The following is a 56,610-nucleotide window of genomic DNA, read 5'->3' as shown; positions in this document are numbered from 1 at the left end:
CCAGCCCGCCGGTGACCGCGATCGGCACGAGCTCCGCGCCGATCGTGACGCCCAGGCCGTAGGACATCGCTTCGTACGCCGCGTGCTGGAGTGCGTCGGCGGCGCGGTACAGCTCGACAACCGCCGCGAACGCGAAACTGTGCGCCTCGACGAGCGCCGCCCGGGAGACGAGCCCGTGCGGACCGTAGGTCGCTGCCAGGATCGCCGACTCCGCGGCCGCGAAGGTCTGTGGCGCGAGCACCGACGACAGCACCAGGTCACCGTCAGCGGCCTCGAGCTTGTCGTGCCACGCAGCTCCGGCCAGCTCGGCCCCCAGGGCGCGGTAGAGCAGGCCGAGGCTCAGGAGGTCGTCGTACGACGCGGCGACCCCGCCCGCTCCCCCGGTGACCGTGATGGGCACATGCCCGCTCATCGGGCGACTCCCGCCGCGCGGGCCACCGACGGGGCCAGCCAGAGCGCCAGGTCGCGAGGCGCGCGGCGCCGCAGCTGCGCGGTCGCCCCCGGACCCGGCCGCAGCTCTCGCCAGCCGTCGTCGAGCAGCAGCCAAGTGGTGATCGCCGGCTTATGATCGACGTCGCGGCGACGCATCAGCACGCGCAGCCGGCCGCGACACGTGGTCTCGAGAGCCGTGAGCACTTCGGCGACGCCTGCTGTGCCGTGGTCGGCCGCCAGCGAGTCAAGCACGTCGGTGCGGCCCTCGCGCACGGCCGCGCACCCCGCCACCAGCAGCTCGCTCGGCAGCGACACGGATGCCGGCGCCACGGACTGACCGGTCGCGACACCGGGCAGGCAGGCAGCGCGGACGAACTGCGAGACCCAGACCGCGGGAGCGAACCACGCCAGCTCGTAGTCACGGCCACCCGACGTCGAGAGCTGGGCGACCACACCGTGACCCGCGGCGAACCACGACCGGAGTGGCACGACACCTCCTCTCCGAACGGCCGACAGGTCGAGCTGGATGAGCAGCGCACCGCCGGCCAGCACCCGCAACGCCAACGCGGCCTCGGAGTCCAGCCTTCCGTCATCGAGCAGACCCAGGGCCGCGAGACCGGCGGGACCTTCGTCGTCGGCGCGCGTGACTGCTCGTCGTACGTCGTCATAGGCAGCCACCCCACCCAGCCTCTCGTCGAGCTGGGCCGGGGCGGCGTCCAGTCGAAGTGGCAGGGGTACGTCGCCGGCCAGCCGGGCAGCGGCGATCAGCTCGGCAAGCGGGAGCAGCACCCGCCGCGGCAGCCCGGGCGCCCGCAGCCCGGCGCTCACGTGCGGATCCCGGGCAGGAGGTCGGGCATGTCGAGCCAGTCGCGATGACCGGGTGGCGGTGTCGGGGTCTTCGCGATGGCCCGGTCTGCCTCGTCACCCGACGACAGCGCGGCCTTGATGCCGCCGACCACCGCGTCGACAGCGGCGTTGGCCCGCTCGAGAGCCCCCGCGATGATCGCGTGCACCTGCTTCTCTATGTCGGCGATGAGATCGAGCAGGTGTTGCACCCGGTCGGCGTGTGCCCGCACCCGCTGGGCGGCCTCGTCGTACGCATCGGCGACGGCGTGCAGCTCATCGCGCCGGTCGCAGGCTCGCTGCCGCATCCGGTCGGCCGCGACCGACACCCACGCGACGGTCTCGCTGCGCGCATGCAGCTCGCGCGCCTGCGCTCTCAGCTCCTCGGCCCGCGCCGCCAGGCGCTCGGCCACTTCCCTGATCTTCCTCGGCTCTCCGTACACGACGCCCCCGCAGTCGTTGTGGTTGATCTGACGTCAACCATGCTGCCCGGGATCGCCAGTTGGTGACGGGCGTTGTCCACAGGGCTCGGTCAGGAGTTGCGTTCGTACACAAGCCGCAGGCCCTGGAGGGTCAACCACGGGGAGTACTCCGTGAAGCAGCTGCACTCGGCTTGCACGAGCGGCGCTAGGTGACCGGTGGCGATGATGGACACGGCTTCGGCGGCGACGCCGAGCTCTGCGATCATCCGCGACACGATGCCCTCGACCTGCGACGCGACGCCGAAGAGCATCCCCGACTGCAGCGCCTCGACGGTGTTCTTGGCTATCACCGAGCGCGGTCGCACGAGCTCGACCTTGCGCAGCTGCGCGCCCCGTCTGCCCAGTGCCTCGAGCGAGATCTCGATGCCCGGGGCGATGGCGCCGCCGACGTACTGTCCGGCAGCACTCACCACGTCGAACGTCGTCGCGGTGCCGAAGTCGACGACGATCGCCGGGCCGCCGTAGAGGCGCAGCGCGGCGAGGGCGTTCATGATGCGGTCAGCCCCGACCTCGCGGGGGTTGTCCATCAGGACGGGCACTCCGGTGCGCACGCCCGGCTCGACCACGACGGCGGGCACGTCAGCGAAGTGGCGGCCGAGCATCTCGCGCCACTCGTGCAGCACCGACGGCACCGTCGCGCAGACGGCGATGCCGCTGACGGCATCCAGCTTGTCGGAGTCGGCCAGCAAGCTGCGCACGAGGACTGCCCACTCGTCGGAGGTACGACGCTCGTCGGTCGCCACCCGCCAGTGGCACGCGACCTCGTCACCGTCGAGGAGGCCCAAGACGGTGTAGCTGTTGCCGATGTCGGCCGCCAGCAGGCTCATGTGTCCGACAGGTCCATGCCGAGGTCGAACACGATGACCGAGTGCGTCAGTGCGCCGACGGAGATGAAGTCGACCCCGGTCTCGGCGACCTCGCGGGCCCGCTCGAGCGTCAGGCCGCCAGATGCCTCGAGGCTGGCGCGATCGGCGGTGATGCGCACCGCCTCGACCATGGTGGCGCTGTCCATGTTGTCGAGCAGGATCCGGTCGCAGCCGGCATCGAGCAGCTCGCGGAGCTGGTCGAGGTCGGTGACCTCGACCTCGACGGGGAGCCCGGGGAACGCGGCTCGCACGGCCTCGAGCGCGGGCACGACTCCCCCGGCGGCGATGACGTGGTTGTCCTTCACCATCGCCATGTCGGCCAGGCCGAAGCGGTGGTTGACGCCGCCGCCGCAGCGGACGGCGTACTTCTGGAGGGCGCGCCAGTTGGGCAGCGTCTTGCGGGTGTCGAGCACCTTGGCGCGCGTGCCGTCGAGGGCTGCGACCCAGTGGGAGGTGGCGGTGGCGACGCCGGAGAGGTGGCTGGCGTAGTTGAGCGCGGTGCGCTCGGCCGTCAGCAGGCCGCGGGTCGGCCCGGACACCCTCATCACACGCGCGCCGGGCGTGACATGCGTGCCGTCGGCAACCCGGTCGGTGATCGTCACGGTGTCGCCCATGACGACGTGGAAGACGAGCGCCGCGACGCCGAGGCCGGCGACCACGCCCTCCTCGCGGGCGTTGAAGTCGGCTTGCCCCGTCGCGTCGGCAGAGATCGTGGCGACGCTGGTGGTGTCGACGGCCTCGGCGGGCAGGTCTTCGTGGAGAGCCGTGACGATGTCGAAGTAGATGCGATCGGGGTCGAGTGCTGCGGCGCGCAGCTCGTCGAGCAGCGACGCCGGCAGGGCGGCGTACGGCGTGAGGTTCATGCGATCACTTCCGCTGGTGTCTCGGATGGGTCGGTCGACGGCGACGGGATCCACCGGGAGCGGATCAGCCCACCCTCGAGCCAGCTGTCGATGTGGCCGGCGCGCTCGTCGCGGTCGGGGAAGTCCTCGCGCCAGTGCGAGCCCCTCGTCTCCGTGCGGATGAACGCGGCCTGGGCAAGCGCGGTGCTGATGGCCAGCAGGTTCGTGGTCTCCCAGGCGTCGGTGCCGGGTACGGCGTCACCGGCCTCCAGCTCGTGAAGGTAGGTCATCGCCCGCTGCAGCCCGGCGTCGTTGCGGAGTACGCCGACCTGGCGCGTCATGACGTCCTGCAGGTCGCGGCGGTGCGAGCCGGCGACCAGCCAGGCCAAGCGATCGTCGCTGGCGGCGGACACCCGCTCGCGCAGCTCACCCGGAAGCACCTCGGCGATCCGCCGCGAGAAGACGAGCCCCTCGAGCAATGAGTTGGAGGCCAGCCGGTTGGCGCCGTGGACTCCGGAGCAGGCGACCTCACCGGTGGCGTAGAGCCCCGCAATGCTGGAACGCCCGTAGAGATCGGTCGCCACCCCGCCGGACGCGTAGTGCTGGGCGGGTGCCACCGGGATCAGCTCGGTGACGGGGTCGACTCCGTGCTCGCGGCACACCGCCAGGATGGTCGGGAAGCGCTTCTCCCAGAACTCGGGGCCGAGATGCGTCGCGTCGAGCCACATGTGCTGATGGCCGGTCTCGATCATCCGCCGGGTGATGGCCTTGGCCACCACGTCGCGGGGAGCGAGGTCGGCGAGCTCGTGCTGCCCCTGCATGAAACGAGCGCCTTCGAAGTCCACCAGGAACGCGCCCTCGCCTCGCACCGCCTCCGAGATGAGCGGCTGCTGGCCCTGGGAGTCGGGGCCGAGGTACATCACGGTCGGGTGGAACTGCACGAACTCGAGATCGCGGAGTACGGCGCCGGCGCGAAGCGCGATCGCCATGCCGTCGCCCGTCGAGACAGTGGGGTTGGTCGACTGGGAGAACACCTGGCCGAGGCCGCCGCTCGCGAGGACGACCGCACGACAGTGCACCGCACCCACGCCGTCGCGCTGGCCCTCGCCGAGCACGTGCAGCGTCACCCCGGCAACGCCGCCGTCAGCAGCCAACAAGAGGTCGACGGCCAGGGCGTGCTGGATGACCTCGATCTCGGGGGCGCGCTCGACCGCGGCGATCAGTGCCCGCTGGATCTCGGCACCCGTGGCGTCACCACCGGCGTGCGCGATGCGGTCGCGGTGGTGGCCGCCCTCGCGGGTGAGCGACAGCTCGCCGTCGGGGTGGTGGTCGAAGTTGGTGCCCAGTGCGATCAGCTCGCGCACGGCGTCGGGACCCTCGGTCACCAGTGCCCGCACGGCTTCGATGTCGCAGGCGCCCGCTCCCGCGACCAGGGTGTCGCGCTCGTGTTGGTCGGGGGTGTCGCCCGGGCCGAGGGCTGCTGCGATGCCGCCCTGCGCCCACTGCGTCGACCCGGCGTTGAGCACGTCCTTGGTGACGACCAGAAGCTTGAGCCCGCCGTCCTCCGCGTGGATCCCCAGAGCCGCGGTCAACCCGGCAATGCCGGAGCCGATGACGACCACGTCGGCCTGCGTGGTCCAGCCCGGGTCGGGCGCGGTGAGGCGCTCGGGGACCAGCTCGGGCGCGGGTCGTCGTACGCCGGTGGTGTCGGTCACCTGCGTCAACGATCGAGCAGGTCGCCGCGGACCAGGCCCGCTCCACCGAACGTCTCGGCGGGATCGAAGCCGGTGCCCATGATCATGTTGTCGTTGTCGACGAAGACCACGTGCGGCTGGAACTCCTTGGCCTCCGCGTCCTCCAGCTGGCCGTAGGCGATGAGGATGACCACGTCGCCGGGGTGGACGAGCCGGGCCGCGGCGCCGTTGATGCCGATCACGCCCGAGCCGCGCTCGCCGGCGATCGTGTAGGTCTCGAGCCGGGCGCCGTTGGTCACGTCGACGATGTGGACCAGCTCACCGGAGAGCAGGTCGGCGGCGTCCAGCAGGTCCTCGTCGACGGTGACAGACCCGACGTAGTGCAGGTCCGCCTGGGTCACGGTGGCCCGGTGGATCTTGCTCTTCATCATGGTGCGCAGCATGCGCTGACTCCTTGTCGTGTGGAAGCGCTGGTGGCCCCCAGGGTGATGGGCATGTTGTCGATGAGGCGCGTGCTCCCCACGCGTGCGGCGACGAGGATCCGTGCCTCGGTGGCGTCGGGTACGGCGCAGGGCAGCTCGCCCAGATCGGCCGCCCGGATGACGAGGTAGTCGAGATCGACGCCGTGGGCCTGGCGCATCTCGGCGCGGGCCGACTCCAGCGCGACGTCGGCTCCCCACAGCGACGCGTCGCGGGCCTCGACGAGTGCCTGGCTGAGAGCCCCCGCCCGGCGCCGTTGCTCCGTGTCGAGGTAGCGGTTGCGGCTGCTCATCGCCAGGCCGTCGGGCTCTCGCAGCGTCTCGGCGCCGACGACGTCGACGCCCATGCAGAGGTCGGCAACCATCCGGCGGATCAGGGTGAGCTGCTGGTAGTCCTTCTGCCCGAACACCGCCACGTCGGGCCGCACCAGGCCGAACAGCTTCGCGACGACGGTGAGTACGCCGCGGAAGTGGGTGGGCCTGGTCGCCCCCTCGAGGATCGTGGCAAGCGGCCCGGGCTGGATCGTGACATCGGGCTCACCACCCGGGTAGACCTCGTCGACGGCCGGCGCGAACACGAGGTCGACACCCTGCGCCGCACAGAGCTCCAGGTCGGCCTCGAGAGTGCGCGGGTAGCGGTCGAGATCCTCGCCCGGCGCGAACTGCATCGGGTTGACGAAGATGCTGACCACCACCGGACCATCGCCCACCTGGGCACGCGCCTCGCGCATCAGGCTGGCATGGCCGTCGTGCAGGGCGCCCATGGTCGGCACCAGGCCGACCTTGCGCCCCGACGTACGTGCGTCGGACAGCAGGCGGGCGAGCTCCTCGCGGGTCTCCGCGAGGGTGGGCGCGGCACTCATCGCCGGAGCTCGTCCTCGGTGACCGCCAGCCCGGCGTCGGCGCTCGTGGCAACGAGCAACGCCCGGATCCGGTTCGCCCGGATCGGCAGCAGCCGCCCGTCGGTGACGACCCGGTCGAGGGTGTCGCGGGCCATCGCGACGTACGACGGCAGCGTGTGCGGCGCATTGGCGGCGATCTCGTCGAGGTGGGCGGCGATGGTGTTGAGGTCGCCGCGGACGATCGGCCCGGTGAGGGCGGAGTCGCCCTGCTCGAGTGCGTTGTCGAGGGCCGCGGTGAGCAACGGCCGCAGGGTGTCGGCGGGGTGGTCGCCACCTGCCACGGTCAGCATCTCCATCGCCTGCGTGACCAGCGTGACGAGGTGGTTCGCGCCGTGCGCGAGGGCCGCGTGGTAGAGCGTGCGCTTGTCCTCGGGCACCCACATCGCCCGGCCGCCGAGGTCGTCGACGAGCATCTCGGTGACGTCACGCTCGGCGTCGCCGGCGGTCACGCCGAAGACGCAACCGGCGAGGCGGGGCAGGTCGATGGCCGTGCCGGTGAAGGTCATCGCGGGGTGTAGCGCGACCGGCCGGGCGCCCACGGCCACGGCGTCATCGAGGACGGCGAGGCCGTGCGCACCGGAGGTGTGTACGACGTACTGGCCGGCGTGGATCGCCCCGCTCGCGCTCAGCATCGAGACGACGTTGGGCAGCATGTCGTCGGGCACGGTCAGCAGCAGGAGGTCGCAGGCACGGGCGACGGTGCTGGGCTTGTCGGTGGTGACGCCGGGCAGCAGGGCCTCGATACGGTCACGCGATGCGTCGGACTCACCCGCAGCCGCGACGATGTCGTGGCCGGCGGCGCGCAGGGCGGCGGCGAGGACGGCACCGACGCGACCTGCGCCGACGACGCCCACCCGAAGGCGGTCATCCATGGACGAACCTCTCGTTTCAGTCCCGCCGACCACCCCCGCCGTACGTCGTACGGATGGGGCCGGTGTGGGTACCAGACGATGTGCTCGAAACTTTTCAACCACGACACTACGCCGACGCATTCCCGCCTGGGAACCGTCTGTCCAAGTGACGCATCCCACTCCACACCGTTGGTTTAGGAAGGACGAAGTCCTGTCTCGAAACCAGCGGTTACGTCAGGCGCGCATGTGCAGCTTGGCGTGCTCGGGGTCGTCGACGGTGAAGGGGCGCGGGGCGCGGGGCAGCCAGTCGTGGGTCACGTAGTCGACGATGTGCACGCCCTCGGGGGCGGTCAGCTCGACGACGCCGTCGAGCACGATGCCTTCCTTGAGGCTGTTGAACACGTGCCACTCGCGCCGCTTGCGGCGGTTGCGGATGCTGGTGGCGAACGACTCCGGGTCGGTCCAGTGCGCGAACTCGTCGCCGTCGAGGTACTTCAGCTCCACGCACAGGCCCTGCGGCAGCGCGAACATCTCGATCCGGTCGGGCGTCGTACGGATCTCCCACTCCGGCGCCTTGGTGTAGATGAAGTCCGGGCTCATCGGGAAGCCCCACTCCTCGATGTTGCGCAGGCCGAGGTCGAGCCAGGCGTGCCGGTCGTTCTCGAGGTAGAGCCCGTGCCGCGGCACCCGGATCACGGCGTCCTGCATGCCGACCTGCCACGAGAGGTCGGCCATCGACACCTCGCCCTCGGTCGAGAGCACCATGTCACCGTCCCACTTCCACGTGTAGCGGGTGGTGACGTGCGAGAAGCACCAGTTGTAGAAGTAGGCCAGCGAGTGCACCGACCGCTCGTGCTGGGCCAGGTGCTCGGCGCCCGCACGGGCCACGTCGAACGGGTAGTCCTCGAGCGTGAACTTGTGCGCCAGCCCGGCCCTGGCCGCGGTCTCGACGGCCACCTCGCGGGTGCCGTCGGTCGAACCGTTGTCGACCACGAGCACGGCGTCACACGCCCGCAGCAGCGGCGGCAGCACGAACGGCAGCGACGGCGCCTCGTTCTTCACCCGGAGTACGGCGGTCGCTCCGCGCCGCAGCCCCCCGGGCTTGTGCCAGGGCCAGACGATGTCGAAGTCGGTGTGCCCCTCGATGTTCTCGAGGCCCCGGCCGGACCCGAGCGGGATCACTCCCGCTCCCGGCCCATCGCGCGACGTAGGCCGCGGCGTACGGACGGCGGGATCTTGGCCCGCAACTCGTGCGGCACCCTGTCGGCGAGCGACGGCTTGTCGGCCTCGGCCGACTCGCGGGCCTGCTCCACCCGGGCTGCCACGACCGAGGACTTCGAGATCGCCTCGGCCTCGTCGTACAGCTCGACGTAGGCGTCGCGCAGCTGGTCGAGCGTGGTGTGCACCTCGGGGGTGTCGCCACCGTCGTCGGCGAGCTGGTTGAGCGCCGACCAGGTCTCCTCGGTCAGCTCGTGCAGGCGCGGCGGCAGCTCGAGGTCGGAGAGGCTGAGGTTGACCCGGCGCAGGCTGGGGTCGATGAAGCGGTGCACCTCGCGGATCTGGTCGCTGCGGGTGTGGATCACCGACTGCACGTCGAGCTTCTGGCCCAGCGCCATCGTGGTCTTGACCCAGTCGTCGAGCAGGTCGGAGTAGCGCACGAACGCGCGACCGCCGCCCTCGACCGAGCCGAGGATGTTGTCGCGGGTGGCGCGCTCGGTGTGCAGCAGCATGTTGAGCCAGCTGGCGGTGAGGTGGGCCGAGCCGAGCTTGTTGGAGTAGTACTTCTGCTTGCTGCCCACGACCTCGGCCGGCGGACGCAGCATCGTCGCGAACACCGGCGTCGCGCCGGTGCGGATCGCCGCCACCCGCCACAGGCCGAGGAACCAGCTCAGCCGCGGGTCCTTGACGACCAGCTCGGGGTGCTCGGCGAAGTGGCCCTCGAGCCAGTCGGCGACCCGGATGCGGGCGGGCTCCCGGGTGGCGATGCGACCGGTCTCGAACCACGCGCTCGGGCGGCTGTCGCTGACCTGGACACCCGCCTCACGCAGCAGCCGGTCGTGCAGCTCGACGGCCCACTGGGGCTCGCCGAAGCCCTTGGGGTTGGAGGAGTCGGCCATCACCTCCGGCTTGGGCACGTGCATGCCCAGCAGGCTGAGGATCCCCGAGAGGGTGCTGGTGCCGCTGCGTCCGGCGCCGGCGACGAAGAGCACCTTGCGCGGTACGCCTTCGGGGTTCAGCTCGTCGATGGCTCTCACGGGTGGGGAGCCTACAAGAGCAGAGACACCCCTGCCGCTGGGTACGCTCCCCCGCATGAAGTGGGCTGCCAGGCGCAGGCATCGGCGGGAGCCGACGCTGGGTGTCGTGGTGCCCGCCTACGGCGTCGAGCACTGGCTGCCCGAGTCGCTCGACAGCCTGCTCTCCTCGAGCCATCACGAGCTCGACGTGGTGGTGGTCGACGATGGCTCGCCCGACGCGTCCGGTGAGATCGCGGAGGAGTACGCCGCCCGCGATGCCCGCGTGCGCGTCGTACACACCGACAACGGTGGTCTCGGCGCTGCCCGCAACGTCGGTACGGCGCACGTGCGTGGCGACTACCTGACGTTCCTCGACTCCGACGACGTGGTGCCGGCTTCGGCGTACGCAACACTCGTCGGTGAGCTGGAGAACACCGGCTCGGACTTCGCGACCGGCTCCATCTTCCGCTGGGAGGCACCGCCGCCCGCCGGCGCCGGCCTGCACGAGCCGCCGTGGATGCACCGGCTGCACAACCCCGCGCGGCGGGGCATCACCGCCCGCGAGCATCCCGAGATCCTGGGCGACGTGTTCGCGTGGAACAAGGTGTTCCGGCGGTCCTTCTGGGACGAGGCCGGGCTGGCGTGGCCCGAGGGCGTGCGCTACGAGGATCAGCCGACCACGACCCGCGCCTACCTCTCCGGCCGCTTCGACGTGCTGCCCAACGTCGTCTACCACTGGCGGATCCGCACCGACGGGACCTCGATCACCCAGCAGCGCAGCTCACTGCAGGACCTCACCGACCGGTGGGAGACCAAGCGGATGTCACTCGCCGCCGTCCGGGAGTACGACGACCCGTCGGTGTCGGCGGTGTTCTTGGACCGGGTCCTCGCGGGCGACCTGCACCGTTACTTCACCGCCATCCCCGGCTGTGATGACGCCTGGTGGGAGCTGCTCGTGTCGGGGGCGAGAGAGCTCTGGGGTGACCGCTCGCTCGTGCTCAGCGGCCTGCCGCCCGTGCACCGGCTCACCGGGTGGCTGGTCGAGCAGGACAGACGCGCAGACGCCGCCGCGGTGATGGACTGGATCGCCCGGGTTGGTGCCCCGGCGCCCCAGACCGACCGCGACGGCGTGCGGTGTCTCGACGTACCTGCAGAGGTGCTCGACCCGACCGGCGTGGACCCGGCCGCCTTGGCGATCCGGGCCCACGAACGGGCGTAGGTCAGAGCAGGCCGGCCTCCGTGAGGAAGTCAGAGGCAACGTCCTCGGGCTTCTCGCGGTCGACGGCGATGCGACCGTTGAGCTCCGTCAGCTTCTCCGTGGTCAGGGCCGCCATCAGCGGGTTGAGGATGTCGGCGATGTCGGCGTGCTCGGCCACGAAGTCGGCGCCGACGGCCGGGACGAGGTTCTGGGCGGGCTGGATCTGCTTGTCGTCCTCGAGGACCACCAGGCCCTGCGACTCGAGCGTGCCGTCGGTGGTGCTGGTCTCGCCGAGCTCGGACTCGCCGTCGAGCACCGACTGGTAGGTCTGGTCGCTGGCGTAGCCCAGGGGCAGCACCTCGGTGACGTCGATGCCGTACTCGTCGGAGAGCCCGCCCTCGCAGTCCAGGCGACCCTCGCAGTCGGGAGCGGCAGCCAGGGTGACGGACTTGCCCTCGAGGTCGGAGAGCGACGTGACGCCCTCGGACTCGCTGTACTCCTTCGTCACGAAGAAGGCGTTGGTGTCGGTCGCCGGAGAGATGTCGAGCAGCTCGATGCCCGCGGCATCGAGCAGCTCGGCGCCGTCGGAGGCGAGCTGCTCGCCGTCACCGGCCTCGAACGGCTTGGCGTCACCGCCGGCCTCCTGGGTGTTGAGGAAGTTGACGATGCCACCGACGTATTCGGGGACGATGTCGACGCTGTCGGGGAAGGTCGGCATGTAGGCGTCTCGCGAGTCGACCAGCTTGGTCTCGACGGTGTAACCGCCCTTCTCGAGGAGCTGCTGGTACATCGAGGCGACGAGCGTTGCCTCGGGGAAGTTCTGGCCGGCGATGGTCACCGAGCCCTTGTCGGCCGCGGCCGACGACTCGGCGGGGCCGGACGCGTCGTCGGAGGCGACGTCGTCACCGGCACAGCCTGCGGCGAGGAAGAGGGCGCCGGCGGACAAGACCGCGGCGAGAGTGCGTCGTACGAGCATGGGATTCCTTATGTGTCCCGCGGCGGTAGCCACGCGTGTCCGGATGCAGCAGTCAGCCGACGGCGTCGGCTGGTTGGTCAACCGTAGGGGTACCTACAGACATTCCCACCTCACGATTCGGTGACGAACCACCCCTGCGGGTGGGATCGACGAGGCGCTGGACCCCGGCGGCGAGCAGCTCGAGCACGAGGGCGACCAGCGCGACCACGATCGCGCCGGCGATGCCCTTGCCGTAGTTGGAGCGGAAGAAGCCGTCGGTGATGACGCGACCGAGGCCCGGACCGGCCACGAGGGCGGCGATGGTGGCCGTGGCCCAGACCTGGACGAGCGCCAGCCGCACGCCCGACATCACCAGCGGCATCGCCAACGGCAGCTCGACGCGGAAGAACTGCTGAGGCCCGGTCATGCCCATGCCGCGGGCCGACTCGCGCACGTCCGGCGGCACCTCGCGGACGGCGACGTACGCGTTGGTGATGATCGGCGGCAGGGCGAAGAGCGTGAGGGCGATCAGGGTGGCCAGCCCGGCACGGCCGTAGGGGCCGAACGACTGGGTGCCCGGCCACTCGGCGACGACGAGCAGCGCCAGCAGGGCGAACGTCGGCACGGCACGGCCGACGTTGGAGACGTTGATGGCGAGGAAGCCGCCCCGGCCCAGGTGCCCGAGCCACAGCGCGATCGGCAGGCCGATGGCGAGCGCCATCGCGAGTGCGGTGATGGTCAGCAGGAGCTGCTGGTTGAGCAGGTTGGCCATGCCACCCGCCCCGGTCCAGTTGTCGCCCTCACGCAGGTAGCGCCAGGCCTCGGACAGGACGTTCATGCACGCACTCTTCTCGTCCAGGGCGTCATGACGCGCTGCGCGCCCACGAGTGCGACGTCGAGAAGGACCGCGAGCAGCACGCAGATGACAGATGCGGTGAGCAGCTCGGCGCGGAAGTTGGTGCTGACGCCGTCCTTGATCAGGTTGCCGAGGCCGCCGTACGCCACCAGGGAGCCGACCGTTGTCAGCGCGACCGTCGAGACGGTGGCGACGCGCAGGCCGGCCATCACGACGGGCAGGGCGAGCGGCAGCTCGATGCGGAACAGCAGCTTCTTGCGGCTGTAGCCCAGCCCGGTGGCCGACTCCACCACCTCGTCCGGCACCGAACGGAAGCCCTCGAGCAGGCTGCGCACGAGGATCGTGAGGGCATAGAGCGCGAGGCCCAGCACCACCGTCGTCGAGGTCAGGCCGGTGAACGGCACCATCAGCGGGAACAGCGCCAGCGACGGGATCGTGTAGATGCCGGTGGTGATGCCGAGGATGAGCGACTCGAGCCGCGGCAGTCGTCGCGCGAGCAGCGCGAGCGGGAACGCGATCACCAGGCCGACCAGCACCGAGACGACGGTGATCCAGATGTGCTGGACCGTGGCGTCGATGATCTCCTGCTTGCGATCGGTGAGGTACTGCCCGCAGATCCACTCGTTGGTGAGCCGGCTGTAACACGAAGGTCCGGCAGCGCTCGTGAGCACTTGAGTGCCGGCCTCCGCGAGTAGGGTCACCGCATGGACGCTACGCCATCGGTAGGGGCATCAGAGACTGCAAGAGCCTCGTCCCAGCCCATGATCCGGCTCGAGGGCGTGGGCAAGACCTACGACGACGGCACGGTCGCGGTGCACGAGCTCGACCTCGAAGTCGCCCGTGGCGAGATCGCCTGCCTGGTCGGTCCGTCCGGCTGCGGCAAGTCGACGACGCTGAAGATGATCAACCGGCTGATCGAGCCCACCACGGGCCGCATCATGCTCGACGGCGCCGACGTCACCGGGTCCGACCCGGTGAAGCTGCGGCGCGGCATCGGCTACGTCATCCAGCAGGTCGGGCTGTTCCCGCACCAGACGATCCTCACCAACGTGATGACCGTGCCCCTGCTGTACGGCGAGAGCAGGAGCACCGCGAAGGCGCGAGCCCTCGAGCTCATGGAGACGGTCGGGCTGGAGACGTCGTACGCCGATCGCTACCCGCACCAGCTCTCCGGCGGCCAGCGTCAGCGCGTCGGTGTGGCCCGCGCGCTCGCGGCCAACCCGCCGGTGCTGTTGATGGACGAGCCCTTCGGCGCGGTCGACCCGGTGGTGCGCGCGCGGCTGCAGGACGAGTTCCTCCGGCTCCAGCGCGAGCTCGACAAGACCGTGGTGCTGGTGACCCACGACATCGACGAAGCGGTGCGGATGGGCGACCGGGTCGCGGTGTTCGAGACGGGCGGCCGGCTCGCGCAGTACGCCACCCCCGCCGAGCTCCTCGGCCGGCCGGCCGACGACTTCGTGGCCGACTTCGTGGGCTCCACCAAGGGCCTGCGCCGACTGACGGTGACCCAGCTCGACGAGGCGCACCTCGAGCCGATGGACGGCGTCACCGCCGGTCAGCTCGGCGCGGCGATCGACATCGACTCGACGCTCGAGGAGGCGCTCGCCGTGCTGCTGCGCGACGACAAGCCGATGGTCGGGGTCAAGCGCGGGGCGGCCTTCGTCGGCGTACTCACGCCCAACGGGATCCACCGCGCCCTGCGTGCCTCACTGGCCGAGACCGTCGCCACCGCCGGGGACCGGGACGTCGCGATGCCATGACTGAGTGACGTACGACGTCCGCCAGCCCATGGAGACGTAGATGCCGTCGGCGCCGGTCGGTGAGTCGGCGTCGACCTCGAGCCCCACGCGGTCGCGGCCACGGGACGCGGCGTCGGCGATGATCGTGTGCAGCAGCCCCTTGGCCACCCCACGACCACGAGCGGACTCCAGGACCCCGATGTAGTCGACGTACGAACCCGGCACTCCATCCGGTGCCGCCGACAGCTCGGTGCCAACCAGCGCACCACACGGCTCGGGAGCATCGGCATCGGTCAGCTCGGCCAGCCACCAGTGGTCCCAGCGGTGGCCCGGGTCCTCGCGCAGCCGGTGGCAGAACTCCTCGAAGGTCTCCTCGTTGGAGTTGAAGTGGTCGGTGAACGCACCTTCGAGCACGTCGTGGATGGCCCGCAGGTCGGCCTCGTCGGGCATGCCGTCAGCGCTCGGGCCCACCTGCCGGAGCGACACCGCACCGTTGCTCCACTGCTCCGGATCGGGCACCAGCTCGACCTCGTCGGGCTGCACCGGCCGAGTCATCTGCCACCACGTGCGCACCTGCTCGAACCCGGCGCTGCGCAGCCAGCCCTGCTGGCGCTTGTCGTCGGCGAACGCGCCACTGTCGATCTGTTGTACGGCGAGCCCGCGGGCCGCGCCGACGCGCCTGGCCTGGGCGTCGGCCCACGCGAACAGGGCCGCCGCGCACTGGTCGGCCTCGTCGTCGGCGATCGAGCGCTCGACGACGTGCACGAACAGCATCCGGCCCTCGGCACGGTCGTGCACACTGCCCCACGCCACGATCAGGCCGTCGGCATCGCGCACGACGACGTTCTCGCGCATCGCGGTGCCGGACTCCGCGATCTCGGTGCGCAGGTCGTCCTCGCTGGCCCCGGCCCAGCCACGGCCGGCGTCCTCATGGGTGCGCTTCAGCTGGGTGAGCCGGGACACGGCGGACTCGTCGACCCCCGCCAGCGACCAGCCGGTCGGCAGGGGAAGTGGCGAGGGGAACAAGCGGTCCGGATCACTCTCGAACCGGTTGTCGTCAGGGATCACCGGCCCATTGTGTCGCGTCGCGAGCGACGCGGTGAAACGCCGTCTCAGCCGTGCTTGCGGGCTTCGCCCTGGAGCTGCCAGGCGACGAGCTCGGCACGCAGTGCGTCGATCTCGCCCTCGAGCTCGGCCACGCGCACGATTGCCTCGGCCGCGCGGGACTCCGACGCCTCGAGCGACGAAGAAAGCTCGGTGCCGCGGTTCTCGGCCAGCTCGGCACGCCGGGCCTCGGCGTTGAACTTCCGCGTCACCTCGGCGGAGTGCTTCTGGGCCGTATCGAGCGCGCCCTCGAGGTCGGAGATGGTGCCCTCACGCTCGGTGATGCGGGCCGACATGTCGGCCGCGAACGCGGCGTTCTCGGCCACGCGCTGCTCGGTGATCGCACGGTAGGCCTGGGCCTGCTCGGCGCGGTCACGGGCGGCGTCACGACGGGTCTGCATGAGCTCGGAGTGGGTGATGCGAGTGGCGGCGGCGCCCAGCACGATCGCACCAATCGCGGAGAACAGCTGGACGCCGGCCACGGTGCTGAGGGGGCCGACAAAGGCGGCCACCACGAGGACGGCAGCGACGACGAGCAGGACAACGGCCACGGTCAGGCGGGTGCTGCGCTGACGGCGCCGGGCGTTGGGGGAAGCCATGCCAGCAGGTTAGGGCGACTTGTCCTCTGAACGGACGCGACACGCACGCTCCAGCAGTACCGCGGCCGAGGCGGTCGCCACACCCCCGAGCGCGGCCACGGCCGATCGCCACACCCGCTCCGCGGCCAGCTCGGCGTCGTTCCCGAGCCAGCTGAGCGCATATCCGGCGTACCCGCCGGCGACCAGCGCGCCCACCAGCGCGCAGGCCCGCGCCAGCACCAGCCGGTTGACGGCCTGCTGCGGCTCGAGCCGCTCGCGTCGTACGTGCACGGCACGCCAGGTGATCCAGGCGGTGCCACCGAGGATGGCCGCGACGAAGAACAGCACCAGCCCCTGCAGCAGCGAGACCGTCGGCGCGGTGCCGTTGAACCGCTCAGCGACCGGGTGCCAGAGCCGGCCGAGCACGAGCCCGGCCGCCGCCCAGCCCGCGAGGGTCGACCAGCGGTGGGCGCGAGCCGGTCGTCGCGGTCCGGCCGCTCGGGGTCCGCGCCGAGTGGTGGTGCGCCCGTCATCGGGTCACTGGACCTCGAGCGTCAGGTCTTCGCGCTTGGTGATGGTCGAGGTGTCGGCCTTGGCCAGCAGCTCCTCGATGGGTCCGGCGTCGGGGATCTCGGCGTCGGGCTCGAGGTCGTGCCACGGCTGGAGCACGAACGCACGCTCGTGGGCGCGCGGGTGCGGCAGGCGCAGGAAGTCGTCGTCGGCGCGGCGGTCGCCCACCACGATCAGGTCGACGTCGAGGGTGCGCGGCGCGTTGCGGATCTCGCTGCGCTCGCGGTCGAAGGCGTCCTCGACGGCCAGCGCACGCTCCATCAGCCGGGCGGCCGGCAGCGTGGTGTCCATCAGGAGTACGGCGTTCAGGTAGGGCTTGGAGCCGTCTGGCGCGTCGACCGGCTCGGTCTCGTAGACCGAGGAGACACCGGTGATCCACACGTCAGGAGTGTCGGCCAGCGCATCCACCGCGCCCTGGAGGGCGGCCAGCCGTTCACCGAGGTTGGAGCCCAGGGCGATGACGACCCGACGGATCGGGTGCATCTCTCCGGTGAGGGCTTCCGCCTCGGCGATGTACGGGTTGGGGGTCTCAGTCACTGCTCGGACCTCGCGTTTCTGGTGATCGTCAGCGCCACATCCCGAAACGTGGCGTCAATCGGGGCGTCCGGCTTGTGAACCGTGACCCGGGTCCATTGAACACGAGCATCCAAGAGGCAGATGTCCGCGATCCGCTGGGCCAGGGTCTCGATCAGGTCGACCGGGTCGTGCTCGACGGCGTCCTTGACCGCGCTGACGAGACTTCCGTAGTCCACGGTGTCGTGCAACTCGTCCGATCGGGCAGCAGGCGCGGTGTCGACGCCCAGTGTCAGATCAATCACGAAGGGCTGACCCTCGCGTTTCTCGAAGTCGAAGACCCCGTGGTGTCCCCGGCACTCGATTCCGTAAATGCTGAGCTCGTCGGTCATGTGGTCTCTCCTTCCATTGCCTGCCACACGGCCAGGGCGTCACGGGTGGCTCGCACATCGTGCACCCGCAGGCCCCAGACGCCACGCTGGGCCAGGAGTACGCCGAGGGCGGTGTTCGCTGCCTCGCGACCGTCGACCGGGCGGGCGGCGCCGTCGGGGCCGGCGAGCAGGGTGCCGAGGAACGACTTGCGGCTGGCTCCCACGAGCAGTGGGAAGCCGAGGTCGGTCAGTGCGTGGAGGCCCTTCAGGAGGCGCCAGTTCTGGGCGCCCTGCTTGGCGAAGCCGAGACCGGGGTCGAGCACGACCTGACCCGGTTCGATGCCCGCTGCGCTCATCGCGGCGACCCGCTGGGCCAGCTCGTCGCGGACCCCGGTGACCACACCGTCGTCGTACGTCGTGAAGTCCCGCATCTCGTCGGCGTGGGCACGCCAGTGCATCGCGACGTACGTCGTGCCGCGGGCGGCGACGAGATCGAGCATGGCCGGGTCGGCGAGCCCTCCGGAGACGTCGTTGACGATGGTGGCGCCGGCCTCGAGCGCGGCGGTGGCGACCGCGGCGCGCATCGTGTCGACGCTGACGACCGCACCGGCGCCGGCGAGTGCGGTGATGACCGGGATGACCCGCGCCAGCTCCTCCTCGACCAGCGGGCGGGTCGCGCCGGGGCGGGTGGACTCACCGCCGATGTCGAGGATGTCGGCACCGTCGGCGTGCAGCGCAAGACCGTGGGCGATCGCGGCGTCGGTCTCGTGGAACCGTCCGCCGTCGGAGAACGAGTCGGGCGTGACGTTGACGACGCCCATCACCCGGGGCCGCCCGAGCGGCGCGACCACCGGGTCGGTCACCTGGACCCGGACCGGATCAGCATCATCGCCTCCGACCGGGTGGCGGCGTTGTGCATGATGCCGCGGACCGCGGACGTGATGGTGCGGGCGCCGGCCTTCTTGACCCCGCGCATGGTCATGCAGAGGTGCTCGGCCTCGACCACCACGATGACGCCGCGCGCGTCGAGGAGATCCATCATCGCGTCGGCGATCTGCGTGGTCAGCCGCTCCTGCACCTGCGGGCGCTTGGCGTAGACGTCGACGAGCCGGGCCAGCTTGGACAGTCCGGTGATCTTGCCGCTCTCGGCGGGGATGTAGCCGACGTGGGCGACGCCGGTGAACGGCACCAGGTGGTGCTCGCACATCGACCAGAGCTCGATGTCCTTGACCAGCACCATCTCGTCGTGGCCGAGGTCGAACGTCGTGGTCAGCACGTCCTCGGGGGTCAGCCGCAGCCCCGCCGTCAGCTCGGCGTACGCCTTGGCCACGCGGGCGGGCGTCTCGCGCAGCCCCTCCCGCTCGGGGTCCTCGCCGATGGCCGCCAGCAGCTCACGGACAGCCGCCTCGGCGCGCTCGTGGTCGAACTCGGGGACGTCGTGCGGATCCCGATCGGGGCAGGTGACCGGGTCGGTCATCAGGCAGGGCCCTGCCCGGGAGTCAGGTCCGTGGACGTGCCCGAGAGGTCCCCGTGTACGTCGCCACCGGCGCCCGGCGGGGTGAGGATCACGCCGCCTTCGGGCTCGTCGGTGGCCACGCCGTTGGCGACCCGGTCCCGGATCTCCTGCGGGATCTCGATCGGCGGGATGTCGGACGGGTTCCGGTCGGGCGAACCGGTCCAGGCCGGGCGCAGCGAACGACGGCGCAGCGGCTCGAAGACCCGGGCGATCTGCTCCTTGTCGAGCGTCTCCTTGTCGAGCAGCTCGAGCACCAGGTCGTCGAGGACGTCGCGGTTGGTCTCGAGGATGTCGAAGGCCTCCTGGTGCGCGACGGCCACGAACTTCTTGACCTCGTCGTCGACGATCGCGGCGACGTCCTCGGAGTAGTTGCGCTGGTGGCCCATGTCGCGACCCATGAAGGGCTCGGAGGCACCGTCGCCGAACTTGACGGCGCCGAGGCGCTCGGTCATGCCGTACTGGGTGACCATCGCCCGGGCCAGGTTGGTGGCCTTCTCGATATCGTCGCCGGCGCCGGTGGTGGGGTCGTGGAAGACCATCTCCTCCGCGGCGCGGCCGCCCATCATGTAGGCGAGCTTGTCGAGCAGCTCGGAGCGGGTCTGGGAGTACTTGTCGGTGTCGGGCAGCACCATCGTGTAGCCCAGCGCCCGGCCGCGCGGCAGGATCGTGACCTTGTGCACCGGGTCGCTGCCGGGCAGCGCTGCGGCGACGAGGGCGTGGCCGCCCTCGTGGTAGGCCGTGACGAGTTTCTCCTTCTCGCTCATCAGGCGCGTGCGCCGCTGCGGGCCGGCGATGACGCGGTCGATCGCCTCGTCGAGGGCGTCGTTGTCGATCAGTTTGCCGCTGTTGCGGGCGGTCAGCAGCGCGGCCTCGTTGAGCACGTTGGCCAGGTCGGCGCCGGTGAAGCCCGGAGTGCGGCGAGCGAAGTTGAGCAGGTCGACGCCCGGGGCCATCGGCTTCCCGCGGGAGTGCACCTGGAGGATCATGTGCCGGCCGTTGAGGTCGGGTGCGTCGACGGCGATCTGGCGGTCGAAGCGGCCAGGGCGCAGCAGTGCCGGGTCGAGTACGTCGGGGCGGTTGGTCGCGGCGATCAGGATGACGCCGCCGCGGACATCGAAGCCGTCCATCTCGACGAGCAGCTGGTTGAGGGTCTGCTCGCGCTCGTCGTGGCCGCCGCCCATGCCGGCGCCGCGGTGGCGACCGACGGCGTCGATCTCGTCGATGAAGACGATGGCCGGGGCGTTCTCCTTGGCCTGCTCGAACAGGTCGCGCACGCGGGAGGCACCGACACCGACGAACATCTCGACGAAGTCGGAGCCGGAGATGGAGTAGAACGGCACACCAGCCTCACCGGCGACTGCGCGGGCCAGCAGCGTCTTGCCGGTGCCGGGCGGGCCGTACAGCAGCACGCCCTTGGGGATCTTGGCGCCGACGGCCTGGAACTTCGCCGGCTCCTGGAGGAACTCCTTGATCTCGCCGAGCTCCTCGATGGCCTCTTCGCAGCCGGCGACGTCGGTGAAGGTCGTCTTCGGCATGTCCTTGCTGATCAGCTTGGCCTTGGACTTGGCGAACTGCATGACACCGCGTCCACCGCCGCCCTGCACCTGGTTCATCAGGAAGACGAAGAGCAGGATGATCAGCGCGAACGGGAGCAGGGTCGCGAGGATCGAGCCGAGCAGGCTCGGCTTGGGAACCTCGGTCGTGTACTTCTCGATGGCGCCGGCAGCGACCTGCGCCTGCACGGCCGTCTCGATCTCGTCCTGGGTCTCGCTGAGCCAGAACGTCGACACCTTGTCGGAGCCGGTGCGCACGCCCGAGTCGAGGGTGGCCTTGATCTCCTGGTCACCGTCGACGAACGTGATGTCCTCGACCTCGCCCGCGGCGATGTAGGCATTCATCCGCGACGTGGTGATCTCGTCGTACCCGCCGTTGGGCGCGAGGAACTGGATGGCCAACAGGACGCCGACGGCGGCCAGCACCATCCACAGCCAGGGACCCTTGAATATGCGCTTCACAGGCTTCTTTCGAGCAGACGAGTCGGGGAGAAGTGATGACCGTACCTGTCAGCACCCAACCCCATTCTCTCAGGAGGGTGGCTGGGAGCGGGAGTCCCGGACCGAGTCAGGAGTAGATGTGCGGTGCCAGCGTGCCGATGTCGCGCAGGTTGCGGTACTTCTCGCGGTAGTCGAGGCCGTAACCGACGACGAACTCGTTGGGGATGTCCCAGCCGATGTACTTCGGCTCGACCGGCATCGTCAGCGCCTCCGGCTTGCGCAGCAGTGTGGCGATCTCGACGCTCGCCGGGTTGCGGCTGACCAGGCTGTTGACCAGCCACGACAAGGTGAGCCCGGTGTCGATGATCTCGTCGACGATCAGCACGTGCCTGTCGGTGATGTCGGTGTCGAGGTCCTTGAGCAGGCGCACGACGCCGCTCGACTTGGTGCCGGACCCGTAGGAGGAGATGGCGATCCAGTCCATCTCGACGTGCCGCGGCAGCGCCCGCGCCAGGTCGGCCATCACCATGACGGCGCCGCGCAGGATCCCGACCATCAGCAGGTCGTGACCCTCGTAGTCGGCCGCGATGGCGGTGGCCATCTCGCCGAGCCGTTCCTGGATCTGGGCCTCGGTGAAGAGGACGTTGACCAGTTCGTTCTCCGCTTGGGACGCGTCCATGCGGCGCAGCCTATGTGACCCGGCTGGGGCTGCGGGCAGCGCTACCGGACAGTCCGCAGGAAATCGCGGCCGATTTCCTGCGTACGGTTCGGTAACCCCCGCCGCCGGACCCGAGGAAGCCGATCAGCCGGGGAGCTGAGCCGGCTCGAAGACCACGACTCCGTCCCGACGTACGGCGCGCAGCGGGCCGGGCAGGTCGATCCACTTCTGGCCCCGCCAGTGCGTGAGCAGCGAGTCCACGGCGAGCACGTGCTCGTGGGTCAGGTCGGCGGCGGGAGCCCCGGCAGCGAGGGCCGCGCGGTGCAGGACCCGGCGCCGGATCGCGACCGGGAGGTCGATCAGGGTCTCGACGGACAGGTCCGAGGCATGACGGTCTGCGACGGTGTCGAGGTACTCCATGTCGACGCGGAGCTGGTCGGCCGTGCGGGCCAGCGCGGCGCCGACGCCGGGGCCGAGCTCCTGCTCCAGCATGGGCAGCACCGTCGTACGCACGCGAGAACGGGTGAACCGCGGGTCGTCGTTGAAGGGGTCCTGCCAGGGTGCGATGCCCTCGGCCGCGCAGGCTGCCTCGGTCTGGGCACGCGTGACGTCGAGCAGCGGCCGCCGGAAGCGGTCGAACCCCCGCCGCATGCCGGCGATCGAGCGGCCGCCCGAGCCGCGCGCGAGGCCCATCAGCACGGTCTCAGCCTGGTCGTCGCGGGTGTGCCCGAGCAGCACGAGCGGAGTGTCGAAGTGGTCGGCCATCTGCCCGAGCACGGCGTAACGCGCCTCGCGGGCGGCGGCCTCGACGCCCAGCCCGGCGGCCTCCACGCTCACCCGCGAGGAGACCGTCTCATCAGCTCCCAGTGCCACCATCTGCCCGACGACCCGCTGGGCGAGGTCGGCCGAGCCGTCCTGGAGGCCGTGGTCGACGGTGGCCCCGAGCACGCGCAGGCCACGGGCGTGGCCCTCGAAGACGGTGGCGGCCAGCAACGACAACGAGTCGGCGCCGCCGGAGCACGCGACAAGCACGCCGGCACCGGGGTCGAGCGGCTCGAGCACGGCGCGTACGCCGCGTCGTACTGCGGCGACGGCGGGGTCGAGGCTCATCCGAGGACGCGGGCGACCCAGGCGTCGGGGTCGCTGATCTCCGACTTGTCGGGAAGATTCGCAGGCTCCGCCCAGACGGCGTTGAACTCCTCCATGCCGACCTTGTCGACGACGCCGCGGACGAAGATCGCGCCGTCGCGGTACTGAGCCATCTTGGCGTCGAGACCGAGCAGGCGGCGCAGGATCCGGTCGAGCGTGCCGACACCCTGGCGACGCTTGGTGAACTTGGCGCGGATCTGGTCGACGGTCGGGATGATGGTCGGGCCGACGCCGTCCATGACCACGTCGGCATGGCCTTCAAGCAGCGACATGACGCCCGTGACCCGGTCCATGATCGCCCGCTGCTCGGGGGTGCTCATCATCTCGACGACGTTGCCGTTGCCGCTGATGCCGCCGCGGATCGCCTCGGAGGCCCGGCGCAGGCCGTCACCGAGCATGTCACCGGGCTCGAACGACTCGAGCAGCGCGTTCATCTCGGAGAAGAGGTGGTCGCGCATCCACGGCACCGCCGTGAACTGCACCCGGTGGGTCTCCTCGTGGAGGCAGACCCAGAGCCGGAAGTCGTGGGGGTCGACGCCGAGCTCGCGCTCGACGTGCACGATGTTCGGCGCGACCAGCAGCAGCCGTCCGGTCGGGTCGAAGAACGGGTCGAACTGGCCCAGCACCTTGGTGCCGAGGAAGCCGAGCAGCAGCCCGACCTCGGCGCCGGTGACGCGCGAGCCGATGGCGAGCGAGAGGCCGGACGGCGGCCCCTTCTTGCTTGCCAGCTTCTCGGCGAGCGGGCCGATGATCGTCGCGAAGCCGTCGGCATTGGCCTGTACCCAGCCGCGTCGGTCGACCACCAGCACGGGCGCCGTGCGTTCGTCGGCGACCAGGCCGGTGAACTCGCGCACGAGCGGGCTCGACCTCTCGGCGCCCTCACGCAGCTCGGCGACGGCCGCGGCCGCTGCGTCGGGCGCGATGTCGGGACCGTCGCCCGCAACCTTCGCGCCGAGGTTCACGGCGAAGTCCCAGTCGACCATGCTGCTCATGCAGGCGAGGCTAGCCGGTGCCTCCCACTGGAGCTCCCGGCGAGCAGTGGCAGGCTGCGAGCTCGGCAGCCACCTCGTCGAGGGCGACCCGCGCCGCCAGGCTCTTGTTGGGCTTCACCTTGTCCGCCGCGACGACGAAGGTCATCGCGTTGCCGTCGAGATCCGTGACCACCCCCGCGAGCGAGTGGACGCCCGCGGCCGCCAGGGTGCCGGTCTTGGCACGCACCCGGCCGCGACCCTCGGGCGCACCCCGGTCGAAGCGGTAGGTGAGGCTGCCGGTGAAGCCCGCAACCGGCAGACCCTCGATCACCGCACGCAGTCCGGGCTGGGCCGACGACGACGCGACCTGGAGGACCTGGGTGAACGTCGACGCCGTGACGAGGTTGGCCCGCGACAGCCCGCTGCCGTCGAAGACCTGGTCACCAGTGACGTCGATGCCGAGCCCGGTGAGGGTCTGGAGTACGCCGGCCGTGCCCGCCTCGAACGAACCGACTCCCGAGACGGACAGCCCGACATGGTGGGCGAGCACCTCGGCCGCCTCGTTGTCGCTGACGTCGAGCACCCGCTGCACGATCGCCGACAGCGGCGCCGAGGTGACGGTGCCGAGGACGGCAGCTTCCTGGGCGGCGACCACGGGCTTCGGCGTACCGACGACCTGCACGCCTTCAGCGGCCAGGGCCTTGGCGAAGACGTCGGCTGCTGTGCGAGCCGGGTCGGCGACGCGACCGTAGCCACTGGGGTCGCGGCCCTCGTCGACCCACAGCGCCGAGATCGGCGACACGATGCCCTCGGGCACGTAGCTCGGCTCCCACGCAGGGTTGACGGCCGGGCCGCTGAAGAGCGAGCTGTCGTAGGTCACCCGGACCTTCTTCGTCGTCAGCCCTGCCGCGACCTGGCGGGCGAGGGTGACCACGTCGGCGCGTGGCGGGTAGGTCTTGGATGAGGTCGGCCTGCTCGCGAGGAAGGGGTCGCCACCGCCCACGAGCACGATGTCGCGCGGACTCGCGCCGGCCACGACGCGCGTCGAGAACGTCGCGCTCGGACCGTAGGCGGTCAGCGCGGCGGTGGCGGTGAGCAGCTTGGTGATCGAGGCAGGTGTGACCGGGCCGGCGCCCGACGTGAACACCGGCTCGCCGCCAGACAGGTCGGAGACCATTGCGACCACGTGCTTGCCGAGGTCCTTGTCGCCCAGCCGTCCCGTCAGGGCTGCCGTGACCTCGGTCGGGTCGATGGTGCTGCTGACCACGGGTTCGGCGACCGGCTCGGACGCCGGCAGCTCCGGGAGGGTCAGCCCGGCGGGCGGTGCGACGGCGGCCGGATCGGTGCCGGGATCGGCGCCCCAGCCGAGGTAGCGGTCACCCCAGTCGAGGCGGTACGCCGCCACGGCGGTGCCCACGAGGACCAGCACGAGGAGGGTCGCCAGCCAGTGCGAGCGCGCCCCGGGGCCGGCGTACGCCTGACCGTTGGGATGGTGTCCGTCACGTCGCGCCACGAATGGGCCCCCTCTCGACTACGTGTGTGGCGCCATTGTGCGCGACACTGTGGTCAGCAGCGGGCGCGACCCCGCCGGGCGTTGCCCGCGGCGCCCCGCTGCCTCTCATCGACATATCAGTGGAGGAAGACGTGCTCGAGTTCGACGTACTGGTGGAGATCCCCAAGGGCGAGCGCAACAAGTACGAAGTCGACCACGAGAGTGGCCGCCTCCGCCTCGACCGCATGCTCTTCACCTCGACCGCCTACCCGGCCGACTACGGCTTCATCGAGAACACCCTCGGCCAAGACGGTGATCCCCTCGACGCGCTGGTGATCCTGCAGCAGCCGACGTTCCCGGGCTGCCTCATCGCCTGCCGCGCGATCGGCATGTTCCGGATGACCGACGAGGCGGGTGGCGACGACAAGGTGCTGTGCGTCCCGTCGCACGACCCGCGCCTGGAGCACCTGCGCGACATCAACCACGTCTCCAAGTACGACCGCCTCGAGATCCAGCACTTCTTCGAGGTCTACAAGGACCTCGAGCCGGGCAAGTCCGTCGACGGCGCCGACTGGGTCGGCCGGACCGAGGCCGAGGCCGAGGTGCACGCCTCGTTCGAGCGCTTCAAGCAGATCGGCAACGGCAACGACGTCGAGAACCTCGCCGACGACAGCCTCGGCAAGTTGGTCTGACCCTGCTCGGGGCTACTCGACCGCCGAGCCAGAGCCCCAGCTCATCAGCTCGGGCGAGCGCAGCATCTCCTCGGGCACACCGAACGCATCGACGAGGTCGACGGCGAGCGGGCGGACCTTCCGGCAGAGTCGGTTGATCTCACGGCTGATCGCCTTCGACCGCTGGGTCGTGAGCCGGCCGTGCTCCATGAACCACGCTCGGTCGGCCTCGATCGTGGTCAGTGCGAACAGGTCGCACAGCAGGTTGAGCGCGACCTTGTTGTCATTGTCATCGAGGGTGCCGACCTTTGCGACGAACGCCTCCAGCACTAGCCGTTCGACGTGGGCGCGGGCTGCGGCTATGACGTGGTCCTGCACGAGTGAGAAGACCTCGCCCGGGTTCATGTTGTTGTCGATGCCGCGCTTGAGGCGACGGGCGACGCCGCCGAGCATGTGCTCCTCGCGGAAGCGCAGCATCGCCAGCTGGTAGTCGGGGTCGAACAGGCCGGCCTCCTGGTCCCAGGTGTCGCCACCGGGCAGCACGTCCTTGATGCGCTCCACCAGCTTGTGCACGGCCGTCTTCTCCAGCACCGTCCCTACCGCGAGGCCGGCGACGAAGCGCACCATGCCGAACTGGTCGAGGTCGGAGAAGTCGCTGCTGTAGTCGGTGAGCAAGCCCTTCGCCACCAGCTGCAGCAGCACGTGGTTGTCGCCCTCGAACGTCGTGAAGACGTCGGTGTCGGCCTTGAGCGCGGCGAACCGGTTGATCGAGAGGTAGCCCGCACCGCCGCAGGCCTCGCGGCACTCCTGGATCGTGCGGGTGGCGTGCCAGGTGCCGAGGGCCTTGGTGCCTGCCGCGCGCGACTCGAGCTCGCGCCTCGCGTGCTCCTCCGTGGTGGTGCCGGAGAGCACGTCGTGCAGCTGGGACGCGACGACCTCCTGCGCGAAGTGCAGGGCATACGTGCGGGCCAGCAGGGGGAACAGCCGGCGCTGGTGCATGCCGTAGTCGAGGAGGAGGTCCTCCATGGGCGGGTCGGTCGCCTCGAACTGCCGGCGCCGGACGGCATACTTGATGGCGATCGCCAGCGCTACCTTTGAGGCGTTGATGCCCGCGCCGCCGACACACACCCGGCCCTGCACGAGGGTGCCGAGCATCGTGAAGAAGCGGCGGTTGGGGTTGTCGATCGACGACTCGTAGCGACCTTCGGGCGTGACGTCCGCGAAGCGGTTGAGCAGGCTGCCGCGCGGGACGCGCACCCCGTCGAACCAGAGCCGGCCGTTGTCGACTCCGCCGAGGCCCAACTTGATGCCACAGTCCTCGATGCGTACGCCGGGAGCGGGTTCGCCGTCGACGCGGATCGGTACGACGAACGCGTGCACGCCGCGGCCCTCACCCTCGATGTCGAGCTGCGCGAAGACGACGGCCGAAGCGGCGTGCCGGGCGGCGTTGCCGATGTAGTCCTTGCGGGCCGAGTCGTCGGAGGTCGTGATGACGAACTCCTGTGTCGCCGCGTCGTACGTCGCGACGGTGCCGAGGGCCTGCACGTTGGAGCCGTGGCCGGTCTCGGTCATCGCGAAGCAGCCCATCAGGCGGCCGGTGATCAGGTCCTCGAGATAGGCGTCGTGGTGCGGCTTCGTGCCGAGCTGGAGGATCGCGCCGCCGAAGAGGCCGAACTGCACGCCCACCTTGACCAGCACCGAGAGGTCTCCCATCGCCAGGGTCTCGAAGGCGGCCACGGACGCGCCGATGTCGGCGCCGCCGCCGTACTCCGCGGGGAAGCCCATGCCGGTCTGGCCGGTGCCGGCCATCTCGACGACGACGTCGCGCACCCGGTCACGGAAGTCCTCGCGGGTCATCGTCTCGGCGTCCTCGAGGATCGCCGCGTGGGCAACGAGGTTGTCGCGCACGAGCGCCCGCACCTCGGCGTACTTCCCGTCGAGCACACCGGTCAGCGCGACCACGTCGATCTCGGGCTGGCGGTAGCCCTTCTCGGTGGGGGTCGTCTCGTCGCTGGTCTCGGCCGGCTGGTCGTCGGCGGGTGACGGTGAGAGCTCGGTGGGGAGGTCCTTCGCGTCGACGTGGGATGACATGGCGGTCACGGTACTCTCGGCGCGACTCCGCGGAACGGGACCGGAGAGACCGATCGAGAAGTGGGTGAACGGGAGCTGTGAACGACGCGTCGTACGGCCGCCTCGGCTACAACTTCTCCATCGTCGGCTGCCAGAAGTCGGGCACCTCCACCCTCTCCGGAACCATCAGCCAGCACCGCCTGGTGTGCCGGCCGCCGCGCAAGGAAGCGCACTTCTTCAACGACGAGGGCTACGACTGGTCCGCCCCCGACTACGAGGCCGACTACACCGCGCCGAAGCGCTCGGCAGTGCACTCGATGGTCGGCGACTCGACGCCGGTCTACATCATGTGGCCGGGCGCGCTCGAGCGGATGCGCGCCTACAAGCCGGACATGCCGCTGATCGCGGTGTTCCGCGACCCGATCGAGCGGCTCTTCTCGCACTGGACGATGCTCCGCACCCGGCACCCCGACTGGCCCGACTGGTCGGGCTTCATCACCGAGTTCCGGCCCACCACGCTGCCTTCCTCGATCCCGGACGATGTGTCGGCGATGCGGTACAAGCACCTCTCGGGCGTCGCGCGCGGCTTCTACGGCGCGCAGCTCGAGCGCGGGTTCAGCATCTTCCCGCGAGAGCAGTGGCTACTGCTGGAGTTCCGCACCCTGCTGCGCGAGTACGACGACACCGTCGACAGCGTCACCGACTTCCTCGACCTGCCGCGCTTCGACCAGCGGCCGCCGCTGCGCAACCGCTACGCCGGCGCCGAGCTGGTCAGCGGCACCGCCCCCACCGCTGACGAGATCAGCGGACTCGCGTCGTTGTACGCCGAGGACCTGGTGCTTTTCGGCAAGCTGTCGGGCATCGACACGTCGGCCTGGCCGACGAGCCGGATCCTCGCCGGCGACCTGGAGCCCGGCGTACTCGCCGAGCGGTTCGCGACCAAGGTCGCGCCCCCCACTCCCGCTTCCTCGTCGGTCGAGTAGCGCCAGCGATCAGGTCTCGATACGCCGCTCGTTCCTCGCGGCTACTCGACCAACGAAGAAGGCGGCCGTCAGGGACGGGCGAAGAAGTTCGGCGCCCGCCAGGAGTACATCGACTCCTGGACCACCGGGCGGCCGGTGCGCGGTGCGTGGATCATCTGGCCGCCACCGACGTAGAGGGCGACGTGGTAGATCGACGACGGGCTGCTCGAAGAGCCCCAGAACACCAGGTCTCCCGCCTGCAGACCGGTTGAGGCGACCGGCGAGGAGGCGGAGTACTGCGCGACGCTGTAGTGCGGCAACGAGATGCCGCCGGCCTGCCACGCACCCATCGTGAGACCCGAGCAGTCCCAGGCGTTCGGCCCGGTCGCACCCCACTTGTAGGGGTCACCGATCTGGGCGGCCGCGAAGGCGATGGCGGCACCGGCGTTGCCGGTGGCTGCCGGAGGCGGGGGCGTCGGAGTCGGAGTCGGCGTGGGAGTGGGGGTCGGCGTCGGAGTCGGCGTAGGCGTCGGCGTCGGCGTCGGCGTAGGCGTCGGCGTCGGCGTCGGCTTGGGGGTCGGCGTCGGCGTCGGCTTGGGGGTCTTCTTGGCAGCGTCCTCCGCCGCCTTCTTGGCAGCGTCCTCCGCGGCCTTCTTCGCGGCCTCGTCGGCCGCCTTCTTCGCTGCGTCGGCGGCCTGCTTGTCCGCGGCCTTCTTGGCGGACTCGGCAGCAGCCTTCGCGGCCGCTTCCTCGGCTGCGGCCTTCGCGGCCGCTTCCTCCGCCGCCTTTGCTGCGGCAGCAGCCGCGGCTTCAGCGGCGGCCTCCTCGAGAGCGGTCTGCCGCTTCTGGGCCAGGTCGACGCTGATGCCCTGCAGGTCGGCGAGCTCGGAGATGAGCTGGGTCTTCTCAACGGCGATCGACTGCGACTGCGCGAGCGCGGCGTCGGCAGCCGACTGGGCGGCGTCGCGGGCCGCGCGGGCTTCGCGTTCGAGGTCGGCCGCTTCGGCACGGGCCTCGGTGGCCTGGTCCCTGGCGACGTCGGCGAGCGTGGCTGCCGCACGGAACTGGTCGTAGCGCCCGTCGAGCGCGTCCTCGGCGTTGGCCATCGTGGCCCCGCGCTCGATGACGCCCTGGATGCCGTCGGCCCCGACCATCGCCGAGAGGCCGGTCACGCCGGGGGCGAGCTCGTAGGAGCGGACCAGCGCGGCGCCGTACACCTCACGCTGACGTTGTACGTCGGCGCTCGCGGCGTCGGCGTGCCGGTCGGCGGCCCTGGCTGCCTCACGGGCCTGGTCGAGACGCCAGAGGGCACCGTTGTAGGACTCGGCGGCCATCGCGGCCTCGATCGCGGAGTCGTCGAGGCGCTGGTTGGCGAGCACGAGGTCGGAGCGCACGGACGAGACGTCGCGAGCCTTGTCGCTCGCCGCCGCCTGCGCGTCGGCGATGTCCTGTTCGGTGGGCACGGTGTCACCCGCGCTGTCACCCGATGTGTCGCCGGACGTGGAGTCGTCGGCCGCGGAGGCCGAGGTGACGCCGCCGACGAGCACCAGGCTCAGTGTGGCGGCGACGCCCCACGATCGGACACTGACGTGTCGCATGTTCTTCCCCTTGTTCGAGTCATCACCGTGCCCCGGCGGACTTCCCAATCCCCCAGGGCACTTCGAGCACGCTAGTGCTCACCAGTCACAAAAGAAACAACTTTCCCAATTTTCCCACCTGTGCACGGCGTGTCGACTTGACGAACTACAGCGTTGTAATTCGCTGGTTCGCCGAGCTTCGGGGTCGTTTCTCACGCCTCGAGTGCGTTGCAACGACGCCAAACCGACGTGACACCCGGTCAGCCGGGTATCACTGCGAGCGACCAGTACGGCGCGTCAGTCGACGTCGACGGGCACGGCAGAGGTGGTCGACGTCGGATGCGACGCGAGCCCGTGCCGGTCGAACTTCTGGCCGGAGGCGATGCCGCCGACGTAGAACGCGATCAGGGCGATGACTAGGCCCGCGATGTCGTCGGCGACGTAGTGCCAGCCGAAGTAGAGGGTGGCGACAACCGTGAAGCCGAAGTTCACCCAGAAGATCCACTTCAGCACCTTGCTGCGCAGCGTGTAGTGGACCATCAGCGCGACGAGCAGAGTGATCGCCGTGTGCAGGCTGGCGAAGCCGGCCACCGACTGGACGGCGCGCTCGAGGTCGCCGTGGATCACGCCATTTCGCCCGTAGAACAGACCCTCCATCAACGTCGACGACCCGGTCTCGGGAAGGTCGCCGTAGAGCCACGGGTAGCGGAAGCCCGGGCCGAGGGTCGGCAGTGCGTAGTAGGACGCCGTGCCGAGGGCCCAGGCGATGCACTGCGACGTCGCGAACCAGTAGCCGAACGTGATGTTGCGCGACCAGATCAGCCAGGCCGTGAGCGCCAGCGGCACCAGCGGCAGGAACCACAGGTAGACGGTCGAGAGGATGTGCGCGGAGAAGCCCTCGCCGAACATCGCGTGCAGCACAGCGGCCGGCTCGTGCCCGAAGAACAGCGCACGGTCGACGAGGTGGAGCTCGCGGTCGTACTTCTTCTCGCCCATCACGAACGGCAGGTACGACTTGAGGTTGCGGTAGCTGACGTAGGTGACGTAGAAGCACGAGACGCCCAGGACCATCAGCGTCAGCCGCTCACGGGTCCAGTGGAACCTCACCCGCTCACGGACCAGGCCCGGGATCGCGGTCGGGTTCATCCGCGAGAGCCACACGGTGCGCGGCAGCACGTCGAGCAGGAACGCGCCGAGCAGCAGCATCGGCAGCCTCAGGAAGGCCGGGCCCAGGAAGCCTTCCGGGTCGAGCAGCGGCCGGTCGATCGAGACGGCGGTGATGACCGCGAGCGCGCCCATGGTCGCGGCAATGCCGATGAGGAGTACATAGGCACGGCGATACACGGGCGCCAGTCTAGGGGGCCGCGGAAGCGCGAGTGCGGGGCACCGGTGCGGTCCGCGACCGGTCGATGCGCAGGTGCACCGCGTCGCCGGGAGCGACGTGACTGCCGAGGGACGCGACCCCGTGCAGGGGGCCGAGATCGGGGACCTCCACGACGAGCCGCAGCTGCTCGGGCGTCGCGTGCGCGGACAGTACGACGCCGTCGACCGGCCCGGCCTCGTCGAACACCAGGGCCGACCGGCGCAGCGCGACGTCCTGCCCCGGCGGCAGCCCGGCCGCCACCGCCATCCGGTCGGCCGGCTCGCCGGCCAGCACGGTCGCGTAGCCGAGGAAGTAGGCGGTGTCGGTGTCGGTCGGGTGCTGCCACACGTCGCTGATCGGGCCATCCTGGATGAGCCGGCCCGCGCGCATGACGGCGATCCGGTCGGCCACGGCGAACGCCTCGTCGTGGTCGTGGGTGACCATCAGGGCGGTCGTGCCGGCCTTGCGCAGGATCTCGCGGAGGTCGGCCGCGAGCCGTTCGCGAAGCGTCGCGTCGAGCGCCGACAGCGGCTCGTCGAGCAGGATCAGCCGCGGGTCGACCGCCAGCGCCCGGGCCAGCGCCACGCGTTGCCGCTCACCGCCCGAGAGGGTGGCCGGCAACCGCTCGGCGTACCCGGCCAGGCCCACGAGCTCGAGCAGCTCGTCGACCCGGGCGGCCAGCTCGAGACGAGGAGTACGGCGCAGCCGCAGTGCGTAGCCGACGTTGCGGGCCACGCTGAGGTGGCCGAAGAGCTGGCCGTCCTGGAACATCAGCGCGAACCCCCGGCGATGAGTCGGTACGCCGGCCAGGTCGGCGCCGTCGTACGCGATCGAGCCGCCTGCCACCGGCTCGAGGCCGGCCACCGCGCGCAGCAGCGTCGACTTGCCGCAACCCGACGGGCCGAGCACCGCCAGCACCTCGCCGGCCGGGAGGTCGAGGCTCACGTCGCTGACGGCGACGAGGTCGTCGTACCGCACGGTGACGCTCCGCAGCTGCAGACCGGGCAGGGGATGGCCACTCATGTCAGAAGGCTCCCATCGACGGCACCCGCAGCCGTTCGACGGCCAGCATCAAGACCGCGGTGGTCGTCGCGAGGACCACCGAGGCGGCCAGCGCCATGCCGTAGTTCATCTCGCCCGGCCGGCCGATCAGCTTGAAGATCACCACGGGCAACGTCGGATGGTCGTCGCGGGCAAGGAACGCGGTGGCGCCGAACTCCCCCAGCGACGCCGCGAACGCGAAACCACTCGCGGCCAGCAGCGGCTTCCAGATCACGGGCACGTCGACGGTCCAGAGCGCACGCAGCGGCCCGGCACCCAGCGACGCGGCCGCCTGGCGCTGCCGGTCGTCGATGCCGGCGAGCACCGGCACGAGAGTGCGCACCACCAGCGGCAACGCCACCAGCGCTTGCGCGATCGGCACCAGGAACGGCGAGTCGCGTAGGTCGAGCGGCGGCCGGTCGAGGGTGATCAGGAAGCCGAAGCCGAGCGTCACCGCCGACACCCCGAGCGGCAGCATGAAGACACCGTCGAGCAGCGACCGGACCCGTCGTTCTCCGCGCGACCGGGATCGCCGGGTCACCACGAGGGCCACGCTGAGGCCGAGCAGCAGGGCGATCCAGGTGGCGTCGACGGCGGTGCGCAAGGAGATGAGCAGTGCCTCGCCGACCGAGACCAGCACCGTCGGATCCTCGCCGGTGGTGCTCAGCGCCCGGTAGTTGTCGACGCTCCACGCGCCGTCGACGCGCAGCGAGCCGGCGAGCAGGGTGGCGAGTGGCGCGGCCACCAGCGCAAGCAGCACGGCCGTCGCGACCAGGGCGGGTGCGTCGCGGCGCGAGACCCGCCCCGGCCGCGGGGCCTGTCGCGACACGGTCGGGTCGGGTACGGCGCGCAGCCGGCCGGTCACGATCAGCAACCCCGTGACGACGACCAGCTGCAGCACCGACAACGCAGCCGCCGACTGGAGGTCGAAGAGAGTCGTGGTCAGCAGGTAGATCTCGGTCTCCACCGTGCTGTAGCGCACCCCGCCGAGGGTCAGCACGATGCCGAAGGCCGTGGCGCAGAACAGGAAGACGACGCTCGCCGACGAGACGATCGCCGGTCGCAGCGCCGGCAGCGTGACCGTGCGCAGCACCTGGAACGGCGTCGCCCCCAGCGCCGCCGCGGCCTCCCCGGGACGGGCGTCGAGCGACTCCCAGGCCGCGCCGACGGCGCGGATCACGACGGCTGCGTTGAAGAACACCAGCCCCGCGATGATGGCCGCGGGCGTGCCGTCGAGGCCGAGGAACGCGAGCGGTCCGCCCTCCCCCAGCAGCTGCCGGAAGGCGACACCGACGACCACGGTCGGCAGCACGAACGGCACCAGCAACGCGGCTCGCACGGTGCGTCGTCCGGGCAGGTCCAGACGGTGCAGGACGTACGCCGCGGGCAACCCGACCGCCACCGACAAGACCGTGCCGAGGGTCGCCGACCAGAGCGTGAACCCCAGCACCCGGTGAACCCGCGGCCGCCCCAGCACCTCGACGAGTCCTTGCGGGTCGAAGTTGCCGTCGGGCCAGAGCCCCCGCGCCACCATGCCGCCCACCGGCAGCGCGAAGAACACGCCGAGCACGGCCAGCGGCAGGGCCGCCAGCCCGGCGAGGGTGAGCAGCCGACGGGTCACGTCAGCGAGTGGTGACGTCGGTCCACTCGGTCAGCCACGACTCGCGGTTGGCTGCGATCTCGGCCGGGTCGACGTCGTACGGCGCGGTGGGCTGCTCGGCGAAGGCGGCCCAGTCCTTGGGCAGCTCGACGGTCGAGGAGACCGGGAAGACGTACATGCTCTCGGGCAGCGCCGCCTGCACCTCGTCGGTGAGCAGGAAGTCGATCAGCGCCTCGGCGCCGTCGGGGTTCTCGGCACCGGCCAGCACGCCGGCGTACTCGACGGAGCGGAAGCACGTGTCGAGCAGCGCGGCGGTCGTCGAGCTCTTCTTGTCCTTGGAGATCGTGAAGGCCGGCGAGGAGTCGTAGGACAGCACGATCGGGCGGGTGCCGCCCTCGCCGCCCTGCGTGAAGTCGGTGTAGTAGGCGTCCGACCAGCCGTCGACGATCTCGGTGCCGTTGGCGAGCAGTCGCTCCCAGTAGGCCGGCCAGTCGTCGCCGTACTCTGCGACGGTGCTGAGCAGGAACGCCATTCCCGGCGAGGAGGTCGAGGCGCCGGGGGTGACGAAGAGGTCCTTGTACGCAGGCTTGGTGAGGTCCTCGAGAGTGGCCGGCGGTGTCAGCTTCTTCTCGGCGAACCAGGTCTTGTCGACGTTGACGCAGACATGGCCGACGTCGACCGGCGTCAGCTTGTCGGCACTCTCGGGAAGCGCGTACGCGTCGGCGCCCTCGGGCAGGGTCGGCGCGTAGGTGTCGAACACCCCCTCGTCGAGGGTGCGCGACGCGAAGGTGTTGTCGATACCGAAGGCGACGTCGCCGGTGGGGTTGCCCTGGGTCAGCGACAGCTTGGCCGACAGCGTGCCGGCATCACCTGCGGCGCGGGTGACGAGCTTGAAGCCCGACTCCTTCTCGAACCCGGCGACCAGCTCGTCGGGCAGCGCGAACGACTCGTGCGTGACGAGCACGACCTCGTCGGGCACCGGCCCGTCGGTCTCGGTGTCGTCGGACTCGCTGTTGCCGACCGTGCTGCAGGCCGAGGTGGCGAGCAGCGCAAGGGTTGCGAGCATGGTGGAGACGCTGCGCTGGACATGGTGGGTCATCAGATGACTCCCTTCGCCGGTGTTAACCGGAGCAGGTTCGGAGGGTCTGCGGCTTCGTCCGCACTCTCAGCACTCGGGTGCTCCCCTGTCTTGTGCGACCAGCCTACGTCGCACGCGCCTGTCGCTCTGACGGGGTCTCGATACGCTCGCTGCGCCGGTTACTCGACCAACGAGCTGAACTCGGTGGTCGAGTGCCTCGCGAGGAACGAGCGAGGTGTGTCGAGACCGTGGCCCTCTAGGGTTCGGGGCATGCCGAGTCGCCGCCACGAGCTCCTTGCCTACCTCGTCCCGCGCCTCAAGAAGAGTGGCGAGCTGGTCACCCCGGAGCACGAGCGCGCGCGGATCATCGCCTGGCACAACGGGCTCGACCGGTCGTTGCCGACGAAGGCGGTGCCGCGGTTCGGCCGCCGGTTCTCGGTGGTGCGCGACGACAGCGCCGGCTTCCCGACGTACGTCATCACGCCTCGGCACGTCCGGCCGACCCGGACGCTGTTCTACGTGCACGGCGGTGCCTACAACGCGCCGATCGACGCTTTCCACGTGCGCTACGCGACCCTGCTGGCCAGGGCCGTCGGCGCGCGGGTGGTGATGCCCGACTACCCGCTGGCCCCGGAGCACACCTGGCGTGACTCGTTCGACGCGATGACCACGTCGGCGGCCCGCTGGGCCGAGGAGCCGATGGTGCTGACCGGCGACTCGGCCGGTGGCGGCTACGCCCTGGCGCTCGCCCTCGCCCTGCGCGACCGGGGTGGGCCGCAGCCGACGCACCTGGTGCTGCACGCGCCGTGGGTCGACCTGACCACCAGCACACCCGAGACGGAGACGGTCACGCTCACCGACCCGTGGCTGTTCATCGGCAAGGTCCGGGCGTACGCCGAGTGGTGGGCGGGCTCGCCCGAGGACCTCGGCCGCCCGGAGGTCTCGCCGGTGTTCGGATCGCTGGCCGGCCTGCCGCCCGCGCTGCTGATGTACGGCACCCGCGACACGATCGCGCCCGGCTGTCGGCTGCTCACCGCGCGCTCGGTCGAGGACGGCTGGGATCTCTCGGTGATCGAGGAGCCGGGTTTCATCCACGTCTACAGCCTGCTGCCGTTCGTACCCGAGGCACGCCGGGCGTTCAGGCAGACGATCGCCTTCCTGGGCTGAGGATCAGCGACGAAGCCAGTTGCGGTAGCCGCTCACCCGGTCGGTGATCAGGTCACCGACGTCGAGCCTCTTCAGCTGCTTCCACCTGGTGGTGTTGTTGGCCTTCTTGGCGATGACCCTCTTGCCGACCCCGTGGATGGCGGTGACGCGCTCGGCGGTCATCTCACCGGTCGCGAGGGTCACCCCGTCGGCATAGGTCAGGGCAGCGTCGACCTGGGCCCAACGTCGTACGAGCAGGGTGGTGTCGATGCCCGGGTTGATGGCCTCGGTCCGGCGCAGCGGCACCGGATGGAACGACATCGCCGTCACGCGGGCCTGCATGCCTACCCCGACGATGACCTCGTTCACGCGTGCGACGTCGGCCTTCGGCCAGTGGTCGCCCTTGAACTCCATGAGCAGGTTGACGTGGTGCTTGTCGGCCAGGCGGAGTACGGCGCCCAGCGTCGGCACCATCTCTGCGCCGCGGTTGCCGCGGCAGCGCTTGCGCAGATAGTGCATCGACCTGTCGGAGACCCGCCCGCTGCAGTCGGTCGTGCGGTCGAGCGTGGGGTCGTGCATCAGGACGACCTGGCCGTCCTTGGTCATCCGGATGTCGGTCTCGAGCGCGGAGGCCTTGAGCCGGACCGCCCGCCGCATCGACCTGATCGTGTTCTCGGTGATGTCGCGGGTGGGCGCGCCGCGGTGGGCGGTGATGCGGAAGTCGCCGGCCTTCGCGGCGTGCGCAGGCGCCGTCACTGTCGCGGCCAACGTCCCCGCGAGGACGACGACAGCGGTCAGAAGTCCCCCGAAGCGCATGAGGCCGCATTCTGCCTCACGACTGTGGGTGCTCGATGACAGACTCCGAAGATGCCCTACGAGTGGAGCGACCTCGCCGGTCTGGCGCTGGCTCGCCAGTTCCCCGAGACCGACGGCAGCCCTGACGTCGCGGCCATGCTCCAGCGGATCGGCCCGATCCAGTCCCAGACCGCGCGGTCGCCGTACGTCGCGCTGGCGGCCCGCTTCCCCGACACCACCCTCGCCGACATCAGTGCGGCGTACGACGAGCTGCGGATCGTGCGCGGCAGCACCCTTCGAGGCACCGTGCACACCTCGACTCCGGACGACCACGTGCTGCTGGAGTCGGCGACGCGGGTGGGCCAGCGCACCCTGTGGCAGCGCACGATCCGGCCCGCCGACGTCACGCTCGAGCAGGTGTGGGCCGGCATCGAGGAGTTCGCGTCAGCCGACTGGCGCACCCCGGTCGAGCTCGACGAGCACCTGCATGCCTGGCTGGCCGAGCACGATCCGAGCGGGCAGCCGCGCATCCAGACGCACTACTTCGCCTTCGGCCACGGCGGCCTGGTGCGGCGGCCGTTGAGCGGTGGCTGGGAAGGACAGGGCAAGCCCGGCTACCGCTCTGCTGCCGCCGCGCTGCTGGGCGACCGGAGCGACATACTCGGTGATCCCGACAGCGCGATGGACGCGTTGGTTCGCCGCCACCTGGCCTGCCACGGACCCGCCAGCCGTCGCGACCTCGCCTGGTGGGCCGGCGTCGGCCTGCGTGTCGTCGACGCGTCGCTGGCCCGGCTCGACCTGCTGAGTGAACCCGGGCCTGATCGGCTCGACTACTTCGACCTGCCGTCGCCACCCGCGCCCGTTTCGCTGCCGGGGGTGCGGCTGCTGCCGGAGTTCGACGCGTTGCTGTGTGCCTACGACCCGCCGGCCCGTGCGCGCTTCGTGTCGCCCGGGCACTACCAGCGGCTGTGGTCGCAGGACAACGGTCTGCTGCTGGCGCCGCTCCTGGTCGACGGTCGGCTGACCGGCTACTGGCGCCTCCCCGGCTCTGGTGCCAGGCGAGCCTGCGCGGTGGCGTGGTTCGGCGGCACCCGCCGGCCCACCAAGGCCGAGCTCGAGTCGCCGATCGCGGCCGTCGAGGCGGCGTACGGCGTGACGGTCACGTCGCTGTCGGTGACGCGGGACTAGTGCGCGAGCTTCAACCCCACGACGCAGCCCACGAGACCGAGGATCAGCAGGATCCGCATGGTTGACACGGGTTCGGCCCCGCTGGCCATCGCGTAGAGGACCGTCAACGCAGCGCCGACGCCAACCATACGGCGTACGCCGTGCCGATCGGGAGGTCCTTCATCGCGACCGCGAGGCCAGCCATGCTGCCGACGAGCGCGACGCCGAAGACGATGCTCGGCGTGAGGCGGGTGAAGCCGTCCGAGCGGCCCAGCGCGGTCGCCCAGACCGCTTCGAGCACACCGGAGGCAAGGAGGATGAGCCACGACATCGGAAGAACCTTCCGGGCCGTCTTGTCGCTGACCGGGTACGGCACCCCTCGTCCGGGAGTCAGAGCTGACTCTGGACTCAGGCTCGCACGCCCCCGGCGATCGGCAAATTCGCCATGTAACGCGCCGATACTCACAGTTCCGCGCCCATCAGTGGGTGGAAGTGTGAGTAACGGCGCGTTACAAGTGGGAGGGCTGCGTCAGCGCAGGCGGAGGACCAGCCGAGCACAGGCCCGGACCGCGGTCCGCGCGTCCGGAAGCAGGTCGTCGGCCACCAGGTTCCACAGGTCGCGTGGGGGATGGAGCGCAGTCGGAACCGAGCCGACGAACTTGGCAAGGCTTGTCGGGGGCGCGTCAGACGTCGCTCAGGGCGCCGATGCGGTTGAGCTCGGTAGCGATCTCAACGGCGGCCGCGCGCAGCACCGGGGCGGCGCGCAGGACGGTGTCGTCGCCGACCCTCGGCAGCGGGCCAGACATCGACAGTGCCATCGGCTGTGGGGCGTCGGGGACTACGACAGCGACGCAGCGCACACCGACCTCCTGCTCCCCTTCGTCGAGGGCGAAGCCACGCTCGCGGGTCAGGGCCAGAGAGGCGAGAAACTCCGCTGGCTCGATCAGGGTGTGATCGGTGTGCCGGGGCATCCCGGTGCGCTTGAGCATCGCGAGCACCTCGGCGTCGGGGCGGTCGGCGAGGATCGCCTTGCCGACCGCGGTGGCGTGCGGGAAGGTGCGCCGACCGACCTCGGTGAACATCCGCATGAAATTGGCCGACGGCTGCACCTGGGCGACGTAGACGATCTCGTCTCCCTCGAGCACGGCGAGGTTGACCGACTCCCCGAGCCTGGCCACCGCCTCAATCATCGCCGGGTTGGCCCAGGTGGCGATCCGCTTGGAGCTGGCATCGGCGAGCCGCATCAGGCGCGGGCCGAGGGAGTACTGGCGGGACTGCTCTTGGCGGACGTAGCCCAGGTCGACCAGCGTGCGCACGAGTCGGTGGATGGTGGCCAGCGGGAGGTCGGCGTCTTGGGCGAGCTGTGAGAGCCCGATGATCCCACCGGCGTCGGCCATCGTCTCCAGGATCCCGAAGGCCCGGTCGAGGGACTGGACACCTCCAGCGCTGCGCGAACCGCCGTTCTTCTTCACCTCGCTGACCATGGTTCCTCCATGTCCTACCGAGTCGACGAGGTCGACGGCGTTGAAAAAGCGCTTCCGTATGCCGGAAGTCTAGCGGGAAGACCCTATCGGGTGACCGGCAACGTAGACGCGGGCGACGTCGGCCGTGGTGCCCATCGCGAACGCCTTGCCCAGGGCCTCTCCGGGTCCGTCCGCGTGCCGGACGCCGATGTCCAGCGGCGTGCCGGCTCCGGGCCGAAGCCACAACGCGTCGAACTGCTTGCCCTCGGAGAAGTCGCCCACCTCGTCTGCCAACCCCAGCACCCGAGCCCCGGCGGCGGTCGCAAGGTGGAGCAGATGGGCTGGGCTGAGGCTGAGGCCACGCTCTCCCAGCAGCTGTTGCATGAAGTAGGCCTGGAGCCCCTCCTTGAACAGGGAGAAGCCGGTGCCGGCACCGACGTCGGATCCCAGGGCCACCTGCACGCCGTGTTCGACATGCTCGCGCAGGGGAAACAGCCCACTGCCCAGGGCGGAGTTGCTCGTCGGGCAGTGCGCCACGCCCGCGCCCTGCTGGGCCAGGATCTCGAGCTCACCGGGCGTCGCGTGCACGTTGTGGGCGAAGACGCTGTGGCTGCGGACCAGGCCGTGCCGGTGATAGGAGGCGAGGTAGTTGTCGCACTGGTCGAACAGATCGCAGACCGTGGCGACCTCGGCGAGGTTCTCGTTGATGTGCGAGGTGAACCACGAACCCTCGACCGCGTCGAGCAAAGCAGCGCACGAGTCGAGCAGATCTTCGGTGCACGACAGCGAGAAGCGCGGGATCACGGCGTATCGGTTGCGGCCCACGCCGTGCCAGCGCTTGGCGAGGGCAAGCCCGTCGTCGTACGCCGTCTGGGGGGCGGTGAGCAGGTCGGGTCGCAGGATCCGGTCGCTGACCACCAGGCCGCTGGTCATCCGCAGACCGATCTCGGCGGCGCGGGTGAAGAGCAGGTCGACCGCGGCGGGGAAGTGTGCCCCGAAGACCAGCGCCGTCGTGGTGCCGGCCGATGTCAGGCCGCTCAGGAACTCGTCGGCGACCTCGCCCGCGTAGTCGGTGTCGGCGAGCCTGGCCTCCTCGGGCAGGGCGCTGTGCTCGAGCCAGTCGAGCAGCGGCATGCCGAGGGCACCGATCATTCGCACCTGGGGGAAGTGGACGTGAGTGTCGACGAACCCGGGCAGCACCAGGCCTCCGGAGAGGTCGACGATCTCCTCGTCGGGATGTGCCGAGCGCAGGGCCTGGGCCGTGCCGCGCCTGACGATGGTGCCCTCGCGCACCAGCAGGGCGCCGTTCTCGACGCTCCGCAGGGATCCGCCTGCGAACGGGTCTTCAGGGGTGTCCAGGAACGTCCCCAGGAACAAGGTCATCGGTGGTGGACCTCCGAGTAGTCGTTGACGACGTCGCGCTGGAAGCGCTGCAGCAGGGCTGCCGCAACCGCGACGGCGATGATGGCTGGCTGCTTCCCGGTGAGCTCGGGGGCCCCGATCGGGGTCGTGATCTTGGCCAGGGCCTGGTCGTCGTGACCCTCGGCCAGGAGCTTCTTCCGGAATCTTGCCCATTTGGCGCTCGACCCGATCAGCCCGATCGAGGCCAGGTCGGCCGTGCGGAGCGCGGCGTCGATCAACGCGGCGTCCTCGGCGTGGTCGTGGGTCATCACAAGCACATGGGTGCCCGCCGGGAGCTCGCCCAGCACCAGTTCGGGCAGCACCGGGACGTGGTGGGTGTGAACTCGGGCCTGGGCGTCGTCGAGCACCGAGAGCACCTCGGGGGTGAGCTGTGCTGGCCGCGAGTCGACGAGGTGCAGGTCCAGGTCGTGACGGGCCAGGATCCGGGCCAGCTCGAGACCCACATGGCCCATGCCGAAGATCGCCACCACGGGCAGCACGGCCAACGGCTCCAGGAGCACGGTCACCTCCCCACCGCAGCACTGGACGCCGTACTCGAGCGGAGCCTTGTCGGTCAGGTCGGCGATGAACATCTCCGGAGCAGCTGCCGGGTCCGTCAGCAGGGCGCGGGCGCGCTCGACCGCGCGCGCCTCGAGATTGCCGCCCCCCACCGATCCCCAGGTCCCCGTGGCGGAGACGACCATCTTGGCCCCCGCCTCCCGGGGAGAGTGCCCGCGTACGGCGGCGACGGTCACCAGCACACCCGGCTCCCGGCGGGAGCGCAGGTGCTCAACGGCACTCAGCCAGTGCATGGCGTCCTCCTCATCATTCCCGTTCCTCGTGCTCGTCCTAGGCCTGGGTGAGGTGCGGCACCGCGGTCTGCCCGAACTCCGACTCCGGCATCCGCACCGGCGCGTCGGGGTCGGTGGGCTCCGGCTGGTGACCGGGCTTGCCCTGCACCAGATGACCCTCGTCGTGACCGCGACGGGCCTCGTCGAGCGCCCACCAGACCGCCTCCGGGGTCGCTGGCGAGGCCAGGTCGACGCTGGTGCCGGCCGGGCCGAAGGCCGCGGCCGCCTCGCGAAGTGCCTCGCGGACCGAGAAGGCCAGCATCAGCGGCGGCTCGCCCACGGCCTTGGAGCCGTACACCGCGCCGTCCTCGTGGGCCCGGTCGAGCAGCGCGACCCGGAAGTCCTGAGGCATCTCGGAGAAGCTGGGCAGCTTGTAGGTGCTGGCCGCCTGGGTGGCCAGCCGACCGCGGTGCGGACCGTCGCTCTCATCCCAGCGCAGGTCCTCCAGGGTGAGCCAACCGGCTCCCTGGACGAAGCCACCCTCGATCTGGCCGATGTCGATCAGCGGCGAGAGGCTGTCGCCGACGTCGTGGACGATGTCGACGCGCCGGGTGGCGTAGGCGCCGGTGAAGCCGTCGACCTCCACCTCGGTCGCGGCGGCGCCGTAGGCGAAGTACTTGAACGGCGAGCCGTGCATGATCGAGGAGTCCCAGTGCAGCCCCTCGGTGCGGTAGTAGCCGGCCGCTGAGAGCTGCACCCGTTGGAAGTAGGCGGTGCGGACGACCTCCGCCCAGGAGATGCCCACGCCGGTGCGTCCGATCGCGGTCACCTCGCCGTCGACGAACCGGACGTCGGCTGCGGAAACCCCGAGGGCGGCCGCAGCCACCTGCGCGAGCCGAGTCTGGATCTGCTCACAGGCGTTCTTGACCGCACCGCCATTGAGGTCGGCACCGGAGGATGCCGCTGTCGCCGAGGTGTTGGGCACCTTGTCGGTGCGGGTCGGCGCGAGCCGCACCGTGCCGAGGGGTACGCCCAGGGTGGTCGCGGCCACCTGGAGCATCTTGGTGTGCAGCCCCTGGCCCATCTCGGTGCCGCCGTGGTTGATCAGCACCGAGCCGTCCTTGTAGACGTGCACGAGCGCACCGGCCTGGTTGAAGGCAGTGAGGTTGAAGGAGATGCCGAACTTGACCGGGGTCACCGCCAGCGCCCGCTTGGTGTGCGGGTGCTCGGCGTTGAAGCGCGCGATCTCCTCGCGACGCCGTGCCAGCTCACCGGTCTCGTGCACCTGCTCCCACACGGCGTTGATCCGCTCGGCGTGACGCACCGGTTGGCCGTACGGCGTGGTCTGGTCGGCGCCGTAGAAGTTGCGACGGCGCAGCTCGCTCGAGTCCAGTCCCAACAACGGGGCGCACCGGCCGAGGATGTCCTCGATCACGAGCATGCCCTGTGGTCCGCCGAAGCCGCGGAAGGCGGTCTGCGAGGTCTTGTTGGTGCGCGCGACCCGCCCATTGACCACGATGTTGGGGATCCAGTAGGCGTTGTCGATGTGGCACAGGGCCCGCGCCAGCACCGGCTCGGAGAGGTCCAAGCTCCAGCCACCGTCAGCGGTCAGGCTCGCCTCGAGCGCCTGGATCGTGCCGTCGTCGGCGAATCCCGCCCGCCACTCGGCGTGGAACCCGTGTCGCTTGCCCGACATGGTGAGGTCCTGGGTGCGGTTGAGCCGCAGCCGGACCGGGCGGCCGGTGAGGATGCTGCCCAGGGCCGCGATCGCGGCGAACCCGTGCGGCTGCATCTCCTTGCCGCCGAACGCCCCGCCCATCCGCAGGCACTGCACGGTGATCTCGGAGCTGGGCAGGCCGAGCACGTGGGCCACGATCTCCTGGGTCTCCGAAGGGTGCTGGGAGCTGCTCTGGATGAAGATCTGGCCACCCTCGTCGACCTGCGCGAGCGCGCAGTGGGTCTCGAGGTAGAAGTGCTCCTGGCCGGCGAACTCGAACTCACCGCTGAACACGTGCGCCGAGGCGTCGATGCCGGCGTCCAGGTCGCCACGACTCACCGTCGGCTGGGCTCCCTGGAACTCGTCGGCTGCGATGGCCTCCTTGACGTTGACGAGGGCGGGCAGCGGCTCGAGCTCGAGCACCACCGCGGCAGCGCCGAGCCGGGCCGCCTCCTGGGTCTCGCCGAGCACCCAGCACACGGCATGGCCGTAGAAGCGCACCTCGTCGGGGAAGAGCGGCTCGTCGTGCTTGACCCCGGCGTCGTTGACGCCGGGCACGTCGGCCGCGGTCAGCACCCGGACGACCCCCGGCACGGCGTACGCCGGGTCGACGTCGAGACGGGTGATCCGGGCCTTGGCCTGCGTCGCTTGGACCGGCCATGCGTGCAGGCAGTCCTTGGTACGGACCACGAGGTCGTCGGTGTAGAGAGCCTGTCCGGTCACGTGCAGAGCGGCGGACTCGTGCGGGATGGCCCGGCCGATCTCGAGCACGCCGCCCGGGACGTCGGGGCGCTGGGAGAGGTGGCTCATGCGGGAGCTCCTTCCGAGAGCACATGCTGGGCGTGCAGCTTGAGCAGGGACTGGCCGAGCATCGCCGAACGGTAGGAAGCACTTGCTCGGTGGTCGTCAAGGGGTGTGCCCTCGGCGGCCATCACCTCCGCCGCGGCACGCACGGTCTCCTCCGTCCATGGCCGGCCGACCAGGGCAGCCTCGGTGTCGCGCGCTCGGATCGGAGTGGCGGCCACACCGCCCAGCCCGATCGCGGCGCGCCGGACGACGCCGTCGGTGACGTCGAGGGCGAAGGCCACCGCAACGCTGGAGATGTCGTCGAAGCGTCGCTTGGCGATCTTGTGGAAGGCCGTCAGCTCCGCGAGGGGCCGCGGGACCACGATCTCCTTGATGAGCTCGCCGGGTCGGCGCACGGTCTGCCGGTAGCCGGTGAAGTAGTCGGTCAGCGGCACGGTCCGTTCACCATCCGTCGAGGCGAGCACGAGGTGAACGTCGAGGGCGAGGAGCGCGGGTGGCGCGTCGCCGATCGGCGAGCCGGTGCCGAGGTTGCCGCCGAGAGTGGCGCCGTTGCGGATCAACCGTGATGCGAACTGCGGGAAGACTTCGCCCAGGAGCGGCACCAGACCGTCGAGGCGGCGCTCGATCTCGGTAAGCGTCAGCGCGGCGCCCAGCCGGATGCGGTCGGCGTCGACGGCCACATCGCGCAGCTCGGGGAGCCGGTCGATGGCGACGACCAGAGGCACCCGCACGCCGCGGATGTTGACCTCGACACCCCAGTCGGTGGAGCCGGCGACCAGGACGGCATCGGGCCGCTCGGCGAGCAGGCGCAAGGTTTCGGAAAGATCGGCTGGCCGCACGAACTCCGCGCCACCCGCGCTGATCCGGGTCGGGCGCGGGGCCGGCGGGGCAAGGTCTCGACGCGCGGCGAACGCGTCGTCGGCGGAGGGCTCACCGAGGGCGAATGCCGCGTCCCGGATCGGGCGGTAGCCGGTGCAGCGGCACAGGTTGCCGCTGAGCGCGTGCAGGTCGAAGCCGTTGGGGCCGTGCTCGCGGTCGGCCTCGGCTTCGGGCGCATTGGGGTCAGTGGCTGCCCTGCTCACCTCCGGCGTGCCTGACACCGCGTGCGGCTGGCAGCGGCCGGCGCGATAGAACTCGGCGGCCATGCTGCACACGAAGCCCGGGGTGCAGTAGCCGCACTGGGAGCCACCGCGCACCGCCATCTCGTGCTGGACCGGGTGCAGGTCTGTGGGGGAGCCAAGGCCCTCGGCCGTCAGCACCTCCTGGCCGTCGAGCGAGGCGGCCGGGATCAGGCAGGCGTTGATCGAGACCCATTCGGTGCTCTGGTCGCCGGTCGTCGAGGGCCGCGCGACCATGATCGCGCAGGCACCACATTCCCCCTCAGCGCAGCCTTCCTTGGAGCCGGTCAGTCCGCTGTCGCGCAACCAGTCCAGGGCAGTGGTGTGCGGCGTCACGCCGGCGAACCACGCGGTCCGACCGTTGACCGTCGCCTCGGGGGTGCTCGTGCCTGCCGTCATCACTGTGCCGCCTCCTCTTCGCTGTGACGTGCGTCACGCGAGCTTTGTCGTCGCTCGATCCTACGCAGACAGTGACCATCCGCGGAAGGGGTTTCGGAAAACTATTTCCACGATCCGGGAGAAAGGTGACCGCGTTACCTGTCTAGGAGACCGGGTTGACGAGCTTCATCTGCCGGTGCATGTCCTTGTAGATCAGGTAGCGGAACTTGCCCGGTCCGCCCGCGTAGCAGGCCTGGGGGCAGAAGGCGCGCAGCCATAGGAAGTCGCCGGCCTGAACCTCGACCCAGTCCTCATTGAGGAGGTAGACCGCCTTGCCCTCGAGCACGTAGATGCCGTGCTCCATGACGTGGGTCTCGGGGAAGGTGATCGCGCCGCCGGGCTCGAAGCTCACGATGTTGACGTGCATGTCATGGCGTACGTCGTCGGGGTCGACGAAGCGGGTCGTGCACCAGGTGTTGTCGGTGCCCGGCATCCCCAGCGGCTCGACGTCGCGCTCGTTGACGACGAACGCCTCGGGCACGTCGATGCCCTCGACCCGCTCATAAGCCTTGCGGAGCCAGTGGAACTTCGCCGGCTCCGAGCCCGGATTGCGCGCCGTCCACACGCAGCCGGGGGGCAAGAACGCGTAGCCACCCGGCTCCAGCGGGTGCTCTGCACCGTCCACGGTGAGGCGCAGGCTGCCTTCGAGCAGGAACAGCACGGCCTCCGCGTCCGGGTTGCTCTCGGGTCGGTCGCTGCCACCCTGCGGCCCGACCTCCATCAGGTACTGGCTGAAGGTCTCGGCGAAGCCGGAGAGCGGCCGTGCGAGCACCCAGAGCCTGGTGTCGTCCCAGAAGGGCAGCCGGCTCGTCACGATGTCGCTCATCGACCCGCGCGGGATCACGACGTACGCCTCGTTGAAGACGGCCCGGTCCGTGGTCAGGCGGCTGCCTGGCGGCAGGCCACCTTCGGGGGCGTAGTAGGTGCTCATCGTCGTCCTCTCTGCAGGAAGCGGCCGTGCGGCGCGCTTTCGGTGGTGACGGGGATCCCGCGCAGCCAGGTGCGGCGGACCACTCCGGAGAGCCGCCGCCCGGCGTAGGCGGAGACGGGATTCTTGTGCGCGAGCCGGGCCACGTCCACGTCGAACTCCTCGTCGGGCGCCAGCACGACCAGATCGGCGTCGGCGCCGACGGCCAGGCGGCCCTTGTGCGTGAGACCGACCCGGTCGGCGGGCGCCTGGGCCATCCACCGCACGACGTCGGTGAGGGAGTGCCCGTGCACCCGGGCAGCAGTCCAGACGGCCGGGAGGGAGATCTGAAGGGAGGCGATGCCACCCCAGGCCTGCGCGAAGTCGCCACTAGCCGGCCCGCCGGGCGCCCACTTGAGCTCGGGCGTGCTCGGCGAGTGGTCGGAGACGACCATGTCGATGTCGCCGTCGGCGAGTCCGGCCCAGAGCTGCTCGCGGTTGCCGGCGTCGCGGATCGGAGGGCAGCACTTGAACTCGGTGGCTCCGTCAGGGACCTCACTGGCGTCGAGGACCAGGTAGTGAGGGCAGGTCTCGACCGTGAGGTCGGCTGCCCCCGCGCGGGCGCGGCGCAGCGCGGGCAGCGCCGCTGCGCTGCTGAGGTGGAGCAGGTGGGTGCGGGCGCCGGTGCGCTCGGCCTCGGCGATGACCTCGGCGATGGCGGACTGCTCGGCCGCGGGTGGTCGCGAGGCCAGGAAGCCGGCGTACGACGCTCCGGCCGCCCGGCTGTCGTCGATCTGGCCGGAGTGCTCGGCGTGCACCAGCATCAGGGCCCCGAGCCGGGACACCTCGTCCATGGCTTTGGCGAACCCGTCGGCGTCCAGGTGCGCGAACTCGTCGACGCCGGAGTGGATGAGGAAGCACTTGAACCCGAACACCCCGGCCTCGTGCAGCAGGCTCAGGTCGGCGAGGTTGCCAGGGACGGCCCCGCCCCAGAAGCCGACGTCGACGACGATCTGGTCGCGGGCGACGTCCTGCTTGGTGCGCAGGGCCGTGAGGGTGGTGGTGGGCGGCACGGAGTTGAGCGGCATGTCGATGATCGTGGTGACGCCACCGGCAGCGGCCGCCCGCGTGGCGGAGGCGAAGCCCTCCCACTCGGTGCGGCCGGGCTCGTTGACGTGGACATGGGTGTCCACCAGCCCCGGCAGGAGTACCTCGTCGTCGCCCAGCACGACGTGTGCGACGGCGTCGACCTCGGCGTCGTAGGCCTCCAGGGCCACGATCTGGCCGTCGCTGACCACGACGCTGCAGGAGATCTCGGCGCCGTCCACGATGGCGCGTTGGGCTCGGATGACGAGATCAGGGAGGTCGGGCTGCGCACTCACGCCTCTGATCATGTCGTGCGTGGCAATCTTCGCGCCGACTCGCTCCAGCAAAGGCCCGGGCGCGACAAAGGACTCGTCGGGGTAGGAAGCGAAGTCGGTGAGGGCATAGACGGTGCCGATCCCTGCTGCGCGCAGGGTCGCGGCGTCCAGCACGCACCGTCCGGCCACCGCGACGACGGGGAGGCCGGCGCGGCGGGCGGCCGCGGCCACCCCTGCCGGCGCCTTGCCGTGCAAAGTCTGCTTGTCGAGCGCCCCTTCGCCCGTCACTACCAGGTCGACACCCGCCATCGCCGCCTCGAGTCCCGTCAGATCCTGCACCACGTCGGCGCCAGGTCGCAGCCTGGCTCCGAGCACGGCGATCGCGCCGAACCCGACTCCACCCGCGGCGCCTGCCCCCGGGTCGTCGCGGAGGTCACGACCGGTATCGGTCGCGACCACATCTGCGAACCTGGACAGGGCACCGTCGAGCTCGTGGATCTGGTCAGGGGTGGCGCCCTTCTGCGGACCGTAGACCGCGGCCGCTCCCTCCGACCCGGTCAGCGGGTTGTCGACGTCGCAGGCCACGGTGATCCGGGCTGCCCGCAGCTCGGGATGCAGGGCGGTGAGGTCCACGGCGGCGACCGCCGCCAGCGCTCCACCGCCTTCGTCGATCTCATCGCCCTGCCCGTCGAGCAGCCGAGCGCCGAGCGCGCGCAGCATGCCGGCGCCGCCGTCCGTGGAGGCGCTACCGCCGATGCCGAGCATGATCTGCTCGCAGCCGGCGTCGAGCGCGGCGGCGATGACCTCGCCCACCCCGCGGCTCGTGGCGGTCATGGGCGCCGGGATTCCCTCGGGAAGCCGGACCAGTCCACAGATCTCGGCCATCTCGATCACCGCCTCGTCCCCTCGGCGGACGTACGACGTGTCGACGGGCGACCCGGTCGGCCCGCTGGCTCGCACCGGCACGGCCTCGAACCCAGCGCGGGTGGCCGCATCCAGGAGCCCGTCGCCGCCGTCGGAGACCGGCACGACGACGATGTCGACGTCGGGCCGGACCGACCGGATGCCGGCGCCGAGGTGCGCGGCCACCTCCGCAGACGTGAGCGTGCCCTTGAACTTGTCGGGCGCCAACAGGACACGGGGCATCGGCTTGGTCAGTCCAAGTTGGCGTACAACGCGGTCGGGGCGTGCTCGCCGGTATCGGCGAGCTCCTCGAACTCGGTGACCGCGTCGATGTTCAGCCCCATCGAGACGTTGGTGACCCGCTCGAGGATGACTTCCACCACGACCGGGACGCCGTGCTCGACCAGCATCTTCTTGGCCTGCTCCAGCGCGGGCAGGATCTCCTCGGGCTCGAAGACCCTGATCGCCTTGCAGCCCAGCCCCTCGGCGACCTTGACGTGGTCGACGCCGTACCCGTTGAGCTCGGGGGCGTTGATGTTGTCGAAGGACAACTGCACGCAGTAGTCCATCTCGAAGCCGCGCTGAGCCTGGCGGATCAGCCCGAGGTAGGCGTTGTTCACCAGCACGTGGATGTAGGGAATGTTGAACTGCGCGCCGACTGCGAGCTCCTCGATCATGAACTGGAAGTCGTAGTCACCCGACAGCGCGACCACCGTGGACTCGGGGTCGGCGGTCGCGACGCCCAAGGCGGCGGGGATCGTCCAGCCGAGCGGGCCGGCCTGGCCGGCGTTGATCCAGTGCCGGGGCTCGAAGACGTGCAGCAGCTGAGCCGCCTGGATCTGCGAGAGCCCGATGGTCGAGACGTAGCGGACGTCCTTGCCGAAGGCGCGGTTCATCTCCTGGTAGACCCGCTGCGGCTTGACCGGGACGTCGTCGAAGTTGGTCTTGCGCCACATCGAGCGCTTGCGCTGCTGGCACTCCTCGGCCCAACTGGACCGGTCGGGCAGGGTGCCGGCCGCCTGCCGCTCACGGGCGACCTCGACGAACAGCTCCAGGGCCGCCTTGGCGTCGGAGACGATGCCGAAGTCGGGAGCGAAGACGCGCCCGATCTGGGTCGGTTCGATGTCGACGTGCACGAACGTCCGTCCGGCGGTGTAGGTCTCCACGCCGCCGGTGTGGCGGTTGGCCCACCGGTTGCCGATGCCGAGCACGAAGTCGGCGGCAAGCATGGTGGCGTTGCCGTAGCGGTGAGACGTCTGCAGCCCGACCATGCCGGCGTTGAGCGCGTGGTCGTCGGGGATCGTGCCCCAGCCCATCAGGGTCGGGACGACAGGCACGCCGGTCAGCTCGGCGAACTCGATGAGCAGGTCGGCAGCGTCGGAGTTGACGACGCCGCCACCGGAGACCAGCAACGGGCGCTCCGAGGCGAGCAGCATGTCGACGGCCTTCTCGATCTGGGGACGCGTCGCACTCGGCTTGTAGACCGGCAGCGAGGCGTAGGTCTCGACGTCGAACTCGATCTCGGTCATCTGGACGTCGATGGGCAGGTCGATCAACACCGGGCCCGGACGGCCCGACCGCATCAGGTGGAAGGCCTGGGCGAACACTCCCGGCACTTGGGCGGCCTCCAGCACGGTGACTGCCATCTTGGTCAGCGGCTTGGCGATCGAGGCGATGTCGACGGCCTGGAAGTCCTCTTTGTGCAGCTTTGCCACCGGCGCTTGCCCGGTGAGGCAGAGGATCGGGATGGAGTCGGCCGTGGCGGAGTAGAGACCGGTGATCATGTCGGTGCCGGCCGGCCCGCTGGTGCCGACACAGACCCCGATGTTGCCGGCCTTGGCCCGGGTGTAGCCCTCGGCCATGTGGGAGGCGCCCTCGACGTGGCGCGCCAGGGTGTGGTGCAGTCCGCCGTTGGTCTGCATCGCCTTGTAGAAGGGGTTGATGGCTGCCCCGGGCAGCCCGAAGACGTGGGTGACGCCTTCCTTCTTGAGGATCTCCACTGCGGCCTGGGCCGCTGTCATCCGTGCCATGAGTGTTCCTGCTCTCGGTCTCGTGGGGGTCAGTCAGTCGGTGATGCGGCCGGAGAGCCGCTCGACGCCGCGCAGCAGCGCGGAGTGGTCCAGGCCGCCGTCGCCGTTGGCGCGGGCGGAGGCCATCAGCTGGGCGGCGATCGCTCCCAGCGGCAGCACTACGCCGGCCTCGCGGGCCGCGGAGGTGACGATGCCCATGTCCTTGTGGTGCAAGTCGATGCGGAAGCCGGGGTCGAAGGTGCGGCCGAGCATGTTGGCCTTCTTCTGCTCCAGCACCTTGGAGCCGGCCAGCCCGCCGCCGAGCACCTCCATCGCGGCCTCGGTGTCGACGCCGTACGCCTCGAGGAAGACCAGCGCCTCTGCGACGACCTGGATGTTGACCGCGACGATCAGCTGGTTGGCCGCCTTGACGGTCTGGCCGGCCCCAGTCGGACCGACGTGCACGATGGTCTTGCCGACGGCCTCGAGGATGGGTTTGGCCTCGGCGAAGTCCTCCGCGCTGCCGCCCACCATGATCGACAGCACGGCGTTGACCGCGCCCGCCTCACCTCCGGAGACCGGAGCGTCGATGAGCCGAAAGCCTCGGTCGGTGGCTTGCTGGGCCAGTGCCGAAGTGACGTCGGGGCGGATGCTGGAGAAGTCGATGATCAGGGTGCCGGGATCGGCGTGCTCGAAGACACCGTCCTCGCCGGCGAGGACGCCCTCCACGTCAGGAGAGTCCGGCACCATCACGGCGACGACATCGGCACCCTTGACCGCTTCGGCGATCGAGGTGGCGGCGCGGCCACCCGCGTCGACGAGCGGCTTGGTGCGCTCGGGCACGAGGTTGACGCCGCACACGTCGTGGCCGGCGCCTTGCAGGTGGAGCGACATCGGCTGACCCATGATGCCGAGGCCGATGAAAGCGATGGTGCTCATGCGTGGGAACTCCTTCGAGGGGTGGGCAGCCAGGCCAGGCTGGCTTCGGTGTCGGTGGTCGGCTTGTACTCCAGGCCGACCCACCCGTCGTAGCCGCGGGCGAGCAGGTCGCCCAACAGCTTGTCGAGGTCGAGGTCGCCCGTCCCGGGCTCGCCGCGGCCGGGGCAGTCGGCGATCTGGACATGGGCGATCAGGTCGGCGTACGCCGCGATGGCCGCGCTGACGTCGTCGCCGTTGTTGGCCAGGTGGAACAGGTCGCACAGGAAGCCGATGTTGTCGTGACCGGCCGTGCGGACGTCGGCCACGACCGCCGCGCTGTCGGCGGCGGTGCGCAGCGGGTAGGGCTTGGGCCCGCTGACCGATTCGACCAGCACGGTGGCGCCGATCCGGCCCGCGGCGGTCGCGGCGAGTCCGAGCTGCTCACGCCCGAGCTCGTCCTGCTCCTCGGGCGAGGCCTCGTCGACGCGGTTGCCGAAGAGCGCGTTGAAGCCGGAGACTCCCAGCTGTGCACCGATGCCAACCGTGACGTCGACGTTGTCGCGGAACTCGGTGGCCCGCGCGGGGATGGACAGCACCCCGCAGTCAGGTCCGGCCAGGTCGCCGGCGAAGAAGTTCAGTCCGACGAGCTGGACGTCGGCCTCCCGCACAGCGCTCACGAAGGAGTCGACCTCGCCATCGCCGGGGACGGGCTGGTCCGGCCAGGGCCACCAGAACTCGATGGCGTCGAAGCCGGCGTCCTTGGCTGCTTGGGGGCGCTCCAGCAAGGGCCGCTCGGTGAAGAGCATCGAGCAGTTCGCCAGGTATCTGATGCCGTGGTCAGTCATGGGCACCTTTCCGCTTTGTGGAATTCTTTTTCCGTTGACACGAAGACTACGCCGTCCCCGCCGCAGGGGTCAAGGCCACGGAGTGTTCATCGACCGGAGATCCGGGCCCTGCTCATCAGGCGACGGTGCTGCTGCAGGGCACGGGCCCGCAGCTCGTCCTCGTCGGCGCGGACCAGCCGGTTCTGCTCGACGACGGGCCGGCCGGCGACCAGTAGCAGGTCCAGGGGCGGCGACGCGCCCAGCACCAGCGCGGCTACCGGGTCGACGATGTCGGCGTGCGGCAGCGTGTCCAGCCGCCAGACGGCGAGATCGGCCTGTTTGCCCACCTCGAGCGACCCGATCTGGTCATCCCAGCCGAGGGTGCGGGCACCGCCGATGGTCGCGGCGTGCAAGGCGTCGCGAACTGTCAAGGCCTCGGGGCCTCCCGTGGCCCGGGCGAAGAGCAGCGCGTGTCGGGCCTCCTCGATCAGCGAGCTCGCCTCATTGCTGGCGGCGCCGTCGACACCCAGCCCCACGGGTACGCCGGCTGCCCGGAGGTCGCGGAGCCGGCAGATCCCGGCGCCCAGCCGGGCGTTGGACGACGGGCAATGTGCGACCCCGGTGCCGCTGCGGGCCAGCGTGGCGATCTGGGCGTCGTCGAAGTGGATGCCGTGGGCGAACCACACGTCGGGACCCAGCCAGCCCAACGAGCCCAGGTAGTCGACCGGCGACATCGCGAAGCGTTCGGCACAGAAGTCGGACTCGTCCTGGGTCTCGGCCAGGTGGGTGTGCAGGCGCACTCCACGGTCGCGCGCCAGCTGCGCCGACTCGGCGAGCAGCTCGGCCGTGACCGAGAACGGTGAGCAGGGAGCGACCCCGATGCGCAGCATCGAGTCTGGTCCGGGGTCGTGATGGGCGTCCACTGCCGCGGCGGTGGCGGTCAGGATGGTGTCGATGTCCTCGACGACGTGGTCGGGCGGCAGCCCGCCCTGCGAGCGGCCGAGGTCCATCGACCCACGCGTGGGCATGAAGCGGAGCCCGATCTCGCGGGCAGCCTCGATCTCCGCCCCGAGCAGGTCTCCCGCGTCGGACGGGAACACGTAGTGGTGATCCATCGACGTCGTGCAGCCGGTACGGGCCAACCAGCCGAGCCCGGCAGCCGCCGCCGCCCCGGTGACGTCCTCGTCGATCTGACCCCAGACCGGGTAGAGGGTGGTCAGCCATCCGAACAGGCCGTCGTCGACTGCGAGCCCCCGCGTCACCCACTGGTAGAGGTGATGGTGGGTGTTGACCAACCCCGGGGTGACCAGGCACCCGGTCGTGTCGACACGGCGTACGCCGTCAGCCGGCGCGGGCTCCGGGGCCGGACCGGGGCCGACCGCCGTGATCCGCCCGTCCCGGACCACCACGTGCCCCGAGGCGTGCTCCTCGCCGTGAGCGCCGAGACCGGTACCGGCGCCGTCCATCGTCGCCACGGTGCCGCCTTCGAGGATGACCACCTGGCCGCCCGGGCCGCTCATGTCGCTCAACTGCCCCGGTAGGTGGAGTAGGCGAACGGACTGAGAAGGAGCGGCACGTGGTAGTGCTCGGCAGGATCGGCGACCTCGAAGACCAGCTCGACTCCGGGATAGAAGGTCGGGGTCTGGGTGCGGGCGAACCACGCCCCGGTCTCGAACCGCATCCGGTAGGTGCCGGCCTCGAGGACCAGGCCCTCGGTCAGCTCAGGGCAGCGCCCGTCGGCGTTGGTGGTCCCGCTACCCACGACCGTGCCGTCCTGGCGCTCGAGGCGAAGTGCCATGCCTTCCGCTGGAGTGCCCTGGGCGGCGTCGAGGACGTGGGTGGAGATGCTCATCGCTGCCTCGGTGCGGGCTGGACCAGAGCGGTCAGGCGGAGGCGGGTGATGAGCGCGAGCTCGCCGCGCACGACGCCGAGCTCGGCGTCGGGGTCGTTGTCGAGACGGTCATCCAGGTAGCCGAGCAGGTCCTCGGCACTGCGTCCAGCGGCGGCGACGAGATAGATCCGGCCGAACCGTTCTTCGTAGTCGATGTTGCCCCGCGCCATCGCCTGCTGCAGCGAGGCGTCGGCCTGCGACATCCCCGACTGCTCGCGCGCGGAGCGAGCCGCTGACTCCTCGTCCAGGCCGATCGCCTTCTCCCCGATCCGGGGATGGCCGGACAGCGCGGCGTCGACCTGCTCCTCCGACAACGCGAGCACCAGGTCATCGGAGGCGGCCAGCAACATCGCGAGGTCATCGTGGGGGCGACGCGCCAAGAGCTCATCCGCCCACTCCGGTGCCGACGTCAGGGCCAGCAGCCGCGGCCGGAGGTCCTTGGCGGCCATCGTGTTGAAGTCGTGCATGGTGAAGTCTTCCGGGTCGGACACGATTCTTCCCCTACGTGAGTGGGCTTTGGGTCGTAGTTGTCGATGACTGGCTTCTCAGCGTCCCGAGGGGAGGCCGGCCGCGAGCGTCCGGCCTCCACCGCTCGTCAGTGCAGCCTGACCAATGTGGCTGCCCGGGTCGACCCCATCGGAGTAGTGTCCTCGACCACGTCCTCCAATCGATGGTTGGCGATCTTGGCGATCTCCAACAGCGCGGCTGCGTGTTCCTGGGTGGCCGAGTTGTCCAAGCGCTCCCAGGCCTGCTCGAGCACCTGCTCGGAAGTGAGCTCGCGGGCTGCCACGATCAACGGGAATCCGAACTTCTCCTGATAGGCCGCATTGACCTCGGTGAAGGCTGCCTGCTCGTCCTCCCCGAGGAACGTCAGCCCGGCGGTGGCCTGGTCGACGAAGGACCGATCGGCATGGTCGAGCTCCTGCAGGTCGGCACCGGCCAAGCTCGGGTAGGACCGCATCAGCGCCAGCTGTTGGTCCCGATCGAGGGAGAACAACTTGTCTTGCAGCGCCGCCCGCAGCGCGTTGGCGTCCTCGAGGGGTCGCCGGTCGGCAACGGCCTGCGTGATGCCGACATCACCCTGGTACGTCGGCGCGACCAGGGCAACGAACTCCTCGCGCGACATCGCGTTGATGGCCTCTATGTTCGAGCGCGGACCCTGGTCCTCCGTCTGGTCGGGGCGACCACCGAAGTGGTTCAACCCCAAGTTGAGCAGGATCGCCGCGATCGACCCGGTCGTGATCCCGGAATTGAGGAAGGCGCGCACGTTCTCAGGCATCGCGACCAGGAAGGCAGAGGTGCC

At 70.4% G+C, this 56,610-nt stretch carries 54 protein-coding genes and 2 riboswitches (2 of these 56 only partly in view); of the genes, 6 read left to right on the top strand and 48 right to left on the bottom strand.

Translation table 11 applies throughout. The features are described 5' to 3' along the window. The 11 genes from H4Q84_RS16220 to H4Q84_RS16170 all read right to left on the bottom strand — a co-directional run. On the bottom strand, positions 1-412 hold the 5' portion of the coding sequence (locus tag H4Q84_RS16220) for a hypothetical protein (protein ID WP_248580118.1). 1,025 nt of this gene lie to the left of the window's left edge; 412 of the gene's 1,437 nt are visible here — the first part of the coding sequence; it begins with the start codon at positions 410-412; the stop codon falls past the left edge of the window. Then, positions 409-1,260 (bottom strand): hypothetical protein, encoded by an 852-nt coding sequence (locus H4Q84_RS16215; RefSeq protein ID WP_248580117.1) that lies wholly within the window; start codon positions 1,258-1,260, stop codon positions 409-411. Before H4Q84_RS16215 ends, H4Q84_RS16220 begins: the two co-directional genes overlap by 4 nt. Beyond that, positions 1,257-1,688 carry a hypothetical protein gene (locus tag H4Q84_RS16210; RefSeq protein WP_248580116.1) on the bottom strand — a complete coding sequence of 144 codons (432 nt, stop codon included), beginning with the start codon at positions 1,686-1,688 and terminating at the stop codon, positions 1,257-1,259. Before H4Q84_RS16210 ends, H4Q84_RS16215 begins: the two co-directional genes overlap by 4 nt. A gap of 119 nt (positions 1,689-1,807) precedes the next feature. Beyond that, complete coding sequence (locus tag H4Q84_RS16205; protein ID WP_248580115.1) at positions 1,808-2,584, bottom strand: type III pantothenate kinase; 777 nt, start codon at positions 2,582-2,584, stop codon at positions 1,808-1,810. Next, a complete protein-coding gene (gene nadC, locus H4Q84_RS16200; protein ID WP_248580114.1) occupies positions 2,581-3,486 on the bottom strand; it encodes a carboxylating nicotinate-nucleotide diphosphorylase in 906 nt (301 codons plus the stop codon). The genes H4Q84_RS16205 and nadC overlap by 4 nt, the downstream gene beginning before the upstream one ends. Next, the gene (locus tag H4Q84_RS16195) at positions 3,483-5,180 is read right to left on the bottom strand and encodes an L-aspartate oxidase (RefSeq protein ID WP_248580113.1); all 1,698 of its coding nucleotides are present in this window, start codon (positions 5,178-5,180) and stop codon (positions 3,483-3,485) included. Before H4Q84_RS16195 ends, nadC begins: the two co-directional genes overlap by 4 nt. 5 nt (positions 5,181-5,185) lie before the next feature. Next, a complete protein-coding gene (gene panD, locus H4Q84_RS16190; RefSeq protein ID WP_248580112.1) occupies positions 5,186-5,602 on the bottom strand; it encodes an aspartate 1-decarboxylase in 417 nt (138 codons plus the stop codon). Then, the gene (gene panC / locus H4Q84_RS16185) at positions 5,587-6,501 is read right to left on the bottom strand and encodes a pantoate--beta-alanine ligase (protein ID WP_248580111.1); all 915 of its coding nucleotides are present in this window, start codon (positions 6,499-6,501) and stop codon (positions 5,587-5,589) included. The genes panD and panC overlap by 16 nt, the downstream gene beginning before the upstream one ends. Then, entirely contained in the window at positions 6,498-7,412 is a 915-nt protein-coding gene (locus H4Q84_RS16180) for a Rossmann-like and DUF2520 domain-containing protein (RefSeq protein WP_248580110.1), read from the bottom strand. Before H4Q84_RS16180 ends, panC begins: the two co-directional genes overlap by 4 nt. Positions 7,413-7,625: 213 nt before the next feature. Then, positions 7,626-8,573: a glycosyltransferase gene (locus H4Q84_RS16175; protein ID WP_248580109.1), complete on the bottom strand. Its 948-nt coding sequence runs from the start codon at positions 8,571-8,573 to the stop codon at positions 7,626-7,628. Then, on the bottom strand, positions 8,570-9,646 hold the full coding sequence (locus H4Q84_RS16170) for a sulfotransferase family protein (protein WP_248580108.1): 1,077 nt from the start codon (positions 9,644-9,646) through the stop codon (positions 8,570-8,572). The genes H4Q84_RS16175 and H4Q84_RS16170 overlap by 4 nt, the downstream gene beginning before the upstream one ends. Before the next feature lie 55 nt (positions 9,647-9,701). Between H4Q84_RS16170 and H4Q84_RS16165 the strand changes: the two genes are divergently transcribed. Continuing rightward, positions 9,702-10,844 carry a glycosyltransferase family 2 protein gene (locus H4Q84_RS16165; RefSeq protein ID WP_248580107.1) on the top strand — a complete coding sequence of 381 codons (1,143 nt, stop codon included), beginning with the start codon at positions 9,702-9,704 and terminating at the stop codon, positions 10,842-10,844. Position 10,845: 1 nt separating this feature from the next. On the opposite strand, the gene H4Q84_RS16160 is transcribed toward H4Q84_RS16165, so the two are convergent. The 3 genes from H4Q84_RS16160 to H4Q84_RS16150 are packed head-to-tail and all read right to left on the bottom strand — an operon-like array spanning position 10,846 to position 13,335. Further along, entirely contained in the window at positions 10,846-11,799 is a 954-nt protein-coding gene (locus H4Q84_RS16160; RefSeq protein WP_248580106.1) for an ABC transporter substrate-binding protein, read from the bottom strand. Between the two features lie 52 nt (positions 11,800-11,851). Next, positions 11,852-12,616, bottom strand: coding sequence for an ABC transporter permease (locus H4Q84_RS16155; protein ID WP_248580105.1), 765 nt, complete (start codon positions 12,614-12,616; stop codon positions 11,852-11,854). After that, positions 12,613-13,335, bottom strand: coding sequence for an ABC transporter permease (locus H4Q84_RS16150; protein ID WP_248580104.1), 723 nt, complete (start codon positions 13,333-13,335; stop codon positions 12,613-12,615). The genes H4Q84_RS16155 and H4Q84_RS16150 overlap by 4 nt, the downstream gene beginning before the upstream one ends. Before the next feature lie 60 nt (positions 13,336-13,395). Here H4Q84_RS16150 and H4Q84_RS16145 point away from each other — a divergent pair, with 60 nt between their 5' ends. Then, on the top strand, positions 13,396-14,394 hold the full coding sequence (locus H4Q84_RS16145; protein WP_248580103.1) for an ATP-binding cassette domain-containing protein: 999 nt from the start codon (positions 13,396-13,398) through the stop codon (positions 14,392-14,394). Here the strand turns inward: H4Q84_RS16145 and H4Q84_RS16140 are convergent. The 12 genes from H4Q84_RS16140 to dacB form a co-directional block, all read right to left on the bottom strand. Next, complete coding sequence (locus H4Q84_RS16140; RefSeq protein WP_248580102.1) at positions 14,341-15,441, bottom strand: GNAT family N-acetyltransferase; 1,101 nt, start codon at positions 15,439-15,441, stop codon at positions 14,341-14,343. The genes H4Q84_RS16145 and H4Q84_RS16140 overlap by 54 nt on opposite strands. 44 nt (positions 15,442-15,485) lie before the next feature. Further along, positions 15,486-16,076, bottom strand: a complete 591-nt coding sequence (locus tag H4Q84_RS16135) for a hypothetical protein (RefSeq protein WP_248580101.1) — start codon at positions 16,074-16,076, stop codon at positions 15,486-15,488. 9 nt (positions 16,077-16,085) lie between these two features. Further along, positions 16,086-16,481, bottom strand: a complete 396-nt coding sequence (locus H4Q84_RS16130) for a DUF3180 domain-containing protein (protein WP_248580100.1) — start codon at positions 16,479-16,481, stop codon at positions 16,086-16,088. A 111-nt stretch (positions 16,482-16,592) separates the two neighbouring features. Continuing rightward, positions 16,593-17,162, bottom strand: a complete 570-nt coding sequence (folK, locus tag H4Q84_RS16125) for a 2-amino-4-hydroxy-6-hydroxymethyldihydropteridine diphosphokinase (protein WP_248580099.1) — start codon at positions 17,160-17,162, stop codon at positions 16,593-16,595. After that, a complete protein-coding gene (gene folB, locus H4Q84_RS16120) occupies positions 17,159-17,530 on the bottom strand; it encodes a dihydroneopterin aldolase (RefSeq protein WP_248580098.1) in 372 nt (123 codons plus the stop codon). Before folB ends, folK begins: the two co-directional genes overlap by 4 nt. Continuing rightward, positions 17,527-18,330 (bottom strand): dihydropteroate synthase, encoded by an 804-nt coding sequence (folP, locus tag H4Q84_RS16115; protein WP_248583667.1) that lies wholly within the window; start codon positions 18,328-18,330, stop codon positions 17,527-17,529. The genes folB and folP overlap by 4 nt, the downstream gene beginning before the upstream one ends. Before the next feature lie 38 nt (positions 18,331-18,368). Next, positions 18,369-18,986, bottom strand: coding sequence for a GTP cyclohydrolase I FolE (gene folE / locus H4Q84_RS16110; protein ID WP_248580097.1), 618 nt, complete (start codon positions 18,984-18,986; stop codon positions 18,369-18,371). Then, the gene (ftsH, locus tag H4Q84_RS16105) at positions 18,986-21,040 is read right to left on the bottom strand and encodes an ATP-dependent zinc metalloprotease FtsH (protein ID WP_248580096.1); all 2,055 of its coding nucleotides are present in this window, start codon (positions 21,038-21,040) and stop codon (positions 18,986-18,988) included. The genes folE and ftsH overlap by 1 nt, the downstream gene beginning before the upstream one ends. Before the next feature lie 106 nt (positions 21,041-21,146). After that, positions 21,147-21,698, bottom strand: a complete 552-nt coding sequence (gene hpt, locus H4Q84_RS16100) for a hypoxanthine phosphoribosyltransferase (RefSeq protein WP_248580095.1) — start codon at positions 21,696-21,698, stop codon at positions 21,147-21,149. Between the two features lie 123 nt (positions 21,699-21,821). Beyond that, positions 21,822-22,787 carry a tRNA lysidine(34) synthetase TilS gene (tilS, locus tag H4Q84_RS16095; RefSeq protein ID WP_248580094.1) on the bottom strand — a complete coding sequence of 322 codons (966 nt, stop codon included), beginning with the start codon at positions 22,785-22,787 and terminating at the stop codon, positions 21,822-21,824. After that, the gene (locus H4Q84_RS16090) at positions 22,784-23,818 is read right to left on the bottom strand and encodes a zinc-dependent metalloprotease (RefSeq protein WP_349238370.1); all 1,035 of its coding nucleotides are present in this window, start codon (positions 23,816-23,818) and stop codon (positions 22,784-22,786) included. The genes tilS and H4Q84_RS16090 overlap by 4 nt, the downstream gene beginning before the upstream one ends. Positions 23,819-23,828: 10 nt before the next feature. Next, positions 23,829-25,310 carry a D-alanyl-D-alanine carboxypeptidase/D-alanyl-D-alanine-endopeptidase gene (gene dacB / locus H4Q84_RS16085; RefSeq protein WP_248580093.1) on the bottom strand — a complete coding sequence of 494 codons (1,482 nt, stop codon included), beginning with the start codon at positions 25,308-25,310 and terminating at the stop codon, positions 23,829-23,831. 131 nt (positions 25,311-25,441) lie between these two features. Between dacB and H4Q84_RS16080 the strand changes: the two genes are divergently transcribed. Further along, positions 25,442-25,981, top strand: a complete 540-nt coding sequence (locus H4Q84_RS16080; RefSeq protein ID WP_349238369.1) for an inorganic diphosphatase — start codon at positions 25,442-25,444, stop codon at positions 25,979-25,981. 12 nt (positions 25,982-25,993) lie between these two features. Here H4Q84_RS16080 and H4Q84_RS16075 read toward each other — a convergent pair whose 3' ends face one another. Then, entirely contained in the window at positions 25,994-28,051 is a 2,058-nt protein-coding gene (locus H4Q84_RS16075; RefSeq protein WP_248580091.1) for an acyl-CoA dehydrogenase family protein, read from the bottom strand. Between the two features lie 77 nt (positions 28,052-28,128). Between H4Q84_RS16075 and H4Q84_RS16070 the strand changes: the two genes are divergently transcribed. After that, positions 28,129-29,013, top strand: coding sequence for a sulfotransferase domain-containing protein (locus H4Q84_RS16070; protein WP_248580090.1), 885 nt, complete (start codon positions 28,129-28,131; stop codon positions 29,011-29,013). Positions 29,014-29,081: 68 nt separating this feature from the next. Here the strand turns inward: H4Q84_RS16070 and H4Q84_RS16065 are convergent, their stop codons facing one another. The 5 genes from H4Q84_RS16065 to H4Q84_RS16045 form a co-directional block, all read right to left on the bottom strand. Continuing rightward, positions 29,082-30,590 (bottom strand): C40 family peptidase, encoded by a 1,509-nt coding sequence (locus tag H4Q84_RS16065; protein WP_248580089.1) that lies wholly within the window; start codon positions 30,588-30,590, stop codon positions 29,082-29,084. A 276-nt stretch (positions 30,591-30,866) separates the two neighbouring features. Next, complete coding sequence (locus H4Q84_RS16060; RefSeq protein WP_248580088.1) at positions 30,867-31,913, bottom strand: phosphatase PAP2 family protein; 1,047 nt, start codon at positions 31,911-31,913, stop codon at positions 30,867-30,869. A 10-nt stretch (positions 31,914-31,923) separates the two neighbouring features. Further along, positions 31,924-32,955, bottom strand: a complete 1,032-nt coding sequence (locus H4Q84_RS16055; RefSeq protein WP_248580087.1) for an ABC transporter ATP-binding protein — start codon at positions 32,953-32,955, stop codon at positions 31,924-31,926. Between the two features lies 1 nt (position 32,956). Beyond that, entirely contained in the window at positions 32,957-34,594 is a 1,638-nt protein-coding gene (locus H4Q84_RS16050) for an iron ABC transporter permease (RefSeq protein WP_248580086.1), read from the bottom strand. A gap of 1 nt (position 34,595) precedes the next feature. Then, positions 34,596-35,672 (bottom strand): thiamine ABC transporter substrate-binding protein, encoded by a 1,077-nt coding sequence (locus tag H4Q84_RS16045; protein ID WP_248580085.1) that lies wholly within the window; start codon positions 35,670-35,672, stop codon positions 34,596-34,598. Then, a riboswitch (TPP riboswitch) is annotated at positions 35,664-35,769 on the bottom strand. (Overlaps the previous gene by 9 nt.) Positions 35,770-35,921: 152 nt before the next feature. Here H4Q84_RS16045 and H4Q84_RS16040 point away from each other — a divergent pair. Next, positions 35,922-36,818 carry an alpha/beta hydrolase gene (locus tag H4Q84_RS16040; protein ID WP_248580084.1) on the top strand — a complete coding sequence of 299 codons (897 nt, stop codon included), beginning with the start codon at positions 35,922-35,924 and terminating at the stop codon, positions 36,816-36,818. A gap of 3 nt (positions 36,819-36,821) precedes the next feature. Here H4Q84_RS16040 and H4Q84_RS16035 read toward each other — a convergent pair whose 3' ends face one another. Beyond that, positions 36,822-37,613 (bottom strand): glycerophosphodiester phosphodiesterase family protein, encoded by a 792-nt coding sequence (locus H4Q84_RS16035; RefSeq protein WP_248580083.1) that lies wholly within the window; start codon positions 37,611-37,613, stop codon positions 36,822-36,824. Positions 37,614-37,664: 51 nt separating this feature from the next. On the opposite strand from H4Q84_RS16035, the gene H4Q84_RS16030 reads away from it, so the two are divergent. Beyond that, the gene (locus H4Q84_RS16030; RefSeq protein WP_248580082.1) at positions 37,665-38,780 is read left to right on the top strand and encodes a winged helix DNA-binding domain-containing protein; all 1,116 of its coding nucleotides are present in this window, start codon (positions 37,665-37,667) and stop codon (positions 38,778-38,780) included. 103 nt (positions 38,781-38,883) lie between these two features. On the opposite strand, the gene H4Q84_RS16025 is transcribed toward H4Q84_RS16030, so the two are convergent. The 15 genes from H4Q84_RS16025 to uraD (H4Q84_RS15955) form a co-directional block, all read right to left on the bottom strand. Beyond that, positions 38,884-39,090 (bottom strand): SMR family transporter, encoded by a 207-nt coding sequence (locus tag H4Q84_RS16025; RefSeq protein WP_248580081.1) that lies wholly within the window; start codon positions 39,088-39,090, stop codon positions 38,884-38,886. Between the two features lie 11 nt (positions 39,091-39,101). Continuing rightward, positions 39,102-39,165, bottom strand: a riboswitch (guanidine-III (ykkC-III) riboswitch). Positions 39,166-39,442: 277 nt separating this feature from the next. Then, positions 39,443-40,243, bottom strand: coding sequence for an IclR family transcriptional regulator (locus tag H4Q84_RS16020; protein WP_248580080.1), 801 nt, complete (start codon positions 40,241-40,243; stop codon positions 39,443-39,445). A gap of 69 nt (positions 40,244-40,312) precedes the next feature. Next, on the bottom strand, positions 40,313-41,605 hold the full coding sequence (guaD, locus tag H4Q84_RS16015; protein WP_248580079.1) for a guanine deaminase: 1,293 nt from the start codon (positions 41,603-41,605) through the stop codon (positions 40,313-40,315). Continuing rightward, positions 41,602-42,435: a xanthine dehydrogenase accessory protein XdhC gene (gene xdhC, locus H4Q84_RS16010; protein ID WP_248580078.1), complete on the bottom strand. Its 834-nt coding sequence runs from the start codon at positions 42,433-42,435 to the stop codon at positions 41,602-41,604. The genes guaD and xdhC overlap by 4 nt, the downstream gene beginning before the upstream one ends. Positions 42,436-42,472: 37 nt before the next feature. Further along, complete coding sequence (gene xdhB / locus H4Q84_RS16005; protein ID WP_248580077.1) at positions 42,473-44,941, bottom strand: xanthine dehydrogenase molybdopterin binding subunit; 2,469 nt, start codon at positions 44,939-44,941, stop codon at positions 42,473-42,475. Beyond that, positions 44,938-46,455, bottom strand: a complete 1,518-nt coding sequence (locus H4Q84_RS16000; protein ID WP_248580076.1) for an FAD binding domain-containing protein — start codon at positions 46,453-46,455, stop codon at positions 44,938-44,940. The genes xdhB and H4Q84_RS16000 overlap by 4 nt, the downstream gene beginning before the upstream one ends. A 142-nt stretch (positions 46,456-46,597) precedes the next feature. Beyond that, positions 46,598-47,425 (bottom strand): bifunctional allantoicase/(S)-ureidoglycine aminohydrolase, encoded by an 828-nt coding sequence (locus H4Q84_RS15995; protein ID WP_248580075.1) that lies wholly within the window; start codon positions 47,423-47,425, stop codon positions 46,598-46,600. Beyond that, positions 47,422-49,908 carry an allantoinase AllB gene (gene allB, locus H4Q84_RS15990; RefSeq protein ID WP_248580074.1) on the bottom strand — a complete coding sequence of 829 codons (2,487 nt, stop codon included), beginning with the start codon at positions 49,906-49,908 and terminating at the stop codon, positions 47,422-47,424. Before allB ends, H4Q84_RS15995 begins: the two co-directional genes overlap by 4 nt. Positions 49,909-49,916: 8 nt before the next feature. Beyond that, the gene (gcl, locus tag H4Q84_RS15985) at positions 49,917-51,695 is read right to left on the bottom strand and encodes a glyoxylate carboligase (RefSeq protein WP_248580073.1); all 1,779 of its coding nucleotides are present in this window, start codon (positions 51,693-51,695) and stop codon (positions 49,917-49,919) included. A 33-nt stretch (positions 51,696-51,728) separates the two neighbouring features. Beyond that, positions 51,729-52,613: a 2-hydroxy-3-oxopropionate reductase gene (locus H4Q84_RS15980; protein ID WP_248580072.1), complete on the bottom strand. Its 885-nt coding sequence runs from the start codon at positions 52,611-52,613 to the stop codon at positions 51,729-51,731. Next, complete coding sequence (locus H4Q84_RS15975) at positions 52,610-53,437, bottom strand: TIM barrel protein (protein WP_248580071.1); 828 nt, start codon at positions 53,435-53,437, stop codon at positions 52,610-52,612. Before H4Q84_RS15975 ends, H4Q84_RS15980 begins: the two co-directional genes overlap by 4 nt. An 86-nt stretch (positions 53,438-53,523) precedes the next feature. Then, on the bottom strand, positions 53,524-54,936 hold the full coding sequence (locus tag H4Q84_RS15970) for an 8-oxoguanine deaminase (RefSeq protein ID WP_248580070.1): 1,413 nt from the start codon (positions 54,934-54,936) through the stop codon (positions 53,524-53,526). 5 nt (positions 54,937-54,941) lie between these two features. Continuing rightward, entirely contained in the window at positions 54,942-55,268 is a 327-nt protein-coding gene (uraH, locus tag H4Q84_RS15965; RefSeq protein WP_248580069.1) for a hydroxyisourate hydrolase, read from the bottom strand. After that, entirely contained in the window at positions 55,265-55,798 is a 534-nt protein-coding gene (uraD, locus tag H4Q84_RS15960) for a 2-oxo-4-hydroxy-4-carboxy-5-ureidoimidazoline decarboxylase (protein ID WP_248580068.1), read from the bottom strand. Before uraD (H4Q84_RS15960) ends, uraH begins: the two co-directional genes overlap by 4 nt. Positions 55,799-55,902: 104 nt before the next feature. Beyond that, on the bottom strand, positions 55,903-56,610 hold the 3' portion of the coding sequence (uraD, locus tag H4Q84_RS15955) for a 2-oxo-4-hydroxy-4-carboxy-5-ureidoimidazoline decarboxylase (RefSeq protein ID WP_248580067.1). Its footprint extends 1,275 nt past the window's final position; the window shows 708 of its 1,983 coding nt (coding positions 1,276-1,983); its start codon lies beyond the right edge, outside the window; its stop codon occupies positions 55,903-55,905.

It is taken from the genome of Nocardioides sp. InS609-2 (assembly GCF_023208195.1).
Classification (GTDB): domain Bacteria; phylum Actinomycetota; class Actinomycetes; order Propionibacteriales; family Nocardioidaceae; genus Nocardioides.
The sequence above is the reverse complement of the archived record's forward strand: the minus strand, read 5'-3'. Positions and strand labels throughout refer to the sequence as shown.

Bases quoted from the DNA above. Each gene is read 5' to 3' on its own strand.
- panD (WP_248580112.1), bottom strand. From the start codon at position 5,602: ATGCTGCGCACCATGATGAAGAGCAAGATCCACCGGGCCACCGTGACC.
- panC (WP_248580111.1), bottom strand. From the start codon at position 6,501: ATGAGTGCCGCGCCCACCCTCGCGGAGACCCGCGAGGAGCTCGCCCGC.
- H4Q84_RS16165 (WP_248580107.1), top strand. From the start codon at position 9,702: ATGAAGTGGGCTGCCAGGCGCAGGCATCGGCGGGAGCCGACGCTGGGT.
- H4Q84_RS16090 (WP_349238370.1), bottom strand. From the start codon at position 23,818: ATGAGCAGCATGGTCGACTGGGACTTCGCCGTGAACCTCGGCGCGAAG.
- folP (WP_248583667.1), bottom strand. From the start codon at position 18,330: ATGGGCGTCGTCAACGTCACGCCCGACTCGTTCTCCGACGGCGGACGG.
- H4Q84_RS15980 (WP_248580072.1), bottom strand. From the start codon at position 52,613: ATGAGCACCATCGCTTTCATCGGCCTCGGCATCATGGGTCAGCCGATG.
- H4Q84_RS16180 (WP_248580110.1), bottom strand. From the start codon at position 7,412: ATGGATGACCGCCTTCGGGTGGGCGTCGTCGGCGCAGGTCGCGTCGGT.
- folB (WP_248580098.1), bottom strand. From the start codon at position 17,530: ATGACCGACGAGCTCAGCATTTACGGAATCGAGTGCCGGGGACACCAC.
- xdhC (WP_248580078.1), bottom strand. From the start codon at position 42,435: ATGCACTGGCTGAGTGCCGTTGAGCACCTGCGCTCCCGCCGGGAGCCG.
- H4Q84_RS16160 (WP_248580106.1), bottom strand. From the start codon at position 11,799: ATGCTCGTACGACGCACTCTCGCCGCGGTCTTGTCCGCCGGCGCCCTC.
- H4Q84_RS16145 (WP_248580103.1), top strand. From the start codon at position 13,396: ATGATCCGGCTCGAGGGCGTGGGCAAGACCTACGACGACGGCACGGTC.
- H4Q84_RS16020 (WP_248580080.1), bottom strand. From the start codon at position 40,243: ATGGTCAGCGAGGTGAAGAAGAACGGCGGTTCGCGCAGCGCTGGAGGT.
- H4Q84_RS16135 (WP_248580101.1), bottom strand. From the start codon at position 16,076: ATGGCTTCCCCCAACGCCCGGCGCCGTCAGCGCAGCACCCGCCTGACC.
- H4Q84_RS15970 (WP_248580070.1), bottom strand. From the start codon at position 54,936: ATGAGCGGCCCGGGCGGCCAGGTGGTCATCCTCGAAGGCGGCACCGTG.
- gcl (WP_248580073.1), bottom strand. From the start codon at position 51,695: ATGGCACGGATGACAGCGGCCCAGGCCGCAGTGGAGATCCTCAAGAAG.
- guaD (WP_248580079.1), bottom strand. From the start codon at position 41,605: ATGACCTTGTTCCTGGGGACGTTCCTGGACACCCCTGAAGACCCGTTC.
- H4Q84_RS16000 (WP_248580076.1), bottom strand. From the start codon at position 46,455: ATGACGGCAGGCACGAGCACCCCCGAGGCGACGGTCAACGGTCGGACC.
- H4Q84_RS15995 (WP_248580075.1), bottom strand. From the start codon at position 47,425: ATGAGCACCTACTACGCCCCCGAAGGTGGCCTGCCGCCAGGCAGCCGC.
- hpt (WP_248580095.1), bottom strand. From the start codon at position 21,698: ATGGACGCGTCCCAAGCGGAGAACGAACTGGTCAACGTCCTCTTCACC.
- H4Q84_RS15975 (WP_248580071.1), bottom strand. From the start codon at position 53,437: ATGACTGACCACGGCATCAGATACCTGGCGAACTGCTCGATGCTCTTC.
- H4Q84_RS16155 (WP_248580105.1), bottom strand. From the start codon at position 12,616: ATGAACGTCCTGTCCGAGGCCTGGCGCTACCTGCGTGAGGGCGACAAC.
- tilS (WP_248580094.1), bottom strand. From the start codon at position 22,787: ATGAGCCTCGACCCCGCCGTCGCCGCAGTACGACGCGGCGTACGCGCC.
- H4Q84_RS16205 (WP_248580115.1), bottom strand. From the start codon at position 2,584: ATGAGCCTGCTGGCGGCCGACATCGGCAACAGCTACACCGTCTTGGGC.
- folE (WP_248580097.1), bottom strand. From the start codon at position 18,986: ATGACCGACCCGGTCACCTGCCCCGATCGGGATCCGCACGACGTCCCC.
- H4Q84_RS16035 (WP_248580083.1), bottom strand. From the start codon at position 37,613: ATGCGCTTCGGGGGACTTCTGACCGCTGTCGTCGTCCTCGCGGGGACG.
- H4Q84_RS16045 (WP_248580085.1), bottom strand. From the start codon at position 35,672: ATGACCCACCATGTCCAGCGCAGCGTCTCCACCATGCTCGCAACCCTT.
- H4Q84_RS16065 (WP_248580089.1), bottom strand. From the start codon at position 30,590: ATGCGACACGTCAGTGTCCGATCGTGGGGCGTCGCCGCCACACTGAGC.
- H4Q84_RS16055 (WP_248580087.1), bottom strand. From the start codon at position 32,955: ATGAGTGGCCATCCCCTGCCCGGTCTGCAGCTGCGGAGCGTCACCGTG.
- H4Q84_RS16025 (WP_248580081.1), bottom strand. From the start codon at position 39,090: ATGTCGTGGCTCATCCTCCTTGCCTCCGGTGTGCTCGAAGCGGTCTGG.
- H4Q84_RS16030 (WP_248580082.1), top strand. From the start codon at position 37,665: ATGCCCTACGAGTGGAGCGACCTCGCCGGTCTGGCGCTGGCTCGCCAG.
- H4Q84_RS16040 (WP_248580084.1), top strand. From the start codon at position 35,922: ATGCCGAGTCGCCGCCACGAGCTCCTTGCCTACCTCGTCCCGCGCCTC.
- xdhB (WP_248580077.1), bottom strand. From the start codon at position 44,941: ATGAGCCACCTCTCCCAGCGCCCCGACGTCCCGGGCGGCGTGCTCGAG.
- nadC (WP_248580114.1), bottom strand. From the start codon at position 3,486: ATGAACCTCACGCCGTACGCCGCCCTGCCGGCGTCGCTGCTCGACGAG.
- allB (WP_248580074.1), bottom strand. From the start codon at position 49,908: ATGCCCCGTGTCCTGTTGGCGCCCGACAAGTTCAAGGGCACGCTCACG.
- H4Q84_RS16075 (WP_248580091.1), bottom strand. From the start codon at position 28,051: ATGTCATCCCACGTCGACGCGAAGGACCTCCCCACCGAGCTCTCACCG.
- uraH (WP_248580069.1), bottom strand. From the start codon at position 55,268: ATGAGCATCTCCACCCACGTCCTCGACGCCGCCCAGGGCACTCCAGCG.